The following is a 57,671-nucleotide window of genomic DNA, read 5'->3' as shown; positions in this document are numbered from 1 at the left end:
TAATCTCGCCATTAAAGGTGCAGCCCAATCTCAGATGAAACGGGGCAAACACATCATCACGACGGCGATTGAGCATCCATCTGTCGAAGATGCGTGTCAATCATTGACGAAATTGGGCTTTGAAATCACGATTCTACCTGTTAACGAATACGGGCAGATTGAAATGACTGACCTTAAAGGTGCATTGAGGGACGATACCATATTGGTTTCCGTCATGCATGTCAATAATGAGGTGGGCTCGATACAGCCGATTGCTGAAATAGGGAATTGGCTTAGGCAGTACCCTCAGGTGCTTTTTCATGTCGATAATGTACAGGGAGCAGGCAAGGTTCCTTTATCATTACGCGAAGCCCATGTTGATTTATGCACCTTTTCCGGTCACAAAATCCACGGCTTGAAGGGGACCGGCTTCCTTTACGTTCGTGACGGCGTTCGGATAGACCCGCTGTTTCACGGGGGCAACCAAGAAACGCAAATCAGGAGCGGCACCGAAAATGTCGCGGGGATTGTCGCCCTTTCCAAAGCTTTTCGTATTAGTATGAACAATCAATTGCTGTATCATGATAAGCTTGAAAAAATTAAAAACTACTTATACAAAGGGTTATCGGACATGGAAGGGGTGCTCGTCAACAGCCCTTCGGAGGGCGCGCCCCATATATTGAATTTTTCCGTACCGCTGCTTAAATCAGAGGTATTGCTGCACGCTCTCGAATCGGATGGAATCTTTGTTTCGACGACGAGTGCCTGTTCTTCGAAAAAAAGGACGGTTAGCAAAACGGTGGATGCGATGTTCCATGACCCAGCTCGTTCCGAGAGCGTCCTCCGTATCAGCACTACTTATGGAAATGAGCTGGATGAAGCCAAGCAAGTTCTGGCGGCGATACAGAAAATTGTCGCTAATTTAGAAAAAATAATGAGGGTTGCGAAATGAAATTTGATCATATAATTATCCGCTATGGAGAAATCTCCACGAAAAAAAGAAACCGTAAAGGCTTTGTAGATAAAATGAAGGCACATATCCGCTGGAGTTTAAAGGATATCGAAGGTGTTGTGCTTACGGCAAACCGAGAGCGGATGTACGTCCTTCTGAACGGGGTGGACCATAAGCCTGTCATCGAACGGTTAAAAGGCATTTTTGGCATCCAGTCTTTAAGTCCAGCGATAAAAATCGAGCGTGACCTGGAAGTGATGAAAACGGCAGCGCTGTATTACCTTAATCAAACTTCTGAAGAGGTCAGCACATTCAAAATCACGACGAAACGTGCCGACAAGGATTTCCCCTATAACACCGATGAGATTAACAGGGCGCTTGGCGGGCATTTGCTTCGAAATACGGAAGATGTCAAAGTGGATGTGAAGAATCCAGATTTGAACTTGCTGGTTGAAGTGAGACGTGAGGCTGTATATATGACGGGTGAAATCATCCAAGGCGCCGGAGGGCTTCCCTTCGGTTCAAGCGGGAAGGCGATGCTGATGCTTTCAGGCGGCATCGATAGCCCTGTTGCCGGATTCCTTTCAATGAAACGCGGGTTGGATGTTGAAGCGATCCATTTTTACAGTCCCCCTTTCACAAGTGAACGGTCCAAGCAAAAGGTGATTGACCTGGCTGGGAAGCTTGCTGAAATAAATGGAAGCATGAAAGTGCATATTGTGCCATTCACGGAAATTCAATTACTGATTCAAAAACAGATTCCGGAAAACTACTCGATGACGACAACTCGCCGCTTGATGATGCGGGTCGCCGATAAAATCCGTGAAAAAGAGGAAGCCATGGCACTTATCACCGGCGAAAGCCTTGGCCAGGTGGCGAGCCAGACGATGAGCAGCATGTTCGCCATCAATGAAGTGACGAATACACCGATTTTGCGTCCGCTTATCACGATGGATAAAACCGAGATCATCAAAATTGCCAGGGAGCTCGATACGTTTGAAATATCCAATCTCCCCTATGAAGATTGCTGTACAGTATTCACGCCGGCAAGTCCAAAAACGAAACCGAAACGTGAAAAGGTCAATTACTATGAAAGCTTCGTTGACTTCGACTCCTTGATTGAAAAAGCGGTCTCCGAAACCGAAATCTTGACCATCAAACCGGGGCAGACATTCGATAATAAAGAAGCCATGGAAGACTTATTTTAATATCCTGTAATTACCAATAAAATAGTGCGAATGAAGCCATGTGTTTTAACACACTCTATAATCACAAGGAGGTGAAAAACACATGGCAAACAACAACAGCTCAAACGAATTATTGGTACCTGGAGTGGAACAAGCTCTAGAACAAATGAAATATGAAATCGCTTCTGAATTCGGCGTACAACTTGGTGCAGACACAACTGCTCGCGCTAACGGATCAGTAGGTGGAGAAATTACAAAACGCCTTGTTCAAATGGCTGAACAACAATTAGGCGGAGGGTACAAAAGATAATTTCATAAAAATGGCTACAGAGAGCGGGTTCTGAACCCGCTCTCTTCTGTTTGTCTCCAATTCGTGCGCTGCCGAAAAAAGCGAGAGGTAGGCCGAATAAATGGCGTGAATGGACGAAAAAGCGGGAGGTAAGCCGAATTAAAGTTATGAACGGCCGAAAAAAGTGAGTGTTAGGCAGATACAGGATAAAGAGAACGGGTATCGAACCTGATCTCTTTTTTATTTGTAAAAATACATGGATATGTAGGAGCAGTATCTTGTATAATGAGTAGGTACTAAGAGTTCATAATTGGAGGGGAAGAAAATGAAACGTGAAGATTTATTAGCTCCGGAACAGTACAACTTAGTGAGTGAGATGGAACGTTTTGCAAAAAAACCAGAAAAAGTTGCTGTTCTTTGGGAGAACGAAGCCGGAGAGAAAAAACAACTTACATATGAAAAATTAATTAAACGTGCAAATAGAATCGGAAATGCCTTCAAGAAGGAAGGGCTGGGAAAAGGAGATACCGTCCTGATCATCATTCCTCGCTTGGTAGAGGCTTACCAGGTGTATTTAGCCGCATTGAAAATAGGCATGATCGTCATCCCTTGCTCGGAGATGCTGCGTGCAAAGGACTTGGAGTATCGGATTGGCCACGGTGATGTCAAAGGGATAATCAGTTATCATGAATATACTTCTGAACTGAATGAGGTCGATGGTGCGGCTGGCCTTCTGAAATTCTCAATCGGAAAGCCGGTGGAAAGTTGGCTGGATTTGGATGAGCTTGCCGCTGCCGGATCGGATCAGCTGGAAATGGTTGCGACGAAGAGTGAGGATATGGCCTTCTTATCTTACACTTCCGGAACGACAGGAAATCCTAAAGGGGTCGTCCATACACATGGCTGGGCTTATGCCCATCTGAAAACATCAGCTGCAAACTGGCTCGGAATCAGTGAAGGGGATGTCGTTTGGGCCACGGCCGGTCCAGGTTGGCAAAAGTGGATTTGGAGTCCTTTCCTGGCGGTTCTGGGTACGGGAGCGACAGGTCTGGCCTATCATGGGAAATTCGAGGCGAAGAAATACCTTCAGCTGCTACAGGATTACAAGGTGAATGCGTTATGCTGCACACCGACCGAGTACCGTCTGATGGCCAAGGTGGATAATCTTGATGATTATGATCTTTCACACCTTCATAGCGCAGTATCGGCTGGTGAGCCCCTCAACCAAAAAGTATTCGAGGTCTTCAAAAATCATTTTCATATTGAAGTCCGGGATGGATATGGACAAACCGAAAATACCTTGTTGGTGGGTGTTACAAAAGGGATGGAGATCAAGCTGGGCTCGATGGGCAAACCGACTCCGGGAAACCATGTGGAAATCATTGATGATTCCGGCAACCCTTGTTCTCCGGGCGTAGTCGGGGACATTGCCGTGCATGTCGATACACCTGCACTCTTTAAAGAATATTTTAAAGATCCCGAGCGTACCTCGAAGCAATTTCGTGGTGACTATTATATTACCGGCGATCAGGCGAAAAAGGATGAAGAAGGTTATTTCTGGTTTGAAGGGCGTGCCGATGATATCATCATCAGCTCTGGATATACCATCGGGCCATTTGAAGTGGAAGATGCACTTGTCAAGCATCCGTATGTGAAAGAGTGTGCCGTTGTAGCCAGTCCTGATGAAATAAGGGGTCATGTGGTCAAGGCGTATGTCGTCTTGATGGATGATATCGACCCGCTTGGCGAGGACCTGGTCAAAACACTCCAAACACATGTAAAAGAATCGACGGCCCCATATAAATATCCAAGGAAAATCGAGTTTCTTGATGAGCTTCCGAAAACGACCTCCGGTAAAATCAAACGGGTTGATTTACGGAAAAGGGAAGAAGGAATCCTGAATAACTAATTGTGAGCATTGGTCAGCCATCCGGCTGACTTTTTTTCTATGGACGGGATGGCATGGAATCTTACCTATGGGAATCTGTGGAATGAGATGGTACACTTACTGCATATCCGTAAGAAACATTTAATAAGGAGTGTAAAGCCGGTATGGGAACGTTATGGTTCAATGGGTCCATTTATACGATGATTAAAGAAGGAGATCGGGTGGAAGCTCTTTTCAGTGAAAAGGGCGTGATAGTCGACACGGGCAGTCTTGCTTATATAAGACAGGCGTATGCCGGCAATATTTCCAGGGAAATCGACTTAAAAGGACAAACGATGCTTCCGGGGTTGGTGGACAGCCACCTTCATTTGGTCGGGCATGGCGAGCGCCTGCTTCGTCTAGACCTTTCCTTGATGGAAGCCCGGGATGCCATTCTGAGCGCCCTCAAGGAAAAGTGCGCCGGCACACCCGCAGGAAAGTGGATTGTCGCTGAAGGATGGAATGAAAATGAATGGACTGATCCTGACTTGATTTTACGGGATGAGCTTGATGCGATATCGACGGAGCATCCCATCGTCTTGAAAAGGATCTGCCGCCATGCCTTGGTGGTCAATTCCAGTGCCCTCTTGGCGGCGGATATCAAGGAGGAGGCAGAAGAACCGGCAGGCGGTGTGATATGCCGATATCCCGATGGGCGATTAAATGGTCTATTCAAGGAAAGCCAGGCACAGAACCTGATTTTGGACAGCCTTCCCGGCATTGACCAGGACTATATCGAAGCTGCGCTTTCAGAGGCGATACAAGATGCGCATAAGCTTGGACTGACGGGAGGCCATACGGAGGACCTCCATTATTACAATGGCTTCGTGCCGACTTACGAGGCGTTTAAATCGGTCATCGAGGACAAGGGGATGGCCTTTCGAGCCAATTTGCTCGTACATCATGAGGCCCTTGAAGATATGCTGGCAGCAGGAGGCCGTTATCAAGAGGGAACGCAATATATCAAGTTCGATAGCATGAAAATATTCACCGATGGCTCCTTAGGGGGGCATACAGCCTTGCTGAGCGAGCCGTATGCAGATCAAAGCGGTACGAATGGTGTAGCGATATTCACGGAAGCAGAGCTTCGCCATTGGGTGCAAAAAGCAAGGCAGGCAGACATGCCGATCGCGGCCCATGCCATTGGCGATCTCGCGTTTGAATATGTATTGAATGCCATTGAAGCTCTGCCTCCGAAAGACGGACTGCATGATCGGCTCATCCATGCCCAGATCGTCCGGCCGGAGCTGCTGGAGCGGGCAGTCAAACTGCCGGTGATCTTTGATATCCAGCCCGGTTTCGTACCGTCCGATTTTCCTTGGGTGGAAGAAAAGGTTCCGGCAAAGCTATTGGCATCCTCATACGCCTGGAAAACCTATTTGAATATGGGTATCACTTGTGCGGGCGGTTCAGATGCACCGATCGAGCCATTGAATCCAATCCTGGGGATCCATGCTGCTGTCACGAGAGCGAAAATCGATGGTGATGACGCGGGGTATGGCTTGGCTGAAAGGCTTACCGTTTTTGAGGCATTTTCTCTATATACGAAAGGGAGTGCCGCGGCAATAGGCCAGGAAAAGCGGCGCGGTATGATCTTCAAAGGGTATGATGCCGACTTTACCGTATTTGATTTGGATGTCTTTGCAGTGAAGCCTGATGATCTCCTAACAGCTCAAGCGGTCATGACGGTCATTGATGACAGGATCATGTATGATGAAAATAACAGTTGCAAAACGAGTCATCGGAATGCAGAATAGGTAGATGGTTTTAAAAGATCAAGGAATGAATGGAAAGAAGGCAGGTTATGAAAGTGAATGAACAAAAAGAAGGGGCGATCTATGCCGCTCTTTCTTATATGATGTGGGGAATTGTTCCGGTGTACTGGAAATTCCTCCAGGGGGTCGGTGCAACAGAGATACTGGCGCAAAGGGTATTATGGTCTTTCGTCTTCATGCTGGTATTATTGATGTTCATGAAAAAATGGCAAGCGTTTCTTGACTATGTCAAGAATATAGTTCGTAACCCTAAACTCTTTATAGCTTTACTTACAGCGTCACTGCTCGTTACAGCTAACTGGGGAGTATTCATCTGGGCCGTTAACTCCGGCCGGATTCTCGACACCAGCCTTGGCTATTATATCAATCCGCTAGTCAGCGTCCTCTTGGGCGTGATCGTCTTAAAGGAAAAATTGAGCGGAGCGCAAATCATGTCGTTCGCGCTTGCCGGAATCGGTGTTTTGATCCTTGGGATTCATTTTGGCACCATTCCCTGGGTCTCCCTTGTCTTGGCGATGACCTTTGGATTGTATGGATTGGCGAAAAAAATGATCAAGGCCGAATCGGCGATCGGGCTGACGCTAGAAACGATGATGGTGACGCCCCTCGCCCTTGGTTACCTGATATACTTATCGGCCCAGGCAGACATGAAATTCTTTACAGCGGGGAGCACAGGCTTGCTGTTGGTTGGCGGCGGGATCGTCACGGCGCTACCTCTTTTATATTTTGCAAAAGGAGCAGAAAAGATCCCGCTTTCGATGCTTGGCATTTTTCAATATATCGCTCCGACCTTATCTTTACTGATCGGTGTATTCGTCTATCATGAAAGTTTTACGAAAGCACATCTTTTAGCCTTTTTGTTCATATGGTCAGCTTTGGCCGTTTATACGCTCTCCATCACGAAATGGGGGCAGGCAAGCGCCCGCAGGTTCAAAGGCAAGAGGAATATGGGTGCATGAATGAAAAAGATGCTTGGCGGAGCTTTTCCTCCAAGCATTTTTTTATGCAGGGCCATGCATCAGGATAGGTGAAACGTCGAACCTATTTCAGCAACGATCAAATCAGGGAGGCTCTCGAGTCGGGGGACCTGTTCTTTGCGGATGGGATAGGGTTGGACTGTGTCAAAATAATAGGAACTGTCAAGGCTAACGATATGGTCTGTCAGGTAGGCCGATATGGTTGCATTCGATTTTCTATTATCGTTTAACTCATCAATGATTCCTTTAGAATTGGTAATGCCGATCCCGTGGCCAAAAAAGAGATTTTTCCCTAATAATATCGCATTTTCCCCTTGCCATTCAGGCGTTTTTTCATCATGTTCCGGGTTTTTGAAATACACGCAGTCCCCTGGTAAATAATCGGTGCCGCGGTGAACGAGCAGGATCATATTCGTTGGGGGATGCCAGTCATATAGCACGAGGTCTGAAAAAAGATAGTCAAACTTCCGCGGGCCGATTACATCCATGATCCCCATTAAGAACGTGACGACTATTGCTGTCCCGCATTCGAAAGCATATAGCGTTCCATTTTGGAAAATATCTGCAATGGCAACATGGGGGGGAATTCCTGGCTGGAGGGTGAAGGTGCCATCCTTTGCGAGGTGCCAATATCGTTGATTTGTTTCCGATTCATCGAGTGTAGCAAATTCTGCACCGCTTTTATCTAATGAAATGGCTGCCTCCATGACTCGAAGCCTCAATTGAATGTCGAAATTAAGTTCCTCCAAGTTCCGGTATTCAAAAACGGTCGCATATCCCGCCAACAATTGTAGCAGTTCCAGCGCCTTGGCAGATGGTATTCCTGGCTGGAGTTGACTGATATCTAACCATTTGTGATTAATCTTGATCATGATCATATCCACCTTTTGCTTATGAGTTATGAATCTGGTACATGGAAATGTCTGCAGGTCATGGTCATTATATGATTATCCGGATGGAAGTGATTATGTGAAGGAGGAAAAGTGCCGGTAATGAAGCATGTTTCAGATGGCAGGTGTAGGGGATTTTTTAACGGAAGCAAATTAGTTTTCCCTTTTCGCGATGAATTGATATAATGATAGAGAAAAGTCCATATGTGCGAGAAATGTAGGGGAGCCAGTAATGCTGGCTGAGATTGCATCCTTTAGATGCTGACTCTTTGAACCTGATCTGGATGGTGCCAGCGGAGGGAACATATTATGACAGATTTTCCGTTTTGTATGTTAACGTCCGAATTCATCTTCGGGCGTTTTTTGTTTTATGATTGGCAAAATGCACCTGGCGCCCTTAATATACCTGCATGTGGATCTTATACGATGAGTAGGAGGATACCCGCTTGAATAAATTTTTGCCATTGCTGACTTCGTTGTTCCTTTTAGCTGGATGTGGCGCCGGCGGAACGAACGAAAAAGATGAAGCAACAAAAAAGGAAGATAATGAAGGATTGAAAAAAGTATCGGTCGTTCTCGATTGGACACCGAATACAAACCATACAGGATTGTATGTAGCCAAGGAAAAGGGGTATTTTAAAGAACAAGGATTGGATGTCGATATCATCATGCCAGGTGAAGCCGGTGCGGATAAGCTGGTGGCCTCCGGGAAATCCGAATTTGGCGTAAGCTACCAGGAAGGCATTACCCAGGCCCGCGTCCAAGGTGTGCCGATCGTTTCACTGGCTGCAGTCATCCAGCATAATACCTCTGGATTCGCATCTCCAGCGGATAAAAACATTAAATCCCCTAAGGATTTTGAAGGGAAGACATATGGTGGCTGGGGGTCACCGGTAGAAAAGGCCATCATGGATTCGCTCATGAAAAAAGAAAATGCGGATGTAAATAAAGTCGATATCGTCAATACAGGGGATGCTGATTTTTTCACTTCAGTTAAAAGGGATGTAGACTTCGCCTGGATTTATTATGGATGGACAGGTGTCGAGGCCGAGCTGAGAAATGAAAAGCTGAATATGATTTACTTGACCGATTACTCGGATAAGCTCGATTACTATACGCCTGTTCTGACAACGAACGAAAAGCTGATCAAAGAAGATCCAGAAACGGTTAAGGCATTCGTTCATGCAGCTTCTGAAGGGTATCAGTTTGCGATTGATGATCCCGATGCGGCAGCGGACATTTTAATGAAGGCCGCTCCGGACCTGGATGCCAAACTAGTGAGGAAGAGCCAGGCGTGGCTTGCGGATAAATATCAGGATGATGCTCCGCGCTGGGGTGAACAAAAGCTTGATATATGGAAGAATTACAGTGATTGGATGAGAGAAAATAAGCTTCTTGAAGGTGATTTTAAACCTGAAGAGGCGTTTACCAACGAATTTTTACCTAATTAGGAGGAAAAAAAATGGCCAGTTCTTTAATCAGTATACAAATTATTCCTAAAGGTGAGAATGTCATTCCTTTAGTCGATGAAGCAATCAAGATCATAGATGAATCAGGTGTCAAATACGAGGTTCACCCCCTGGAAACAACCATGGAGGGCGAGCTTTCCCAGCTATTTGCGGTGATAGAAAAAATGAATCAAAGAATGATTGAACTAGGTTCGCCGAATGTCATTTCCCAAGTCAAAATATTATATCAGCCGAGCGGGATCACGATGGATACGTTGACGGAGAAGTATCGGGCATGATCGGAAGAAGGATTTGGAAGAAGGGGGCTCCCTTCTTTCTTTTAGTATTGCTGCTGATCGCATGGGAGTCAGCGACAGCGATATTGAAAATCGAAAAATGGCTGCTTCCTGCTCCATCTGCCATTTTCATTGAAGGAATCGAGTCTTTTCATAATCTATTGGGACACCTATTATCAACGACCGAGCTTGCGATATCCGGTTTTTTAATTGGAAGCTGTATCGGCTTATTGATTGCTGCGGCCTTACATCTGTTTTCAGGTGTGAAAGATGCCGTCTATCCCTTGCTCATTTTGTCACAGAATATTCCCATCATCGTGCTGGCACCGCTTTTAGTGATCTGGTTTGGCTTTGGGATGCTGCCTAAGCTCATCGTCATTTCCCTTGTATGCTTTTTTCCGGTTGCCGTTGCCTCATTGGATGGCCTGCGCCAGACACCGTATGAACTCAAGCATTATTTTAAGATGATGGGAGCGGGAAACAGACAGTTGTTTTGGAAGCTCGAACTTCCCCACTCGATTCCGTCCATTTTCTCCGGCCTCAAAATCTCGGCGACCTATAGTGTAATGGGTGCAGTCATTTCGGAGTGGCTCGGGGCGAAATCCGGGATTGGCGTATATATGACACTCGCCTCCTCGGCGTTCAGGACCGATCGGGTGTTTGTAGCCATTTTCATCATTATGGGAATGAGCCTGCTCTTTTTTGGAATCATCACCCTACTGGAGAGGTACCTTGTTTCATGGAAGCGGAAGGAGGATGAAAAGCATGCATCTGGAAATTAAAGACGTTTCCTATTCCTTTGATGGTAAACAGAATATTTTAGAGAAGCTGAATGTTCATGTGGGGGAAGGGGAATTCGTCACGATCCTTGGACCATCCGGCAGTGGAAAAAGTACCTTGTTTCACTTGACCGGCGGCATTTTGAAGCCGGACCATGGCGACATTTTACTCGACGGAAAGAAAATAAATGGCTTAAAAGGCCATATAAGCTATATGCCCCAACAGCCCTCGCTATTACCTTGGAGAACGGTTATGGAAAATGTCCTGCTAGGAAGTGAACTTGCCGGGGTTAAAGACAAAAAAAGAGCCAAGGCCTTGTTGATCAAAGCAGGGTTGGGAGAGTATGAACAAGCATATCCGCACGAATTATCCGGCGGCATGAAGCAAAGGGCCGCATTTATCCGTAGCATCTTGAGCCCTCAGGATTTAATGTGCCTTGACGAACCCTTTTCCGCTTTGGATGAACTGACTAGGGTGCAGATGCAAAAATGGCTGATGTCATTTTGGGAGGAATATCGGCGGTCGGTGCTTTTCGTTACACATAGCATCGATGAAGCGGTGTTCCTTTCCGATAGGATATACGTGTTATCATCCAAACCGGCTTCTGTCATCAAGGAGGTTGTCGTTCCATTTCCAAGGCCAAGGAAGGAAGAACAGCTTCTCAGTGATGAATTCTTTCAGTTGAAACGGGAATTATATGCCGCACTGAAGCCAACCTTCACTACATAAGCCAAGGAGGGTATGAAGCATGAAAATCATCGACAGCCATATCCATTTTGATCAATATGATGGAAGGGGGCAGGAGCAAATACTCGCGGATATGGAAAAGGTGCAGGTGGAGTCACTGCTGACGGTTTCCATGGATTTGGAATCTTCCATCATAAATGACCAGCTATCACGCAAAGATTCACGAATTAAGCCAGCCTTCGGGTTTCATCCCGAACAGCCCCTTCCTAGTGAACAGGAAATGATGGAATTATTGAATTGGATGCAGGCACACCAGCACAATATGGTGGCTGTAGGGGAGATTGGGCTTCCCTTTTACTTAAGGCAGGAAAATCAAGCTATCGAGTTGGCAGGATACATAAAGATATTGGATAGGCTTCTTGCTTTTGCAAAAGAAATCGATAAACCGGTAATCCTTCATGCCGTATATGAGGATGCTCCCATCGTATGCGACCTATTGGAGAAGCACGATATCAGAAAGGCACATTTTCATTGGTTTAAAGGCGATGGCCAAACGATTGCTAGGATGATCCGAAATGGATACCGCATTTCCATCACCCCGGATGTTTGCTATGAAAGAGAAATAAGGGATTTAGTGTCTCTATATCCGCTTGAGCTGATGATGGTTGAAACGGATGGACCATGGGAGTTCGAAGGAGAATTCAAGGGGAAATCGACACATCCTGGCATGATCCATGAGGGTGTGCGTCACATCGCTTCGATCAAAGGCTTGCCGGTCGACCAAGTGTATGAAACCCTTTATCGAAACACCAAGGATTTTTATGAAATATAAAAAGGTGCCAGAGCTAATATCTGGCACCTTTTTATAGGTTTTTTAGAGAAAGGTCCTTTTTACCTTTTCCCAAAAAGAGTTATCCTTTAGCTTGACGGTTTTGATCACTTTGCCGCTTAAGCGGACCTTTACCCTTCCGACATGGCTGATGCTCAAGGCTTCATTATCAAGTCCGACGATCGGATAGCTTGGACCATTTTGTTCAAGTTGAACAGTCAAGGTTCTATCGCTGCTTAGTATAAATGAAGACCCGAGGGTCCGATAGGTATTATTATTGATGGAAGCGAGCTCGCTCACCTGAAAACAAGGGAGGAGCGGATCCACGACGGCGCCATTCACCGACTTATTGTAGGCGGTGCTTCCGGTAGGGGTCGCAATGATGATTCCATCCCCGCGGAAGGTTTCGAAATGAATTTGATCGATAAAAATATCCATGATGAACGTCTTCGTAATCGAAGTCCGGATACTCAGTTCATTGAGGGCATAAAAAGGAGGCTGTTCGTCCAATTGAATCTCGATCGTTGGATATTTACGAACCTCGATTTGCTCTCTTGTCATCGCATCAATCATTTTGTCTGTATCTTCTAGATGGAAATCGCAGTACATATTCAAATTTCCGGTAGTGGAAATGCCGGCATATAAACAATCGTCCCTGAAGCCGGTTTTACGTACCGCCTGTAAAAAGGTACCGTCATCACCAATGCTCACGATAATGTTAGCTTTTGTGAAATCTTGGACGACCTCATAGTCGTTCTGGTTGGCCAACTCTGCAAGATGTTCGACCTTGTTTTGCATTTCTGAACTTGATGCATGGAAAAAATAAATATTTCTTCGAGTGTTCATCATGATCCCCCTAATAATAATAGTAATGAAAGGGCTTTCTATATTCTCTATATTAGGAAGCGATGAAGCCAATATGGGCCTTCGTCCGTCCATTTTAGAGAATGGTGTGCTGCACTTATACATAGTAGTTTATCATGGAATGAAACATTTTAGTATGTTGGTGCACTTTTCATTAAAGATCATGAATTCGAGCACTTTACTCGTGAAGCCCTTTTCAACTGTCGCCATCTCTGCCTGAAAAGCAAAAAAAATTTCACGGAAGTGTCCAACAAGTTCCCGTTGGCATGAGTGGGGATGATAGGAATTTTATATAGAGGGGGAAGAAAAAAGGCGTGCAAAGGGCGGCTCCCATTTCCAATTAGAGGATTATTTGCTACAATTTTAACTATCTTAGATTATCATGGAATGAAACATTTTTGGATGCAATTCGTATGGTAAGAAGGATACATATCGTTAAGGGGGAACACAGATGAATGGAAAGCGTTGGGCCGCATTAGGAATTGCAGCCGTTTTATTTTTTGTCTCTATTCTGGTAGGGACGGCTACGACTTTTTTTACAGCTGATACGGAAAGTGTCATTAATGAATTATTCGCTTCCGAAAGCGAATTTTACGAAGAAATCATCGAAGGCGAAGACTACACGAATGTTATTGCCGTATTCGATGTAGAGGGGACGATTCAGGATACAGGAGAAGCATCCTTACTAAGTTCGGCAACATATAATCACCGAGCCTTCATGGATAAGCTGAAGATGGCAGAAGAAAATGATGATATCAAGGGAATTATCCTCCGGGTGAATTCACCTGGAGGCGGTGTCGTCGAAAGTGCAGAGATCTATGACAAGATCCTGGATATTAAAAAAGTGAAAAAACCTGTCTATGTTTCGATGGGGTCGATGGCCGCTTCGGGTGGCTATTATATTTCAGCCCCGGCCGATAAGATTTATGCAAGTCCGGAAACGATGACGGGCTCCCTCGGCGTCATCATGCATGGATATAATTATGAGAAGCTGGCCAAGAAATATGGCGTGGAGTTCGAAACGATCAAAAGCGGACCGCACAAGGACATTATGAGTCCGACCAGGGAAATGACGGACGAGGAACGAGATATACTGCAAAACATGATCAATAACTCGTATGATCAATTCGTGAAGGTCATTGCAGACGGACGGGGTATGTCCGAGCAGGAAGTAAGGAAGATTGCCGATGGCCGCATATATGATGGGCGTCAGGCGAAGGAAAACCATTTAATAGATGATTTCGGCCATTTGGATGATGTCATTGCCGCCATGAAAAAGGATATAGGTGAAAAAGATGCTCAAGTCATCCGTTACACGGATGAGGCAGGATTCGGCTCGTTATTCAGTATGGGAGCGCAAAAAATGTTGGGAAATGATGTGGAAACGGCAGTCTTGACAAAAATCCTTTCCTCTTCAAATTCTCCACGCTTAATGTATTTGTATGCGGAATAGGGGGGCTGAAGGATGACGGAACGAAATGAAATCAATGAACAAATCGCTTCACCCGATTTATTGGAGAATCAGCATGGACCCGTTCAGTCGGATTCATTACCAGCGGAGGTTCCCTTAGATAGGGAATTCAAAGCTGTCTGCTTTGCTGGTTTTTGGATGAGGTTTTGGGCGTATTTAGCGGACCTGCTTGTTATAGGAAGCTTGAATCGGATCTTGATTCATCCGATCTTCAAGTTTTATGAAGGGACAGATGATCTGTGGTTTTCCGCAGAGGGCTTCTTGACGGGAATCGTATTCTTCCTGTACTTTGTTTTGATGACCAAGTTCTTGAACCAAACCTTGGGCAAAATGATTTTTGGCCTGAAGGTCGTGGCATTGAAGGAAGAGGCAAAGGTCATTTCCTGGGGAACGGTATTATTTAGGGAACTGATCGGACGCTATATTTCAAAGGTGACCTGGATTGGCTATCTCTTGGCAGGACTGCTGCCGAAGAAACAGGCCTTGCATGATGTCTTTGCAGACACAAGTGTGGTCTTGGTAAGAAGATAAGTATTTCATGAACCTGCAAGAGCGTTATATTCGCTTTTGCAGGTTTATTTTTTTGGGGATATGCCGATACTGAAAGGCAAAAAGGGTGTGGATGCATGAAGTGGCTTTTGTTGATTGCAGGTTGCCTCATTTTACTGCTGCTTCTTCTTATGTTCACTAAAATAAAGGTGTACATTGACTTAGAGCATGTTCACAAAAATGACCAAATACAAATTAAATTATCAGCTTGGTTTGGACTTTTTCATTATACGTTCAAAGTGCCTGTCATTAAAAAGGATGAGGGGTCTGCAGCGATAACAGTAAAGAAAGAACAAGGAAGGAAGGAAGAAAGCAAAAAGGAAGAAACGAAAAAAATCACACCAGAAAATTTACGAGACGGATTTGCTGACCTCCGGACGATGATTGTGCATATAGTCGGCTTTCATCGAATCGTCCGGCAGTTCACACGAAAGGTCAAGGTTAAAAAATTCGTGTGGCACAGCAGGGTCGGAACTAAAAATGCCGCACATACCGGTATGCTGACGGGGGCATGCTGGGCGCTTAAGGGGTCCATCATCGGCTTATTGACCTCCTATTTGAATTTTCAAATCATGCCTTCCTATTCGGTTACGCCTGACTTTCAGCGATGGCAGGCCAATACGTTAATTTCCTGCATATTACAATTTAGAATCGGGCAGGCTATGTGGACTGGAATAAAACTGCTTCGTTATTGGAAAGGCAGGAAGGCGAATTTCAAGTCCAGGAATTTAGCGAGGCTATCAGGTGATTCCAATAAACAATCGTTCTAGAGGGAGGAATTTAGATGTCAGATCATCCGATCCAAGGATTAATGAAAGAAGCGATGGAAAATCTGAAAGAAATGGTCGATGTGAACACGATCATCGGCGATCCGGTTGAAACTCCGGATGGAAGTGTCATTTTAACCGTGTCAAAAGTGGGCTTCGGTTTTGCGGCAGGCGGCAGCGAATTCGTGATTGACGGCAATCATCAAGGACAGCAAGGTGAATCCAAACAGCCATTTGGCGGCGGTAGCGGTGGTGGTGTCTCGATAACGCCGATTGCTTTTTTGATCGTCGGTTCCCATGGCGTGAAGATGATTCATCTGGATGAAGGGACGCATCTTCTTGAAAAAATGATGGATTTGGCACCTCAGGTCGTCGATAAAATCCAGTCCATGCTGGCCAAGAAGGACAGTAATCAAAAGCAAGGGGCAAGTCAACCGCCAGCAACGAGATACCAGGAACCTAAACAAGACTTAGATTTCTAAAAGCGACTCGGCATCCGCCGAGTTTTCTTTTTGCAAGAATCGCCTTAGAACGATGGCATGCTTGAGTGAATGCCATGGACACTTCCACATTCCCAAATCAATTAATTGCAAAATTTCGGTAAAACAAATATGATTAGGCTTGTACATATAGCAGAAAAAGGAGGAATTTTTAATGGCTTCAGTTACATTTAAAAACAACCCGGTCACTTTGGTGGGACAGGAACTAAAAGTTGGGGACAAGGCTCCTGATTTTACTGTATTGGCCAATGATTTATCACCCGTTACATTAAGCGACTCCAAAGGTACTGTCCGCATTATCAGTGTGGTTCCTTCAGTGGATACAGGTGTATGTGATGCACAAACACGAAAATTCAATGAAGAAGCGGCAAAATTGGACAATGTGAAAGTATTGACGATCAGCAACGATCTTCCTTTCGCACAAAAACGCTGGTGCGCTGCGAGCGGATTGGATAATGTTCAAGTTCTTTCCGATCACCGTGACCTTTCCTTCGGTGAAGCGTATGGTGTGGTCATGCAAGAACTACGTCTTCTGGCACGCTCTGTATTCGTCGTGAACAGTTCTGATGAAATCACTTATGTGGAATATGTGAGCGAGGGTACGAACCATCCAAATTACGAAGGTGCAATCGAAGCGGCCAAAGCATCAAAATAAGCTGTGAATTCTAAAAGAACCGGGCGCAATGGGCCCGGTTCTTTTTTTATGTTGATTTTCTCTTGTTGATAAACAGCTTGTCGTTAAAGTGGACAACAGCCTTTCTAGGCCCTGATTTTCAATGTGGATGCAGTTAGCATAATCATCTTTGCGTGTTCTGTTATACGGTTTTTTAGGTTCAATATGCCGATTTAGTTAGTCTGAATTCTCACCATTCAGTGGTAAAACAATCTTACCATACCACTCTTGACCATTAGGTGTACCGATTTTTATATCAACTTCATTAGGCCAAGCCGGCATTTGCCTTGGGTAATGCCCACCTGCTTGTTGCCCTGCCCGATATCCATCTCTATACCCTTGTCGATACCCTTGGCGATATCCTTGCCGAAACCCTTGTTGAAACCCTTGTTGTTGCCTGTTGAATTCTTCTGCTGATTGTATATCATGTTGCTGATTTATCGGATTAACCGGCCCATGATAGTATTGATTTTGATTATCCATATAATCACCACCTCATGTATAGTACGCTGTTTGGGCATTCATGGAGCCTTTCCCAGTAATAAAAAATATGGGGCAATTTTTTGGATCTGTTAGTAAATGGAAATATAAAGCTTGTTTTCACTCAGGGCGGAATGAAACGGGTCCGTGAGCCGCCTCTGGATAAGCGAGCGCCTGCAGTGCAATGGAACGATCAAAGCCCCATTCAGGACAATCAAAATTCCTTCTTCGTGTACATTCGGGGCGGAAAGCAACGTAAGAATTACAACCAAGGATGATTGCTAGGGTCTCCGGCTTGTATCTCTTTGTTCTTACCTTTAAAATAGGGACAGAAGCAAACAGGAGGAATTAACAAGTGAAGTCTACCCCAGTCGAACAATTATTTAATGAATTCAATGAAACAGCCCAGATATTGCAAGGTGAATTATCATGTACGTACCTTGATGCCCTAGGTGAAACGGGCGAGAATTTCTTCCAAGGGAAAGTCCTGCAGGAGGAATTGAGTGAAGTATCGAAGAAAAGGTTAATGAAGCATTATGCCGACTTTTCACCTGAACAATATGAAAAGGAAGCCATTCGTAAAGCGTATCAGCTTGCTATATTAAAGGGCATGCAGCAGAGCGTGCAACCGAATCATCAAATGACCCCTGATGCAGTCGGCATGTTCGTCAGTTATTTAGTCGGTAAATTCACCAAGGATCAAAAAGAGCTGATCATGCTTGACCCCGCCGTTGGAACAGGGAATTTGTTATTTGCGATCTTGAATCAATTGCCTGATAAAAACATCGCTTCATATGGCGTCGAGATTGACGAAACGTTGATCAAGCTAGCGTATGCAGGTGCCAACCTGCAAGAACACCCGCTTGAATTCTTCAATCAGGACAGCTTGGAACCGCTTTTCATCGATCCTTCCGATGTCGTCGTCAGCGATTTGCCGATTGGTTACTACCCGAATGATATACGGGCGTCCGATTATGAGTTGAAGGCGGGAGAGGGACATTCATATGCCCACCATTTGTTTATCGAGCAGAGCGTTAAACATGTGAAGGATGGGGGACATCTTTTCTTCATCGTCCCGAATAACTTGTTCGTGTCGGAAGAAGCGCCGAAACTCAATGACTTCCTGAAAAAACATACCCATATCCAAGGAATGGTGCAACTGCCTCTTTCCATGTTTAAAAATGAAGCGGCAGCGAAAAGCATCCTGATCCTTCAAAAGAAAAAAGAAGGTATCGAAGCGCCGAAGAAGGCATTGCTCGTACAACTTCCGAAGCTTTCGGATTTCGAAGCGACAAGTTCTGTCATGCAGCAGATGGATGATTGGTTCAAATCGGAAAAATAATAAATGAAAGCTGATGCATTTCGCATTGGCTTTCATTTTTTTGTATATCCTGCGTTGGTTATTTTTTACCTCCCCTTTTTATTTGGTAGTATGCACCTGCCATGATAAGATTGTACTATATACTGCATTTTTCTTTTTAGGGAACCATAAGAAAATGTAGACTAGCTTAGAGTAAAGGAGCAGGAAGGATGTCAAAAATCATTGCAATAAATGCAGGCAGCTCTTCATTGAAATTTCAGCTTTTTGAGATGCCTGATGAACAAGTCATTACAAAAGGTCTCGTGGAAAGGATTGGCTTGAAAAACTCCACTTTTACTTTGAGTGTCGATGGCGAAAATGTTTCCGAAACGATCGATATACCCAATCATGAAGTGGCGGTAGGGATATTGCTGGAAAAGCTGATCCACCACCGCATCATTGACTCCTTTGAAGAAATAGATGGCGTTGGACATCGTGTGGTGCATGGCGGTGAGGTGTTCAGTGATTCGGTCCTGATCACCGAGGAAGTGATCAAGGAAATCGATCGGCTATCAGAGTTGGCACCACTCCATAACCCTGCCAATAGCACGGGAATCAAAGCCTTCAGGCAAATATTAGGTGATGTACCTGCTGTTGCGGTATTCGATACGGCCTTCCACCAGACGATGCCTGCAAGTTCATATATGTATAGCTTGCCCTTTGAATATTATGAAGACTATGGAATAAGGAAGTACGGGTTCCATGGGACTTCCCATAAATATGTTTCCCAACGGGCCGCAAAAATGATCGGCCGCCCGCTCGAACAGCTTCGCTTGATATCCTGCCATCTAGGGAACGGTGCCAGCATTACGGCCATAAAAGGCGGCAAGTCGATGGATACATCGATGGGCTTCACACCATTGGCAGGTGTGACAATGGGGACACGTTCAGGTAATATCGACCCTGCGCTGATTCCGTATATCATGGAAAAAACAGGTAAGACAGCTGATGAAGTGCTGGATGTCTTGAATCAGCAAAGCGGTATGTTGGCCCTTTCCGGTTTTTCCAGCGACCTGCGCGATATCCAAGTCGAAGCGGACAAAGGCAATGAAAGAGCCAAACTGGCCCTTGAAGTGTTTGCAGGCAGGATTCACAAATATATTGGTTCCTATTCAGCAAAAATGGGTGGAGTGGATGGCATCATTTTCACAGCCGGCATCGGTGAAAACAGTCAGGCCATTAGAGCACGGATCTTGGAGGGGCTTGAATTCATGGGTGTTTACTGGGATAGAGACCTTAATCGTACCTCTTCAGGTAAGGAAGCGTTCATCAATTCACCGTATTCACCAGTGAAAGTGATGGTCATCCCGACCAATGAAGAAATCATGATCGTCAGGGATACGATGAAGGTTGCTTTAAACGGCAAAGCCGAAAACATGCCTTCCTGATTTTCTGATAAGAGATTCCCTTGCCATTCTTTCCGGTAAGGGAATCTTTTTTTTCTCCTCGATGAATCAGAAGATATATTCACCCCGCTGTTTTCCCCCTGTACCACTCCCGTAAAAGGCGGGACGAACCATCCTCCCATTCTTGAAAAACCGTCGTATATGGTATACTTAAGGGAGAATCCACCAATTTTAGTACATAGGAGGCTTGATGCATGGAATTCACCAACCGGGAAATGAAAGTTTGGAATGAAATTAATGAATGGCAAGAAAATCTTTATCAATATGAGCCGACGGATCTTGCTGCATTGTATGATAAGTGGCTGGAGCAGGGGTTTTCACTGCTGCCTGAAAACGTTCAGCAACAGTTTTTTGATAAGCTTGATACATGGCTTTTTCATTTGCATGCCATGGTACAGAGCTCACAAATTCAAATAGATGCAAGGGAGCGGATTCTGGCATCGGCACGCGTTTTCAATGAGGAAATCGAAACGCTTGGTGACATGAATCTCTTATCGATGGACCAGTTGAATTACATAGCGAACCAGCATATTGCCAAGCATCGTTTATACTCCTTTGCACAAGGGGGGATAAGTGGATCAGGAGGCCTGCTTTTACTAGGGAGTGATCTACCGGCGATGACGGTCATCAATATCCGGACTGTGCAGCTGATCGCCATGTCCTATGGCTTCGAGGTGAATACTCCCTTCGAAATGATGGTCGCACTTAAGGTATTCAATGCAGGGGCGATGCCAAAGAGACTTCAGGGAATAGCATGGGAAGAATTGATCCATGAAATCCAAACTGCAGAAGATGATTATTTTTACTTGGGAATTGAAGAGCTGACAAATCCGACTTGGATGGAACAGCCATTAAAGCAGCTGTTGAAGGCGTTATCGATCACGGTTTTCCGCCAAAAACTGGTTCGGGGCATTCCGTTCATCAGCATCGCCATCGGGGCAGGAGCGAATTACCAAATGACCCGGAGTGTCAGTGAATTTGCCCAGAAGTTTTATCAATATCGTTATTTACTGGAGAAGAAGGCTGATGGATGATGAGCGTCAATATTCATAAAAAAGCGATTAAAGAGGCCATTCGCTGCATGGTGATAACCGTTAGCGATACGCGGAATGAAGAAACGGATAAAAGCGGCGCACTGATGATGGAATTATTGAAAGCGAATGGGCATGAAGTGACAAATTACGAAATTGTAAAAGATGAAAAAGATGTGATACAAGCAGCGGTTACAGCCGCATGTCGAAGCGGCAAGGTAGACGTCATCTTGACGAACGGCGGCACGGGAATCGCCAAAAGGGATGTAACGATCGAGGCGGTCAAAGAATTGATGTCCAAGGAAATTCCCGGTTTCGGCGAGCTTTTCCGTATGCTCAGCTATCAGGAGGACATCGGGTCGGCAGCGCTATTATCGAGGGCCGTTGCCGGAATCGTGCACGATAAAGCGGTTTTTTCGACACCTGGCTCATCAGGTGCGGTGCGGCTTGCGATGAATAAATTGATTCTTCCGGAATTGGGGCATGTCGTCGGTGAACTCAGGAAAGATTTATAAAAGTTTCCTATGAAATCTATTCCCTTTGTATAGGGAGCTTTAACAAAAACTAGGAAACTTGAAGGAGATGCGGTCTGTACTTTGCAGGCGGCATCTTTTTTAGATTTCACTTCCCTCTCCTGGCTTTTCACATCGCGCCTGAAGAGAGAGTGGAACGTTCTAAGTGCAAATCCTCCAAATCTGTGGGCAAACGGAATTCTATCTTCGTATGGATGCATGTCGGAAGTGAGTTGTCTGTACTATTTTATAAGTTCGATCCAAAGAGTGTTTTCTTATTATAAAAACAAAAGTACCCTACAGGATGGACTTTTTTAAAAGTGTCTATCCTGTAGGGTACTTCATTATCCTGTGACCTTTTTTGCATAGATAAGCCCCTAATTATGCATCTTCTCACTAACGCCTTGATTGGCACGGTACCAAAGCCATAAGTCATTGATGATGGATGCCAGGTCGGCAATTTCGGAATTGAGCTGGCAGGATGAGGCGAAATCACTCTCATCGGAGAGCTGGTTCTGCTTCCGGTTAATGGTTGTTTCCAGGTCCTTGATCCGGTCAGGGATGCTCCCCCGGATATTTTCCCAATGCACGAGTATTTGCTGCTGCTCGCCTTTCGTATATTCATCCCATTCCAGGTTCAAATCAGGAATGTCGATGCCGAGCCGTTCATCATAAGTAAATAACTCTTTCATATTCCCTCCACTTTTAAGTTTTTCATACTCTTAGTTTACTATATTCCACCGGATGCATCCAATGTATGATGGGCTTGATAATTGGAACGGAATTTTTAGCTAAATCTTCAAAATACCCCTTGTATTCCTTTTATAAAAATGATAAAGTACTAATCATAGAATGAATAAAAATAACAATGTATGAATTTTTATTCACACGAAAGGGACGATGAAAATGGCAAATCAAAAAGTTGTTTTAGCATATTCCGGAGGTTTGGATACTTCCGTTGCAATTAAATGGTTACAAGATCAAGGATATGAAGTGGTGGCATGCTGCTTGGATGTCGGTGAAGGCAAAGATCTCGACTTCATTAAGGAAAAAGCGATTACGGTTGGTGCCGTCAGTTCATATGTGATTGATGCAAAAGATGAATTTGCGGATGAATTCGCTTTAACGGCCCTTCAGGCACACACTTTGTATGAAGGGAAATATCCATTGGTGTCAGCTCTATCACGTCCGCTTATCGCGAAGAAATTAGTGGAAGTGGCTGAAGCGGAAAATGCAGTGGCTGTTGCGCACGGTTGTACGGGAAAAGGAAATGACCAAGTGCGTTTCGAAGTCTCCATTTCAGCTTTGAATCCTAATTTAGAAGTTCTTGCACCTGTCCGTGACTGGAAATGGTCTCGTGAAGAAGAAATCGAATATGCAGCGAAAAATGGAATTCCGGTACCGATCGGCTTGGCAAGCCCATTTTCGATCGATCAAAACCTTTGGGGAAGAAGCAACGAATGCGGAATCCTGGAGGATCCATGGGCAGCCCCTCCGGAAGAGGCTTATGATCTGACTGCAAGCCTTGAAAACACGCCGGATACGGCTGACATCATTGAAATTGGATTTGAACAAGGTGTGCCGGTCACGATGAATAACACACATTATAAATTGGCAGACTTGATCGTTGAGCTGAATGAAATCGCCGGCAAGCATGGAGTCGGTCGTATCGACCATGTGGAAAATAGATTAGTAGGAATCAAGTCCCGTGAAGTCTATGAAGCGCCTGGTGCGATGACATTGATTGCTGCCCATAAAGAGCTTGAGGACATTACGCTTGTAAAAGAGCTGGCTCACTTCAAACCTGTGATCGAAAAGAAAATGACGGAATTGATTTATGAAGGACTTTGGTTCTCGCCCCTTCAAAAAGCATTGGCCGCTTTCTTGAAAGAAACACAAGTGAACGTAACCGGAACGGTTCGCGTGAAACTATTCAAAGGTCACGCGATCGTTGAAGGCAGAAAATCGGAATACTCCCTCTATGATGAGAAATTGGCCACTTATACAAAGGCGGATGAATTCGATCATGATGCAGCAGTTGGATTCATTAAGCTATGGGGACTTCCAACGAAAGTGAACAGCATGGTCAATAAAAAGAAGGTGACGGTGTGAGCAGCAAGCTTTGGGGAGGAAGATTCACGAAATCTGCAGAGGAATGGGTAGACGAATTCGGAGCTTCCATTTCCTTTGATCAGGAGCTTGTCCTCGAAGACATTCAAGGAAGCCTAGCTCATGTCACGATGCTAAAGCAATGCGGCATCCTGCCTGAAGAAGATGCAGATCAGATTATTGCCGGGCTGAAAACCTTACAGGGAAAAGCGGCAAAGGGAGAATTGACTTTTAAGGTTGAGATGGAGGATATCCATCTTAACTTGGAAAGCATGCTGATAAGTGAAATCGGTCCAGTGGGCGGTAAGCTCCATACTGGCAGAAGCCGTAATGACCAGGTTGCCACAGATCTTCATTTATATATGCGGAATCAAACGGATGTGATTCTTCAACTCATCAATGATCTTCAGGAAGCGATTTTGGGACAGGCAAAGGAAAATGTCGAAACACTCATTCCCGGGTATACTCATTTGCAACGGGCACAGCCCATTTCATTTGCCCACCATTTAATGGCCTATTTTTGGATGCTCGAGCGTGATAAAGAGCGTTTTTCCGAAAGCTACAAAAGAATCAACATGTCACCATTGGGAGCTGGCGCATTGGCCGGGACGACATTCCCGATTGACCGTGCCCTCAGTGCAGAGCTCTTGGGGTTCGATGGAATATATGAAAATAGCCTTGATGCGGTAAGCGATCGTGACTTTGCCATTGAGTTCATGAGCAACAGTGCGACGATGATGATGCATTTATCGCGTTTCAGTGAAGAAATCATCCTTTGGTCAAGCCAGGAATTTCAATTCGTTGAATTGGACGATGCTTTTTCAACGGGAAGCAGCATCATGCCGCAGAAGAAGAACCCGGATATGGCTGAATTGATCCGTGGGAAAACCGGACGTGTTTATGGGAATTTAACGGGGTTATTGACCGTTTTGAAAGGACTCCCGCTTGCGTATAACAAGGATATGCAAGAAGATAAAGAAGGCGTTTTCGATACGGTTAAAACCATTGTAGGTTCACTCAAGATTTTTGCCGGCATGATTTCAACCATGAACGTGAAAAAGGACATCATGGAGAAAGCGACAAGGAATGATTTCTCGAATGCGACGGAATTGGCTGACTATCTAGCTGCAAAGGGAATGCCCTTCCGCAAGGCGCATGAGGTTGTCGGGAAACTGGTATTGCAGTGTGTGCAGAAGGGCTGTTATCTGGTCGACCTAAGCATCGGGCAATTCCAGGAAGCATCCGAGCTGTTCGACCATGATATATACGAGGCCTTAAATCCTTATGAAGCTGTCAAACGCCGTAATAGTGCGGGCGGTACTGGTTTTGCCCAAGTGCAGCTTGCCATTGAAAAAGCAGAGAAGCTGGTAAGGAAATAACAGCAAAAAAAAGCTCATTCACTGGAAATGTGAACGAGCTTTTTTGCTGATTATTTATCAGTATTCGTACGCACGACGATTACATCGCAGCTGGAATGGCGAACGATGCCCTCCGATACGCTGCCGATCAGGAAGCGTTCGACGGCATTAAGGCCCGTTGCACCGCAAACGATTAAATCAATTGAATGTTTTTTCGCTAAATCTTTCGGGATTTGTACCTTTGGTGACCCATATGCCACTTCAGTTTGGACGTGTACGATTCCGGATGCCACTGCTTCCATTTTGTACTTTTCCAATAGCTCATTGGCAAAGGCATCAGAACGTTCACGGAGGGTCATATCATAAGCTTCGATTGTAGGGAAATTCCTTGTATCAACGATGTGTGTCAGCACAAGCGTGGCGTCACTGAGTTTCGCCAAATAGATGGCCTTTTTTAATGCCCACTCCGCTTCTTCCGAACCATCCACCGCTACGAGAATATTTTTATAATCTATACTATTCATAGTGAATCTCCTCCTTCTATTTCATTCCTATTATACTATGGTTTACCTGTTGGATATTATTTCAATTATAACAAATTAGCGAATGTTTTAGCCAATGAGCGAAGAAACCGTAATCAGACACAATAAAAGAGATTGATTCCTTATATCTTTTATGTCTTTACGCTATTTGTTTATTTATGGTAATCTGATGAGCGGGAGGGGTGTTTTTTCCTTGAGACTTTCAAGAATGGTGAATCTGGCCTTTTATTTATATGTACTCGTGTTTATGCTAATCTATTTCATTGCGATCCTATACATTAATATCGCAAGGGTTTCTATCAGTGCCGCAAGCGTGGCTGCCTTGCTTCTTCCATTTGCAGCTTTGCTAGTGGTTCAGGGGATATCCTCGAAATATACCGATAGACATGAAAACAAAGAGTGGAAAACGATATTCAGAATCATAACAAGTGTCGGCTTTCTTCTTTTGCTTGCTTGTCTGGTCCTTTTGGGAGTGAACGAATCTAAATCCCGTTTCAGCACTGAAAGGTGGCTGAAGGATCATGAAGAAAGAACCGATATGGTCGATGATTTATTGAAGGAACATCGGCTCATCGGAAAGACGGAAAAAGAAGTGATCGCTCTTTTAGGTCCGCCGACAGATACCGAATATTTTTCAGCGGAAGATGCGATCGTTTATTATCTTGGAGCCGAAAGGGGCTTCATAAGGATAGATAGTGAGTGGCTGCTCCTTTGGTATGACGACAGTGATAAGGTCGTTAAGCATGAAGTATGGACCGATTAGTCATGAAATTGGATCGTGAATGAAAAGCAAAACCCCCATCTCGACTGAGATTGGGGGTTCCTGGGGTTGGTCACCCCATCACTTGATGATTTGCAAGCTCTTCGGATATTTGGTCAGGACTTCACAGCCTGTTTCGGTTATCAAAAGATCATCCTCGATCCTGACGCCAGCAACATTTGGAACATAGATACCCGGTTCGATTGTATAAACCATACCGGATTGAAGCTCGAGTGAATTCGTTTCGGTCAAGGACGGGTATTCATGGACGCTGATCCCAAGTCCGTGGCCAAGTCTGTGCGGGAAGAAATCGCCATATCCTTTTTCGCGGATGATGTTTCTGGCTATCAAGTCAACCGCCGAGCAGGCAACGCCTGGCTTACTGGCTGCTACGGCAGCTTCCTGAGCCATGCGGACCGTTTCATATATCTCTGCCTGTTTATCATTGACGTCACCGTAAGCGACGGTCCTGGTGATGTCAGAGCAGTATCCCTCATGAACGACGCCTAAGTCGAAGAGAACAAGGTCCCCGCGCTGAACTTTCGTATTTCCAGGTGTACCATGAGGCGAGGCACCATTTTTACCCGTCAGTACCATCGTGGAGAATGACATTTGGCTGACCCCGGCCTTTTTCAATTCGTATTCGATCGCTGCAAGGATTTCCATTTCCGTTTTACCTTCATGGATTTCGCTGACACCCACTTCAATCGCGAAGTCGGCCAGTCGGCAGGCTTCCCGGATTTTGACCATTTCATCATCCGACTTGATCATTCGCATCTTTTGCAGTTTTTCTTCTGCCGGAACGAGCTTTGGTGCTTTGAAGTGATGCTGGATGTGCTCGTAGCGTTCCACATTCATATGTTCTTTTTCAATCGCCATTTTATGGATGGTCAGTCCGCGGTCCGTCACGGCTTGCTTCACTTTTTCCCATGGGTTTTCAATATCGGTATATCCGATGATATCCCCAGCCCATCCAGCTTGTTTAGCATCGGGCACCTCCATTTGCGGACAGACGAGGAATGGGTCGGCATCTGCAAAAATGGCAAGTGCAAGCAGTCTTTCATGGGGATCACTAAAAAATCCGCTTAAATAGAAGATGCTCTCGGTGGATGTAAGAAAAGCGGCTTCCACCTCATTGGTCTGAAGCCAATTTTGTAATTCTGTCAAACGTTCATTCATGACGATACCTCCATTAATAAGATATAATTACCTTAGCAATATTTAAAAGCATAGTAAATGGGAAAGTCCCAAGAAATCTATTGAATCAAAATTATTGGGTATGGAAGGGAGCATCATAAATGAAAGTATCTTTTCATGGACATGCAGTTGTAAAAGTCGAAACGAATGGTAAAACGATATTATTCGACCCGTTCATCAACGGAAATGCACTAACCGATTTGAAGGTTGACGATGTCAAACCGGATGTGATCATCCTGACGCATGGACATAATGACCACGTAGGGGACACGGTTGAATTGGCGAAGAAACATGATGCACTCGTCATTGGCATTGCAGAGCTTGCCGGTTACTTTGGTGCACAAGGTGTCAGGACTCATGGAATGAGCATTGGCGGAGCTTTTGAGTTCGAATTTGGAAAAGTGAAGCTGACACCAGCCTTTCATGGTACGGGCTTCAATGCAGAAGATGGACAGATCATCTATTTAGGCATGCCAGCAGGTGTGTTACTGACGATAGAAGGAAAAACGATCTATCATGCCGGAGATACATCGGTATATTCCGATATGAAATTGATCGGGGAACGTCATCCGATTGACCTGGCCTTTTTGCCGATCGGCGACAATTACACCATGGGTCCGGAAGATGCGGCGCTGGCAGCGAAATTCCTTCAAGCCAAGCAAGTCGTGCCGATCCATTACAATACGTTCCCTGTCATCAAGCAGGATCCCAACCGATTCCTTGACCTGCTTGAAGAGGGAAATGGATTCATCATGGAACCCGGAGATGAAATAGAATTATAAAGAATGGAACGGTACATAATGCAGACAAACTTGAGCATGATTTGAGTTTGTCTGCATTTTTTTAGTTATGCCAGGGGGGGAATCAGTATTTAGACCGTTCCATTCCAATCTGTTATATCCACTATTTATTGCTCTCTTCATTTTAAAGGAAGATCGCCATATGTACATATAGACAAGTAAATCTCGTTCATGCAGGTCAGTCTTTTTTTCCTTCGCAGGCATAAAATGAATAGATGGCAAAAAAGGGGGGGATTGGATGAAGCAGAGGTTGTTGTTGTGTTTGCTTTTATGCGGAGTGATGCTCTATTATGCGGTGCCGCGGTTGTCGTTGGAAAGCGGCGGGCTGGAGGGCTTGTTTGCCGGATCTTGGCTGTTGTTCGCATTGCTGGCTGTGGCCGGGAACTTGACGGGCATTCTATATTCGCCTAAAAAGCACAAGCGGAAACGGGAGGTGGAATACAAAAGGCTGCGCCAATATTAGTAGTTGTTTGATAAACTGGGCTCTTTGACCTTATAATGGGGAATAGGAATACCGTGAAAAGGGTGAAGCGCTTGGCTACAAAGCATGAACAAATATTAAAGCATATCGATGGGCTTCCAGTTGGCGAGAAGATTTCCGTCCGCCAAATTGCGAAAGCATTGAATGTTAGTGAAGGAACGGCGTATCGGGCCATTAAAGAGGCGGAGAATCAGGGCTTTGTGAGCTCGATTGAGCGGGTAGGCACGATTCGTATCGAGAAAAAGAAAAAAGAGAATATTGAAAAGCTCACTTTTGCCGAAGTGGTTAATATTGTGGACGGACAAGTTCTGGGCGGCAAAACGGGACTTCATAAAACCTTGAATAAATTCGTCATTGGGGCAATGAAGCTGGATGCGATGATGAGATATACAGGCGCAGGAAATCTGTTGATCGTCGGAAACCGTACACAGGCCCATGAGCATGCGCTAAAAGCGGGAGCGGCGGTGCTCATTACCGGAGGCTTCGATACGGAAGAGCCGGTTAAAAGGTTAGCTGATGAATTGGAAATGCCCGTCATTTCCACGAGCTATGATACCTTCACTGTCGCCACGATGATCAACCGGGCGATTTATGACCAGTTGATCAAAAAGGAAATCTTGCTTGTGGAGGATATCTTGACACCGGTTCAGGAGACGACTTTTTTGACGATCGGTGACAGGGTTCAGACATGGCACGAACTCAATCAGGAGTCAGGTCATAGCCGTTTCCCTGTTGTTGATGACAATATGAAGGTCCAAGGAATGGTCACTTCAAAAGATATCATCGGTCAGGAGGAGTTGACACTCATCGAAAAGGTGATGACGAAAAATCCGTTGACCGTCGGTGATAAAACGAGTGTGGCCTCTTCTGCGCATATGATGGTTTGGGAAGGGATCGAATTGATTCCGGTCGTGAATGACAGTCATATCCTCAAAGGAATCGTGAGCAGGCAGGATGTGCTGAAGGCGCTGCAAATGAGCCAAAGGCAGCCGCAGGTTGGCGAGACGATCGATGATACGATTACGAGTCAGCTTGTGATGACTTCGAACCGGGGGAAAGGTGAGGAAGTGTATAACTATGGCGTCACTCCGCAAATGACCAATTACCTTGGGACGATTTCGAGCGGGGTGTTCACGACATTGGTTACGGATTCAGCGAACCGGGCACTGAGAAGCTACAAGCGAGGTGACTTGGTTGTGGAGAATATGACGATTTATTTCATCAAGCCAGTCCAAATCGACAGTACGCTTGAAATTCGCCCGCGTGTTCTTGACGTAGGGCGTAAATTCGGAAAAGTGGATGTCGAGGTGTTTAACCAAGGTAAACTTGTCGGGAAGGCCATGTTAACGTGCCAATTGCTGGACAGATCTTGAAAAATGAATCAAAAAGGATAATCGAAGGTCGATTATCCTTTTTGATTTGCGGCTTCTTCAATCGCATATGGCAGGTAATATTTATACATTTTATAGCCTCCAAAAATGCTGAACAGGCCGACTGAGATGAAAACGGCGGCAATGATATAAGTGGTGGTCGTGTGGAACAGAAAAAGCTGGTTGATCCCAAAAAGGGCGACAAACGCCCCTAGGGCAATGGAAGACTTTCCGGAGATCCACTTTTTCTCCATCGGCATTTTGGTGCGTACCGATTTGATTTTATAAAACAGATAGATTCCCAGTGAAAGTACGATCAAGGTGACAAGGATAGGCATCGTTTGAAATTCCCCCAATTTAACATATGTACCTTTTTATTGTAGCGGGAAATTCGTTGGAATGCCACAGGAAACAAGATGAGTCTTCCTATTTCTCCAAATATTTGATTAAATGAAATATATCAACTTAAACTACTAATACATATGTTGGAGGGAGATTTATATGAAAGCTGAGATTTTGGCAGAAATAAAGCGTTATGATACGATCATTCTCCATCGTCATGTCCGTCCGGACCCGGATGCCTATGGTTCACAAGGGGGACTGGCGGAAATCCTGAAAGCATCTTTCCCTGAAAAACGGATATTCACTGTCGGTAAGGAAGAACCGTCATTGAATTATTTAAGAAGGCTTGATGTGATTTCGGATGAAACGTATCAAGGGGCTTTGGTGATCGTATGCGATACAGCAAATACGGACCGGATTTGTGATGCACGGTATAAAACGGGGGATAAGCTGATCAAGATCGATCATCATCCTAATGAAGATCCATATGGAGATATGCTGTGGGTCGATACAACAGCAAGTTCCACATGTGAAATGATTTATGATTTTTACCTGTTCGGCAAAGATCAAGGGTTGAAGATGGTTGACGAAGCGGCACGCCTTCTTTATGCAGGCATCGTTGGCGATACAGGACGCTTCCTGTTCCAGAGCACGACGGAAAAGACATTTGACCATGCCGGTGAATTGATCACCTATTCGTTTTCCCGCCCGCAGTTATATCAGGAGATGTACGATGTCAAGGAAAGCATCGTCCGCTTGAATGGTTATGTGCTGCAGCATTTTGAAATCCTGCCATATGGGACGGGGAAAATGATCATCACGAAAGATATCCTTGAAAAATTCGATGCTTCGGCATTGGAGGCTTCACAGCTCGTATCCGCGCTCGGCTCGATCAAAAATGTGAAATCATGGGTGTTTTTCATTGAAGAAGATCAAGAGATCAGAGTCCGTTTCCGTTCCAAAGGGCCGATCATCAATACGATCGCCCGGAAATACAACGGCGGCGGCCATCCGCTTGCTGCCGGGGCTTCGATCCATTCCTGGGATGAGGTCGATATGATCCTTGCCGATATGGAAGCGTTGAATAAAGCGGAATGAAAAAAAGGCAAAGGCCAAATCGAATGGGATTTGGCCTTTGCCTTTATGTTTTAGACACCAGTCAAGAAGTAGTCCTTTTGAGTTTGATCTCGATATTCATTTTCGTATAAAACATGATTTCGGAAACTTGAAGATGATACCGCTTTTTATTGATGGTCATGATTTTATTCTCGATGGATTTTTTCAATAACATCTTTCCGTTATATACACTCACGACATCCTTGGCAAGCAGCGAGGATAGATCGTCCTCTATCAAATCCTCCGCTTCCGCCACACTCAGATGATCGAGGCTATAATCCGTACCGTTCGTAATCTTCACTTCCACTTCCTGAATCGTTAAAATTTCTTCGTTTTGCTGATTCAATTTTTTATAATCTTGCTCCCAAATGGCGATTTTTCCATTCAAATCCTTGATTTCTTCCCGCTGCTCGTGAAGGGTCCGGATCTGCTTCTCCTGCTGGACCCCGTGCATATAAAAGAACATCACCCAGCTGAGCAATCCGCCAAGGGCAGCCCCGGCAAAAAAACGCTGCCAGGTGGGTGCCCGATGATAAGGGGGGATCCTCATGGGGAGATATGCTCCTGCGTGAACCAGTTGATGATCAGTGCTCCTGTCTGTGCACCGCCAAGCGCAGACAGAATCAATAGAACCTGTTTGACGATATCCTTCGTTTCCCCGTGAAAAATGCCGCGCTCAAAATTATAGACCATATCAAAAGTACCTCCGATCGCCGCGACGATGGCCCAAATCCGCAGGCTGTCCGATAATCGGAAAACAGCTGTCATCGGGGCCTGTCCCGTAAAAAAAGCGGCGAGGCCTCCGATTATCGAGCCGCCAAGCAGAACGCCAAGCGATATGAAAAAGCTGTTAAGAAAGGCAGGAACAAAGGCTTCATTCATGTATCATCATCCTTTTTGGCTTGATATTCTTCTATTCCAATTATATGGGGAGTGCAGGGGGAATATGATAGCCTGTGGAAATACGGTGCGAAATGGGATTGGAAATGAGAACATATTTTCTTTTTTTGAAATAAACACTATAATGAAAGAAACATGCCTTACAAAGGTGGGAGAAAAAAACGTGTATACTCATCTCCATATTCAGAGCGGATACAGCCTGCTGACAAGCACGGTGAAGATTACGGAACTTGTGGCCAAAGCGAAAGCGGATGGCTGTACAAGTCTTGCCTTGACCGATCGAAATGTCATGTACGGTTCAGTCTATTTTTATAAAGAATGCAAGAGACAGGGAATAAAGCCGATCATCGGGATTCTAGCGGATGTCCTGGATGAATGGGAAGCGGCGCATGGACTTCTGTTATTAGCAAAAAATCTACAAGGATACCAGAACCTGCTTAAGATAAGCAGTGCCATAAAAACGAAATCACCTTCGGGCATCCCGATGAATTGGCTTAAAGGCTACTCCAAGGGATTGATTGCGATCACGCCGGGGGCCGGAGGGGAAATAGAAACGCTGCTAAAGGAAGAAAGGCCGGAAGAAGCCCAACAGGCAGCCAGGAAGTTTCAGCAGATTTTTGGGGCGGATAACTTTTATGCATCGATACAGAGATTGTCGATTGCAAATGAAGAGGAAGGAAACGAAGCCATAAGTCTGCTTGCGAAAGAGTTAGGGATAAAGGTCGTAGCGACGAATCCAGTCTATTATTTGAACGAAAGCGATGCACTTGCCCAAGAAGTGTTGCTGGCGATCGGAAATGGGGACAAGCTCGCTGATGAAGCGCACACGGTGCTTGAATCCAAGCAATATTATTTGAAGAGCCGGAAACAGATGGCGGAGTTATTTCATGACAGGCCGGATGCACTCGAAAATACGCTCGTTATTGCCGGGCAATGCAACCTGGACATTCCGTTTCACCGGTCCCTGCTGCCTAAGTATCCTACCGAAGCCGGGATGACGGCAGAGGAAATGCTCGAAGCCGTTTGTTTCGATGGGTTGAAGAAGAGGCTGCCGGAGCCGCCCATTCAATATGAAGAGCGACTGCGATATGAATTGGATGTCATTACTAAGATGAAATTCAGCGATTACTTTTTAATCGTGTGGGACTTCATGAAATTTGCTAAGGATCAGCAAATCCTGACCGGACCTGGAAGGGGATCTGCCGCAGGGTCGATGGTCGCTTACGTGCTGTCGATAACGGATGTCGATCCAATCGAGCATTCCTTGCTGTTCGAGCGTTTCCTGAATCCGGAAAGGGTCTCGATGCCCGATATCGATATTGATTTCCCGGATAACCGCCGTGAAGAGGTGATTGCCTATGTCGCCAAGAAATACGGCGAATATCATGTAGCTCAAATCATTACGTTCGGTACATTGGCGGCCAAAGCCGCATTGAGGGACACGGGACGCGTTTTCGGATTGAATTCCAAGGAACAGGAAGCGGTCTCGAAAATGATTCCAAACCGCCTTGGCATAACGCTGCCTGAGGCTTTCAAGGAATCGAAGCGGCTGCGCGATTTCGTTAATGAGAGCAATCTGAATCAAAAGCTTTTTCAAACGGCGCTATTGCTTGAAGGATTGCCTCGCCACACTTCGACTCATGCTGCAGGTATCGTCATCAGCGACCAGGCTCTGACCGAGCATATCCCGATTTCCGGAGGGCATGAGGGCATCCATCTGACGCAGTATCCGATGGACCTTCTTGAAGAGCTTGGTCTCCTTAAAATGGACTTCCTGGGACTCCGCAACTTGACGCTCATCGATAATATTATAAAAAATATCCAAAAAGGAACCGGGAGAAAGCTCGACCTTTCCCAAATCCCCATGGATGATCCCGAAACCCTGGCGTTATTAGGGAGAGGCGAAACAACCGGAGTGTTTCAATTCGAATCGGATGGCATCAGGAAGGTTTTGGTCAAGCTGAAGCCGAACCGATTCGAGGATATCGTCGCGGTCAATGCCCTCTACCGTCCAGGTCCGATGGAAAACATTCCATTGTTCATCGAGCGAAAGCATGGTTTGGCGCCCATCGATTACTTGCACGAGGATTTGCGGGATATACTGGAGCCTACATATGGAGTCATTGTCTATCAAGAACAAATCATGCAAATTGCCTCACGCCTGGCCGGTTTTTCACTTGGGGAAGCAGACCTGCTCAGGAGGGCCGTTTCCAAGAAGAAAAAAGATGTACTGGATGAGGAGCGTCAGCATTTTGTCAGCGGGGCCTTGCAGCAAGGATATTCCGAAAAAACCGCGGATGAGATATACTCCTTGATCGTGCGGTTCGCCAATTATGGATTCAACCGCAGCCATGCGGTCGCATACAGTGTCATTGCCTATCAGCTGGGATACTTGAAAACCCACTACCCTGAATATTTCATGGCAGCTCTCATGACATCGGTAATCGGGAATGATGAAAAGGTCGCCCAATATATCCGAGAGGCAAAAAAGAAAGGGATTGCCGTCCTTGCTCCTTCAATTAACCGGAGCGGCTATCCGTTCATACCGGAAAAGGAAGGAATCCGTTTTAGCCTAGGAGCCATTAAAGGGATAGGGGGTACCGTCTTGAAGGAAATCTTTGCGGCAAGACGGCAAAAGAAATTCGAGGATTTATTCGACTTCTGTTTGCGAGTATCGGGTAAGATCGTCAATAGAAAGGTGCTCGAGGCCCTTGTGAATTCAGGTGCATTCGATGAATTCGGGGAAGACCGGGCTACATTGCTGGCAAGCCTGGACGTCGCGATAAGCCATACTGAATTGGTCAATCCGGACGATGATCTATTCGATATGTTTTCGGATGGCGAATTTTCCCTCAAGCCTAAGTACAATCATGTCGACCCCATCCCGATCGAAGACAAACTGGCATTGGAAAAAAACGCATTGGGACTTTACCTATCGAATCATCCCGTGACCGGCTACAGGGAGCTTTTCCAATACTTCGGCTGTTTGAGCATAGATGAAGCGACCAATAAGAAGGAATCGAAAATCTTGCTTGGCGCCTATATTACATCGGTAAAAACGATAAGGACGAAAAAGGGCGATGTGATGGCATTTTTGAGCGTAAGTGATGAAGAGGGGGATATCGAAGCGGTCGCTTTCCCGAATGTGTATAAACTCCATTCTGCGGAATTGAGCCACGGACAAGTCATCATGCTGCAAGGAACGCTGGAAGAGCGTGATGGAAAAAACCAGCTGCTGATCAAAAGTGTATACCCGCTCGAAAAAGTGAAGCAAATGAAGGAAGAAAAAAATGGAACGATCTTCCTGAAGGTTGAAGCTGACAAGCAAACGAATGACACGCTGCAAAAAATAAAAAAAATTTTACTGCAGCACGGCGGCGAAACGAAGGTCATGCTTTTTTACGAAAGGGAAAACCGCTATGTACAGCTATCTTATTGGGATTGGGTCAATCCTACCGACAGTTTGTTGCAGGCATTAATTGACATGGTCGGAAAAGGGAATGTGGTTTACAAGAAAGAATAACTGTTTTACAACTTTAATAGATATGTTATATTGAAAACAGGCCGCTGTGGTCTGACCACTAGATTTCAGCATATAATATCCGGGTTGCCCAATTCGTTTTAGGAGTGAAAATATGTCATTAAGAGAAGAAGCTTTACATATGCATCGCTTGAATCAAGGGAAATTAGAAACAGTTTCGAAAGTGCCTGTTAGGAATGCAGTGGATTTAAGCCTCGCTTACTCTCCTGGCGTTGCAGAACCTTGTAAAGAAATTTACGATAAGCCGGAAACCGTTTATGATTACACGATGAAAGGGAATACCGTCGCAGTGATTTCCGATGGGACGGCTGTGCTGGGGCTTGGGAACATAGGTCCGGAGGCCGCTTTACCAGTCATGGAAGGTAAAGCCGTTTTATTTAAAAGCTTTGCGGGAGTGGACTCTTTTCCAATTTGTTTAAAAACGACGGATGTGGATAAAATTGTAGAGACCGTTAAATTACTCGAGCCAACATTCGGAGGAGTCAATCTAGAGGACATCGCTGCACCGAATTGCTTTGAAATCGAAGAACGGCTCAAGAAAGAAATGAACATCCCTGTTTTTCATGATGATCAGCACGGTACAGCGATTGTAACTGTTGCCGGTCTTGTAAATGCATTACGTCTTGTCAATAAATCGATATCAGAAATAAAAGTGGTGGCGAATGGGGCTGGAGCTGCCGGCATCGCCATCATTAAATTGCTTTATAGCTATGGCGTTCGTGACATCATCATGTGTGATACGAAAGGTGCCATTTATGAGGGCCGTTCGACAGGCATGAATGATATCAAGGAACAAGTGGCCAAAGTGACCAATCGAAATAAGGTTTCAGGACCTTTGGAAGCGGTCATCCATGACGCTGATGTGTTTATTGGCGTTTCTGCCGCAGGTGCATTGACTAAAGAAATGGTTTCAACGATGAACCGGGATGCGATCATCTTTGCGATGGCCAATCCGGATCCGGAAATCATGCCTGAAGATGCGAAAGCTGCAGGTGCAAGAGTGGTAGGTACGGGTCGTTCGGATTTCCCGAATCAGGTTAATAACGTTCTTGCATTTCCGGGGATTTTCCGCGGAGCATTGGATGTACGTGCGACACATATCAATGAAAAGATGAAGGTGGCGGCTGTAAAGGCTATTGCCGGTTTAATACAAGAACATGAGCTGAATGAAGATTATGTGATTCCTGCTCCTTTTGATGAGAGGGTGGCTCCTGCCGTTGCCTCTGCTGTTGCGAAGGCAGCAATGGAAACGGGAGTGGCCAGAATTCATGTCGATCCTGAGGAAATTAAAGAAAAAACAAGGAAATTAGCGATCATTGGAAAAAGTGAGGAATAATTAATTTGAAGGATCGTACTTCTTCATCCAAAATTTATCTCGATGTCGTTGAGAGCCTTCGTAGAATGATTGAAGCGGACAGCCTCTTGCCAGGGGATAAAATCCCCTCGGAAAGGGAGCTGTCGGATCGTTTGAATGTCGGCCGTTCCTCAGTCCGTGAGGCATTGCGTGCCTTGGAGCTATTAGGATTGATAGAGACGAGGCGTGGTGAAGGGACGTTTATCAGGGATTTCCAGGAGCATAAGCTAGTCGAGCTTCTGGGAACCTTTTTTTTGCAAGACAAAAAGGTACAAGAAGATTTGGCTGAGACGAAACGGTTGATTGAAATCGACTGTTTGAGGATCGTCGCTTTCTTCACAACGGCCGAAGAAATCAAGCGGCTGGTGAGCTGGGTCAAAGCGGAGGAGTTCCGTGATGACGACTTCTTCTTAAGAATTGCGATATTGAACCGAAACCGATTACTGGAAAGAATCTGGCGCATTGTCAACAGCTATGCTAGAACATCAGAGATGGTGCTGGGTAATGTGGAAAAAGAAGATTATCTGTCACTTCTTACATATTTGCTCGAACGGGATGAAGAAAAAGCTATCGAAACGTATCTTATTAGAATCAGAAATATGTCGAAGGACGAGTGACACCTTTTTACACGATACTGATTTCATTTCTGATATAGTTTGTACCAAGTATCATAAAACAGATAATTGGTGGTAAAGGGAGGATTAAGCTTGCTTAAAGAGCTATTTGCGAAGTCTAAGAAGAAATATGCAACGGTTCCTTTAGATCGGGAGAAACAAGATGTACCAGAAGGAATTATGACTAAATGCCCCGGCTGTAAAAAAATCATGTATACAAAAGAATTATTGAAAAACAAGAAAGTCTGCCTCCGCTGCGGGTTCCATCATTCGATGTCTTCACATGAACGAATCGAATGTTTATTTGATGCCGGCAGTTTCAAGGAATTCGATAAAGAAATGATATCCGTCAATCCGCTTGGATTCCCGGACTACTTGGACAAATTGGAGAAGGATAAAAAGAAGGCCAAAATTAACGAGGCGGTCGTTACAGGAGTGGGGACCATCAATGGGTACCAAGTGTCGACAGCCATCATGGATTCCAATTTCCGGATGGGAAGCATGGGGTCGGTCGTTGGCGAAAAAATTACCCGTGCCATCGAACGCGCAGGTGAATTGAAGATCCCGTTCATCATATTTACAGCATCTGGCGGCGCCCGGATGCAGGAAGGCGTACTGAGCTTGATGCAGATGGCCAAGACAAGCGCTGCCCTCAAGATGTTCAGCAATGAAGGCGGCTTGATCGTATCGATGATGACCCACCCAACTACGGGCGGTGTTTCGGCAAGCTTCGCTTCACTTGGTGATATTAACCTAGCTGAACCGGGTGCCTTGATCGGTTTTGCCGGGCGCAGGATCATTGAACAGACGATCCATGAAGAACTTCCAGAAGACTTCCAAACGGCCGAGTTTCTGATGAAGCACGGTCAATTGGATGCGGTCGTTAAGCGTACTGAATTGAAAGAAACCTTGACGACGATCCTAAAAATCCATGCCCCGGGTGGTGAATGGTCATGATATATGAATTAGAGTTCGAGCGTCCCGTTACGGAACTGAGAAATAAAATTAAAGAGCTGAAGGCACTTACGAAAAATGCTGACGTGGATCTTACGGTTGAGATCGAAACCCTGGAAAAACGTTTGGAAAAGCTGGAAGCGGATATTTATGATCATTTAAAACCGTGGGATCGAGTGCAGATTGCCCGTCATCCGGCCCGCCCGACAACGCTTGATTACATCCCGTTATTATTCAATGACTTCATCGAGTTTCATGGTGACCGTTATTATGGGGACGATGAGGCGATTGTCGCTGGCATCGCCCAGTTCGATGGGCGGTCCGTGACCGTCATCGGTCATCAGCGCGGCAAGGATACGAAGGAGAATATCCGTCGTAACTTTGGCATGCCCCATCCAGAGGGCTATCGAAAAGCGCTGCGATTGATGAAACAGGCGGAAAAATTCAATCGGCCGATCATTTGCTTCATCGACACGAAGGGAGCATTCCCTGGGAAGGCTGCAGAAGAACGCGGTCAAAGCGAAGCCATTGCTAAAAACCTTTTTGAAATGGCCGGGCTGAAGGTGCCGGTCATCAGCATCGTCATCGGCGAAGGCGGAAGTGGCGGTGCCTTGGCACTTGGAGTTGGAGATCGGATTTTCATGCTTGAGAATTCAACATACTCGGTCATTTCTCCTGAAGGGGCTGCTGCGTTATTATGGAAGGATGCTTCCCAGGCTAAAAGAGCTGCTGAATCGATGCAGATTACGGCTCCTGACCTGAATCGCTTAGGGGTCATCGATGAAATCATCCCGGAAGTAAAAGGCGGCGCCCACCGGAATGCAAATGTTCAGGCAGAAGCCATAAAGGAAACCTTGAAACGTTCATTTAATGAGCTCCTCCCATTGAAAAGTGAAGATCTCATCAACCAACGTTACATGAAATTCAAGAAAATCGGTGAATATGAATTCGCAAAACAATCTGAGGGGAAACCTGAGGACGTAAAACAGCATTCATAAACATCTGTAAAGGAAAAAACGTGCTGCCTGGGGCAACACGTTTTTTCAGCCTTTCCTACGGAGTGGTACGTCGGTGGCCAACCCTAAAGCTATGATTGTATGAAGAATGTAAAGATTTGCGCCATATTACTTCAATTTCTGAACAGAATCGGTTAGTCTAATAACATCAAGTGACCATAAGTTGAAATAGTTACTGCTTATTGAAGCTTGAAAAAGGGTACAATGGTATATAAGGGCTTAAATTTGATTAGTGTTGTAGAGAGGTGACATTTATGAAAAGAATAGGTGTATTGACAAGCGGAGGAGATTCTCCAGGCATGAATGCGGCAGTCCGAGCGGTTGTCCGGAAAGCCATTTTTCATGAAATGGAGGTCTTCGGGATTTATCATGGCTATCAGGGGCTGATTAACGGGGATATAAGGCAGCTTGAACTTGGATCTGTCGGTGATATCATCCATCGCGGGGGTACGATGCTACATACAGCTCGCTGTCTCGATTTCAAGACAGAGGAGGGCCAGCTAAAAGGAATAGAACAATTGAATAAATTTGGGATCGAGGGCCTTGTCGTAATAGGCGGCGATGGTTCTTACATGGGAGCCAAGGCATTGACTGAAAGGGGCTTTCCTTGTATAGGGGTTCCAGGAACGATTGATAATGACATACCTGGGACAGACTTTACGATCGGCTTCGATACGGCTCTGAATACCGTCATTGATGCCATCGATAAAATCCGTGATACGGCGACTTCTCATGAACGCACTTATGTCGTTGAAGTAATGGGAAGAAATGCTGGGGATATCGCACTTTGGGCCGGACTGGCCGGAGGGGCGGAAACGATCCTTTGCCCGGAGTATGATTACGATATGGATGATTTGGTCGGGAAGTTGAATCGCGGGCATGAACGCGGCAAAAAACATAGTATCATCATCGTTGCGGAAGGTGTCGGGAGTGCTGTCGATGTTTCCAGGAAAATTGAGGAAAAGGCAGGAGTCGAAACACGCGTGACGGTTCTTGGCCATGTTCAGCGGGGCGGATCTCCTTCCGCAAACGACCGTGTCCTGGCAAGCAGACTCGGTGCCAGAGCCGTGGAATTGCTTTTGGAGGGCAAAGGGGGCCGGGCTGTCGGGATAGAACAGAATCGACTTGTCGACCATGGTATCATCGATGTCCTAGGTAAACAGCATACAATCGACAAGAAAATGTATGATTTATCGTCCGAGCTATCCATCTAGGCAATCAGTATCGTCCAATGAACAGATTGAAGAATTCCGTAAAAAAGTAGAGACACATTACACTACGCCCCTGTCTCCATAAGTTGGACAGGCGGCGAGTTTTCAAGGAGGAGCACACCATGCGAAAAACCAAGATTGTTTGTACGATCGGCCCCGCAAGTGAAAGCATCGAAAAGCTGGTTCAATTAATAGAAGCGGGGATGAATGTGGCTAGGCTTAACTTTTCTCATGGCAATCATGAAGAACATGCCGCCAGAATCAGCAACATAAGGGAAGCTAGCGAAAAATCAGGGAAACAGGTAGCGATCCTGCTGGACACAAAAGGACCTGAAATACGCACCAATAACATGGAGAACGATTCCATGGAGCTAGTAGCCGGTAACGAAGTCATCATTTCCATGACGGAAGTGCTTGGAACGCCAGAGAAATTTTCCATTACTTATGAAGGACTTCTTCATGATGTCCACACCGGATCGAAAATCCTGTTGGATGATGGATTGATCGGTCTTGAAGTATTGAAGATTGATGAAGCAAGAAAAGAAATCCATACAAAAATATTGAATAGCGGTACCCTGAAGAACAAAAAAGGTGTCAATGTGCCGGGTGTGTCGGTCAATCTGCCAGGCATCACGGAGAAAGACGAACAGGATATCTTGTTTGGGATAGGACAGGGTATCGATTTTGTCGCGGCATCATTTGTACGGAGAGCCTCCGACGTCCTTGAAGTCCGTGAATTACTGCAGCAAAATGGAGCGGAGCATATTCAAATCATCCCTAAAATCGAAAACCAGGAAGGCGTCGACCGTCTTGATGAAATCCTCGAAGTTTCAGATGGCTTGATGGTGGCTCGCGGAGACTTGGGTGTGGAAATTCCTGCTGAAGAAGTGCCGCTAGTCCAAAAGCAAATGATCAAAAAGTGCAACAACGCCGGAAAACCGGTCATTACGGCTACACAAATGCTTGATTCCATGCAGCGTAACCCAAGGCCGACACGGGCTGAAGCAAGTGACGTCGCCAACGCCATCTTTGATGGAACGGATGCCATCATGCTGTCAGGAGAAACAGCTGCGGGAACTTATCCTGTAGAAGCGGTGCAAACGATGCATAACATAGCATCACGTGCTGAATCAGCGCTTAATTATCGGGATATATTATCAATCAGAAGTAAAGTGAACCGTCATAATGTCACGGATGCCATCGGTCAGTCGGTTGCCCATACTGCACTTAATCTTAATGCCGGAGCGATCATCACGCCTACCGAAAGCGGTCATACGGCAAGGATGATTTCTAAATATCGCCCTAAAGCACCAATCATTGCGGTTACGTCCAATGACCATGTTTCTAGAAGCCTTGCGTTAGCTTGGGGAGTTTATCCGCAAATCGGACCGAAGGCGACAACTACGGATGAAATGCTTCAAACGGCGATCGATGAAAGCCTGCACTCAGGTTTAGTATCACATGGAGACTTAGTGGTCATAACTGCCGGCGTCCCTGTCGGTGAAACGGGTACGACTAACCTGATGAAGATTCATGTATTGGGAGAGGTTCTTTTGAAGGCGCAAGGAATCGGCAGGAAATCCGCAAAAGGCCAAGTGGTCATAGCGAAGAATGCCAAGGAAGCTTTGGAAAAAGTAACGGAAGGATCCGTATTGGTTACGATCGGTTCCGATCGGGATATGATGCCGGCCATTGAAAAATGTGCAGCATTGATTACCGAAGAAGGCGGATTGACAAGTCATGCCGCTGTCGTGGGCGTCACTCTGGGCATTCCTGTCATCGTGGGCGCTGAAGACGCGACCAAAGCCTTCAAGGATGGACAAAGAGTAACTGTCGATTCAGGCCGTGGCGTCATTTATGATGGACATGCCAACGTTTTATAGAATGAAATTTTTGGCTCATTCCAGCCGATGAGGTAAGATGGGTGTACCGTACCAGAAATGGGCTGTGCAGGAGGAAAGTAAATGAGATATTTTTTATTCTTTATCATTGCGATGCCGGTCGTTGAAATCATTGTCCTATTGCTGTCAGGAAAGGTGATTGGCTTTTGGCCTACGTTGTTCCTGATCATAGCCACTGGTTTAATCGGAGCCTATCTTGCTAAAAAGCAAGGGATGGAAACCTGGAGAAAGGCACAGGAACAGATCCGTTATGGAATGATGCCTGGAAATGAAATCATTGATGGGATCTGTATTTTTATCGGAGCTGCCCTGCTGCTGTCCCCAGGTCTCATCTCGGATATCATGGGATTGATCCTTGTGTTTCCGCCAACCCGGAATCTCCTCAAACCGATCGTTATCCGTTTTTTTATGAACAGGATGAACAAAGGAAAAGTCACCGTCATCCGGCATAAGTAATATAAGGCTGTTTAAGGGCTCACGCTTTTAAACAGCCTTTTTATTTTTGGGAAAGGAAATCAATGAAAGCATCCCGGAGTATCTCCAGGGATGTTTTTTTATTTCATGGGAGGAATCGCGCTCTGTTTTCACCGCTAAAGAATGACATGGAATGGCTGAATAGTGGGGAAACGCCTAGTGAAAACGTTGATAAAAGAGGCTTTTTTTACCTTGTTCTCATTTTTCTGAATTTTTTAGAAAAAACTGGTGACAAATTTATACAATGTGTTATATAATACAAACAGGAAATGAAACAACTGTATTATAACATAGGGGAATTGGAAAGGAAGTGGAGAGGCAACATGATTACGGAAGCAAAAGGCTTACAAATTACAGGCAACGTTAAGCCGGGATATGAACAAATACTTACAGCGGAAGCTCTACAATTCATTGAAAGGATCGAGCGGCATTTCGGTGAAAGAAGAAAGGAACTTCTAGAACGGCGCCTTAGCGTTCAAGAAGACTTGAATCAAGGCAAGCTCCCTGATTTCCTTGAAGAAACGAAGCATGTTCGCGAAAGTGATTGGACCATTGCCCCACTCCCGCACGACCTGCAAGACCGCAGGGTTGAAATTACCGGGCCAGTCGACCGTAAGATGATCATCAATGCGATGAATTCCGGTGCCAATGTTTTTATGGCCGACTTTGAAGACGCCAACTCACCCACTTGGGAAAATTGCCTGGATGGTCAGCTGAATTTGCGCGATGCAATCAGGGGTACGATTTCATTCGATAATCAAAATGGGAAAGTATATGAATTAAAGGGAAAAACAGCTGTACTGAAGGTAAGGCCCCGCGGCTGGCATTTAGAAGAAAAACATGTTCTTTTGGATGGACAGCCAATATCAGCAAGCATCTTTGACTTTGGCCTTTACTTCTACCATAACGCTAAAGCATTGATGGAAAAACAAAGCGGCCCATATTTCTACCTGCCCAAAATGGAAAGCCATCTGGAAGCAAGACTATGGAATGATATTTTCGTATATGCACAGAACGATTTGAGAATCCCGCAAGGAACCATCAAGGCTACGGTGTTGATTGAAACGATTCTTGCCGCATTTGAAATGGACGAAATTCTGTACGAGCTGAAAGAGCATTCGGCTGGCCTGAACTGTGGACGCTGGGATTATATCTTTAGTTTCCTGAAAAAATTCCGTCACTCGGATGATGTCATATTCCCTGATCGCCTTCAGGTCACGATGACTGTACCGAACATGAGGGCATATTCTTTATTGGCTATCAAAACATGCCACACTCGAAATGCTCCGGCTATCGGCGGAATGGCCGCACAAATCCCGGTGAAAAATGATCCGGTCAAGAATGACGAGGCTTTTGCGAAAGTCCGTGCCGATAAGGAGCGCGAGGCAAGGGACGGGCACGATGGAACCTGGGTGGCGCATCCAGGTATGGTAAGTACGGCGAAAGAAGTATTTGACCTGCTTGTACCGAAACCGAACCAAATTTACCGGAAACGTGAAGATGTCCATGTAACGGCGCAAGAGTTACTCGCAGTACCCGAAGGAACCATCACTGAAGCAGGATTGAGGACGAACATTAATGTAGGCATCCAATATATTGCCTCTTGGTTAAGCGGCAGAGGGGCAGCTCCGATTAATAACTTAATGGAAGATGCAGCGACGGCCGAAATTTCAAGAGCTCAAGTTTGGCAATGGATCCGCCATCCAAAAGGGATTCTCGATGATGGCAGGAACATAGACGAGGCATTATTCCACCAAATCAAAGCAGAGGAATTGGCGGCCATTAAAACGGAGGTAGGGGAAGAAACCTTCCAAACAGGAAAGTTCGCAGAAGCTACTAAACTATTTGAAGAATTGATTGTAGCTGATGAGTTTGCTGATTTCTTAACCAATCCGGCATACGAGCAATTATCTTAATTTTTAAAATACTCATATAAAACAGGGGGAAATGACAATGACGAATGAAAGAGTGCAACAATTACAACAAAGCTGGGAAAACGACTCACGGTGGACTGGGATCAAACGACCTTATACGGCTGAAGAAGTGATTAAATTAAGAGGTTCGATCGATATCGAACAAACATTGGCCCGTCGTGGTTCCGAAAAATTATGGAATCTTTTGAAAACGGAGGATTTCATCAATGCATTGGGAGCGTTGACTGGCAACCAGGCCATGCAACAGGTGAAGGCCGGTTTAAAAGCGATTTACCTTAGTGGCTGGCAAGTGGCAGCCGATGCTAACATTGCCGGGCAAATGTACCCGGATCAAAGTCTATATCCGGCCAACTCCGTGCCGCAAGTGGTTAAACGCATTAATCAGACCCTTCAGCGTGCAGATCAAATCAGCTTTGCTGAAGGGAAAAATGATATTGATTGGTTCGCTCCAATCGTGGCGGATGCTGAGGCTGGCTTTGGCGGCTCGCTTAATGTTTTTGAATTAATGAAAGGCATGATCGAAGCCGGAGCAGCTGGCGTTCACTTTGAAGACCAACTTTCCTCCGAGAAAAAATGCGGTCACTTAGGCGGCAAGGTTCTTCTTCCGACCCAAACGGCCGTGCGTAATTTGGTTTCCGCCCGTTTGGCAGCCGACGTAATGGGGACACCGACGATTTTGATTGCTCGTACGGATGCAGATGCTGCCGATTTGATTACCGATGATATCGATCCGGTGGATGCGCCTTTCATTACAGGTGAAAGGACTCCAGAAGGGTTCTACCGTACGAATGCAGGTCTGGACCAAGCCATTGCACGCGGTTTGGCATATGCACCGTATGCCGACCTGATCTGGTGCGAGACTTCGGAACCTAATCTGGCTGATGCCCGCCGTTTTGCGGAAGCGATCCATGCAGAGTTCCCGGGGAAACTGCTAGCTTACAATTGTTCACCATCATTCAACTGGAAAGCGAAATTAAGCGATGAAGAAATTGCTACCTACCAAGTCGAATTAGGTAAATTGGGTTACAAATTCCAATTCGTTACACTTGCAGGCTTCCACTCATTGAATCACAGCATGTTCAATCTTGCTCTAGGTTACAAAGAGCGCGGAATGGCTGCATACTCTGAACTGCAGCAGGCTGAGTTCGCCAGTGAAGCGGAAGGGTATACGGCAACACGTCATCAACGTGAAGTGGGAACGGGTTATTTCGATGAAGTGGCACAAGTCGTTTCAGGAGGAACCTCGTCCACGACGGCACTTGCCGGTTCTACTGAAGCAGAGCAATTCGAGACTTCGAAATAAGCTTGATATATAAAAAATCCGCCTCGATCCGAGGCGGATTTTTATATGATATCAGGAGAATGCTATCTATATATTGGTGATGTACTTATGTGGTCTTTTTTGTATCCGCGCCGATGATGAAGGTCCAAATGGCCTGGAAGACATGGGCCCGCTGAAGAGTATTGAAGATCACGAGTACGACAGGGCCAGCTATCAGTCCTAGGAACCCGATCAATTTGAAGCCGATGAACAGGGCGATGAGAGTGGCAAGCGGATCGAGTCCGATACTGGAAGAGAGGACCTTGGGCTCTATCAACTGACGTTGGACGACCACGATTATGTAAAGCACCGACAAACCGATTGCAAGACTCGTATTTCCGACGATGAACTCGAAAATGATCCATGGAATGAAGATCGTGCCCGTCCCTAAATAAGGAATGATATCGACCAAGCCGCAAATGAGGGCAATCGTAATCGAATAATTAACCCCTAAAATGAGAAACCCGATCAAAATCGTGACAGTCGTCAATGAGACAAGCGTGAATTGTGCACGGATGAAGCCGAATAAGGCCCGTTTCAAGTCCCTGAACAAACGCTTGGCACCTGAAAAAATCTTATCGGGCAGCACACTGCTGGTCATCCTGCCAAAGGTGTCCCAATCCTTGCTGATGAAGAAAGTGCCCAGCAGCGTAAAAAGGAGTGCTGTTGCAGTGGTTGGGAACCAGCCGATGATTGTGGGAATGTTCTTCAAGAACGCTTGAATGAACCCGCTTACTCCTGTAGTGATGGATTCGCCGATGTTTTGGATATTCTTGAGGACGGTATCCTGCTGGTCGACATCCAAATTATTGAACATCGCCGCGATTTGGTTGTATAAAGGGATGATGGTGGTGGCGATGTAGGACTCTACATAGTCCACGATCGTTTCGATATGTTCAGGGATGACTCCTGCAAGGTAATTGGTACCGGAGATGATTTCGGTTACCAGCAGAGTGATGAGCCCCGCAAATATCAGAAAAATGAGTAAGAGGGAAACGAATACGGCAAACCCCCGTGGTAACCTGCCTTTCTTTTCGAAGAAAGTGACAAGCGGATTCATCAAGAATGCGATTACCATGGCGATGATGAATGGATATGTATATTTGGACAAATAAAACAAGGCAATCCCACCTAAAATCACCCCGCCGATGACGAGCAAAGAACGAATGAAGCGATACATATAAACTGGATTCAAAGACATATCCTCCTTCAATCATAAAGTTTGTATTATAATTGTAACGAGAATGGAAATGAAAGGAAAGATTCTTTCGTCCTTCGATGTAACTATTTACACAAATTGTCCTCTCCTTTAACAAGGAAAGAAGGAAATTTGCTATGTTAAAATAATAAAATAATAAAAAGAATGGAGTCGAAGGCATAATGGTAAACGGACCTATCGCATTTTTAATATTGCTTGCAGCGATCGGCTGGTTCGGGAAAAATACATCGCTGATCATGGCTGCAGGTTTTCTGCTGATCATGAAAGTGGTTGGTCTTGACGCTAAGGTTTTCCCCTATCTCGAGGCGAAAGGAATCAATTTGGGGGTCACGATCATCACCATTTCCGTATTGATACCGATCGCGAATGGGGCAATCGGGTTCAAGGAGCTCGGAGATGCGGTTAAATCCCCGTATGCCTGGATCGCGCTTGCATCCGGAATAGCGGTTGCGCTTATAGCAAAAAATGGGATTACACTATTATCACATGATCCCCACATCACCACGGCCCTTGTTTTTGGGACGATTCTTGCGGTAGCCTTATTCAAGGGCGTTGCCGTTGGTCCGTTAATCGGGGCTGGCATTGCTTATTTATGCATGCAAATCTTCAATTTTTTCAAATGAAGAAGGAAGCGGATGAACAAAAACCTCGACCGTCATGGAAATGGAATTATTCTATTTAATGTTTCATTTATTCTGCTTTGTAACGGAATTCTCGAAAAAACGTTAGAGGCCTTCTTTGAAAATGCAAGAGAATATGTAGCTAATTCTTCTGATAAAATAATAATTTTTTCACATTTTAAGTGCTTTTCATTCCCAAAAAAGTGTTTATTGTTTATAATAATGTTGTAACTGCTCAGGATTATTAAAATTGGGATTCAGAATATCCATGATATTTTGAGGAATCTTAAAAAAGATGTAGTTATTGAGCAAGCGCTCACTAGGAATGGCTACAAGCATTAAATTTTTAGATCTTATCTTAAGGTTTAGCGTACATTTTACTATTGTGGGGTTTTATTTCTGTGAACGCTTCCAACATTAAGATGTATGTCTTCTGCTAAAAAATAGATGGTTGTATTCAATAGCTAATCTCTTGGAAGCGCTATATTTATACGCAATGAGCAAGGACATAGGGGAATATTCAGGAAAAGGAGAGATTTAGTATGACAGCAACAAAAGGTCTTGAAGGTGTGGTAGCAACAACTTCATCAGTAAGCTCCATCATCGATGATACATTAACGTATGTAGGTTATGACATCGACGATTTGGCTGTAAATGCATCATTCGAAGAAGTAATCTATCTATTATGGCACGGAGCTCTTCCGACCAAAAGCCAATTAGAAGAATTGACTAAACAACTTGCTGAAAATGCTGAAATTCCAGCTGAAGTGGTTAATCATTTCAAAACTTACCCAATTGATAAAGTGCACCCAATGGGAGCTCTTCGCACAGCCGTTTCCCTACTTGGTCTATATGATGAAGAGGCAGACGTAATGAGTGAAGAAGCTAACTATCGTAAAGCCATCCGCATCCAAGCTAAAATCCCTACATTGGTAACAACTTTCGCTCGTATCCGTCAAGGAAAAGAATCGATTGCACCGCGTACAGATTTAAGCTTTGCTGCTAACTTCTTATATATGTTAAGCGGCAATGAACCAACGGCAATCGAAGAAGAAGCATTCAACAAAGCGTTGGTCCTTCATGCTGACCATGAATTGAACGCTTCTACATTCACGGCACGTGTTTGTGTGGCTACATTATCCGATATCTATTCCGGTGTTACTTCTGCCCTTGGCGCTTTAAAAGGCCCACTTCACGGCGGAGCTAACGAACAAGTCATGAAAATGCTTACGGAAATCGGTTCCGTTGAAAATGTAGAGCCTTACATCAACGAAAAATTAGCCAATAAAGAAAAAATCATGGGCTTTGGCCACCGTGTATACCGTAAAGGCGATCCGCGTGCCAAGCACCTTAAGGAAATGTCCCAAAAATTGACGGAGCTTACTGGACAACCTCAATATTATGATATGTCCATTAAAATCAATGACATCGTAACGGGTCAAAAAAATCTTCCGCCAAACGTGGATTTCTATTCCGCTTCGGTATACCATAGTTTAGGTATCGAGCACGACCTATTTACACCAATCTTTGCTGTGAGCCGTGCTTCAGGCTGGATCGCTCATATCCTTGAGCAATATTCCAACAACCGTTTGATCCGTCCGCGTGCAGACTATGTTGGACCAGGTATGCAAAAATACGTACCGATTGAAAAACGCTAAGTAAAAGTTTTTCGAAACTTATTTTTATTTCAACGGATTTGTAGTAAATTAATAGATGTGAGTAAAATGGGTTAGTGGTGCTGCCTGCTTTAAAGGTGGACCATCTAACCTTTGAATTTGAATCGGAGGTAAGAGACATGACACAAAGCCAAAAAATCACAGTTACTAACGGTGCTCTTAACGTGCCAAACAACCCAATCGTTCCTTATATCGAGGGAGACGGAATCGGTCCTGATATCTGGGCAGCAGCTTCTCGCGTTTTGGACGCAGCAGTTGAAAAAGCCTACAATGGCGAAAAGAAAATCGAATGGAAAGAAGTTTTAGCTGGACAAAAAGCATTTGACCAAACAGGCGAATGGCTTCCGCAAGAAACTTTAGATGTCATTAACGAATATCTGATCGCGATTAAAGGACCTCTTACAACTCCAATCGGTGGCGGTATCCGTTCATTGAACGTTGCATTGCGTCAAGTATTGGACTTATTCGTATGTCTTCGCCCAGTACGTTACTTTGAAGGTGTACCTTCTCCAGTAAAACGTCCGGAAGACACTGATATGGTCATCTTCCGTGAAAACACTGAAGATATCTATGCAGGCATCGAGTATGCAAAAGGTTCTGATGAAGCGAAGAAATTAATCGATTTCCTACAAACTGAATTCGGTGTGACAAACATCCGTTTCCCAGAAACTTCTGGTATCGGGATCAAACCGATTTCCGAAGAAGGAACAAAACGTCTTGTTCGCTCTGCGCTTAACTATGCGATCAAAGAAGGCCGTAAATCATTAACGCTTGTTCATAAAGGCAACATCATGAAATTCACGGAAGGCGCATTCAAAACTTGGGGCTATGAAGTTGCTGAACAAGAATTCGCCGACAAAGTGTTCACATGGAACCAATATGACAAAATTAAAGACGCAGAAGGCACTGAAGCTGCTAACCAAGCACAATCTGCTGCTGAAGCTGAAGGCAAAATCATCGTTAAGGATTCCATTGCTGATATCTTCTTACAACAAATCCTGACTCGTCCTAAAGAGTTTGATGTTGTTGCAACAATGAACTTGAACGGAGATTACATCTCAGATGCATTGGCTGCACAAGTTGGCGGAATCGGTATCGCTCCAGGAGCAAACATCAACTACGAAACTGGACATGCCATCTTCGAAGCAACTCACGGAACGGCTCCGAAATATGCTGGCCTTGATAAAGTTAACCCATCTTCCGTTCTTCTTTCAGGCGTTCTTTTACTTGAACACCTTGGCTGGAACGAAGCTGCTAACAGCATCACGAAATCAGTTGAACAAACGATCGCTTCTAAAGTTGTTACATATGACTTTGCCCGCCTAATGGAAGGTGCAACAGAAGTTAAATGTTCCGAGTTCGCTGACGAGCTTATCAAAAACCTTAAATAATAATCTTTGCTTATGATGCTTTCCGGAAAAGTTCCTCTGCGGGTTCTTTTCCGGAAGGCTTATATGTGTACATGAGGACGTTGTAAGTATTCCGAAAATTTAGTCAATTCAAGGAGGAAATGATATGTCTAAGCGTAAAAAGATCACAGTGGTCGGTGCAGGCTTCACGGGTGCCACGGCAGCATTCCTGGCAGCCCAAAAAGAACTTGGCGATATCGTGTTAGTCGATATTCCGCAAGCTGAAGGCCCTACAAAGGGTAAAGCGCTTGATATGGCGGAAGCAGGTCCCGTCCTGGGCTTCGACGCTAACATCACCGGCACTTCCGATTATGCCGATTCAAAGGATTCCGACGTAGTCATCATCACTGCCGGTATTGCTCGTAAGCCAGGTATGAGCCGTGACGACTTAGTTCAAACCAACCAAAAAGTTATGATATCCGTAACCAAAGAAGTGGTTAAACATTCTCCGAATACAACCATCATCGTTTTGACCAACCCAGTGGATGCCATGACGTATACCGTTTATAAAGAATCAGGTTTCCCAAAGGAGCGTGTTATTGGGCAATCAGGTGTTCTTGATACAGCCCGATTCCGAACATTCGTAGCACAGGAATTGAACTTGTCCGTTAAGGACGTGACTGGTTTCGTACTTGGCGGACACGGGGATGATATGGTTCCCCTTGTACGTTATTCTTATGCTGGCGGTATTCCTTTGGAAACATTGATCCCCCAAGAACGTTTGGATGCAATCGTGGCACGCACCCGTACTGGCGGCGGGGAAATCGTGAACCTTCTTGGAAACGGCAGCGCCTATTATGCACCTGCTGCGTCCCTGGTGGAAATGGCTGAAGCGATCCTCAAAGACCAACGCCGTGTTCTTCCGTCAATCGCCTATCTTGAAGGTGAATACGGATTCGAAGGAATTTACCTCGGTGTGCCGGCTGTATTAGGTGCTAACGGCATTGAAAGAATCATTGAACTTGAATTGACTGACGACGAAAAAGCGGCGCTTTCCAAATCGGTTGACTCAGTTAAAGCAGTCATGCAAGTCCTTCAGTAAGGGAGACGTGTAGGTTCCCTTGATATCAAATGCCCGGACATGGGGGGTAGGCCAATGCCTATCTCCCCATATTCGGGCTGTTTTTTTACCCGACTGATTGGGGACAATGAAAAAGTGGAATCGGATCGATGATTTTTTTTATGTGTAAATTTCAGATAATATTCTTTATAATGGAATTGGATGAGTAGACTGAAGAATTTGGTCTATGGGGTAATACATATTGCAGGAGGATCTAATGTCAAAGAAAATTCTCGTAGTGGATGATGAACAATCAATCGTTACCTTACTTCAGTACAACCTAGAACAAGCAGGCTATTCGGTGATCACGGCTTTGGATGGAGAAGAAGGCCTTCAGGCTGCTGTGGATGTACGTCCCGATTTGGTCGTATTGGATTTGATGCTGCCGAAAATGGATGGGCTTGAGGTATGTAAACAGCTCCGCCAGCAGAAAATCAATATACCGATCCTGATGCTGACAGCCAAGGACGATGAATTTGACAAAGTACTGGGACTTGAACTTGGAGCTGATGATTACTTAACCAAGCCATTTAGTCCACGTGAGGTTGTGGCAAGAATTAAAGCCATACTAAGAAGGTCGCAGCTGCAATCCAATGGAAGTGAGGCAGGTCAGGATCAGGAAGATGGTCTCTTGGAGTTGGGGGAATTGAAAGTGTTTCCTGATCGATACGAAGCATTCTTTGATGAACAGCAATTGGAATTGACACCAAAGGAATTTGAATTACTATTATATTTGGCGAAGAATAAAGGAAGGGTATTAACGAGGGACCAGCTGCTCAGTGCAGTATGGAATTATGATTTTGCGGGGGATTCCCGGATCGTCGATGTGCATATTAGCCACCTTCGTGAAAAAATCGAGAAAGATACAAAAAAACCTTTATATATCAAAACGATCAGGGGCTTGGGCTATAAGCTTGAGGAGCCGAAAAAGGAATGACAACCTATCGTAAAAAGCTCCTGTTTACCCTCATCACGCTTGTGATGGTCGTCCTGATGGCCGTGGGCTTTTTATTGGGACATTTGTTCAAAAGCTATTATATTAAAACTTTTAATGAGCGTATACAGAATGAAACATTTTTCATATCTACATATATTCAAGAACATGGGGGGATCGACTCCTTTTTGGAAAAAGGGAAAACGGCAAAGCTGACGCCCCTCCTGGATTCGAACTTAACCATTCTCTCAACGAACGGGGAGATATTATACGATTCGACTTCATCCAATGAGATACTCAAGAACCACGCAAATGTCCTTCGTGAAATTACGTTGGAAAAAGGGCGTAAGCATGGGGAAGGGTATGAAGTGGTTGAAGGGGACTCGGACCTTCATTATTATTGGAAGACGATTGAAAAGGATGGCAAGATTGAAGGTTTTGTCGTACATAGCAACGAAATCGAAGCCATTCATCAGGTGAATAAGCAAATGTGGCAAATTTTGATCATTTGTTTAGGTGTGGCCTTGATCATCATTCTCATGCTTGCCAGTAAAATCACTTCTTATTATACCCGGCCGATCGAGGAAGCGACGATGGCAGCCATTGAATTGGCCAAAGGGAATTATGGGACTCGGACATTGGAACGGCATTCGGATGAAACGGGGATGCTGACGACGTCCTTGAACATATTGGCAAGGAACCTGCAAGAAACCGAGATAGCGAGGGAAATGAATCAGGATCGCTTGGAAACGCTTGTTGAAAATATCGGAAGCGGCGTCCTGCTTATAGACAGTAAGGGCTATACCACCGTAATCAACCGAGAATTCAAAAAAAGCTTCCGTGTGGATGCCGCTACGTTTTTGTTTCAGGAATATTATTCGGTCATTAAAGATCAGGAAGTCATCTCGATCATCGAAGAGATTTTCCGAACCGAAAAAACGATAAAACGCCAGGTGAAGATACCGCTTGCCATCGAGCGCAAGCACTTTGAAATATATGGGGCGCCTATCATCGGGAATCATGACGAATGGAAGGGGATCCTGCTCATTTTCCATGATATCACCGAATTGAAGCGGCTCGAGCAAATGCGCAAGGATTTCGTCGCCAACGTTTCCCATGAATTGAGGACTCCGATCACTTCCATCAAAGGCTTTTCGGAAACCTTATTGGATGGGGCCCTAAAAGACGAAAAAACCTTGAAGCACTTTTTATCGATCATCTTGAAAGAAAGCGACCGGCTGCAGGAACTCATTCAGGAGCTTTTGAATTTATCCAAGATGGAGCAGCAGGAATTCGTTCTGAAAGCAGGCGTCGTTGACATGACGAAAGTCCTTGGTGAAATACAGGAGATGCTTATAGGAAAGCTGAAGCAAAAAGAAGTAATGCTTCAGATCAATTCATCACAGAACCCGGTATTCGTTGAAGGGGAATCGGACAGGATCAAACAGGTGTTCATTAATTTGATAACGAATGCACTGACCTACACGCCAAATGGCGGAAGGGTATCCGTCAATGTCATTGAACATGAACAGACTGTGGACATCACCGTTCAAGATAATGGAATCGGAATCGACGAAAAGGAATTGCCGAGGATTTTTGAACGGTTTTACCGCATTGATAAGGCGAGGAGCCGTGATTCGGGCGGAACGGGAATTGGGCTGGCGATCGTCAAGCATATCATTGAAGTCCATAAAGGGAAAATCAAAGTGGAAAGCACACCTGGCGCGGGAACGACATTTACGGTTACGCTAAATAAAAGCTTAAAAGGAAAAATGTAATTCGCGGTAATTTACATAGCGTTTACAATTCCTTAAAATGGACTTCATAATGGCGGGGTACAATGATTGTACAACCCCTCATCCAAGGAGTTAAGCACGGACAGAGACAAAGCGTCTCTGTCTTTTATTTTGGGCATTTGCGACTGGAGTTATCTCACGGCAATTTAATTAGGCAAATATTTCATTTTCATGAAACTTTAGACCCTTCTTTGCGTAAATAAGATATAACGGCAAAGAAGGGGTGATACCTATCATTAGCTTAAAAAGGATCTATACGATCACAGGACTTGTTTTTCTTATTATAATTTTGGGGGTTGTTGCGATAACGACCTGGTACACGGTTGATGAGTCCGATCAAGCTGTCATCATGACGTTCGGTAAGGTGGAGGAGACGATCACGGAACCAGGTCTTCACGTTAAACTGCCTTGGCCGATCCAATCGGTTGAGAAGCTATCGAAAGAAACATTCAGCCTTAAGTTCGGATATAAGGAAGAGGACGGAGAAGTGAAGGACTACCCGAGTGAGACGAAAATGATTACGGGTGATGAAAACATCGTGCTGGCCGACCTGGTTGTTCAGTGGAAAATCACCGACCCTCCAAAATATCTATACAATGCAGATGATCCGGAAAAAATATTGTATGACACCACTTCCGCTGCATTAAGGAGCATCATCGGCAGCACGAAAATCGATGATGCACTCACTTCCGGGAAAGCGAAAATCGAAGCGGATGTACGGGAATTATTGACCCAGCTAATGGAGAAGTATGATGTTGGGATTTCCATTTCAGCAGTTAAGCTCCAGGATGTGGAGTTACCGAATGAAGAAGTGCGGAAAGCGTTTACGAATGTGACGGATGCCCGTGAAACGGCCAATACGAAAAGAAACGAAGCCGATAAATATGAAAATAAACGGATGAATGAAGCGGTAGGGGAAAAAGACGCCATCCTTTCGCAGGCCAATGGGGATAAAGCTGCCCGTACCGAGGCCGCTCGCGGGGATGTGGCGGTTTTTGAAAAACTATATAGTGAGTATAAAGGCAATAAGGGAATTACGAAGGACCGTCTTATTATTGAGACCCTAGAGGGAGTATTGCCGAATGCCGAGATTTATATCATGAATGATGATGGAAATACGATGAAATATTTACCGCTTCGTTCCCTTGAAAAAGAGGAAACGAAAAAAGCGCCGGCTCCTGAAGAGGATGCTGCCGATATGGAAGCGAAGAAGGAGAATCCATCGGAGGAAAAAGCGACAGCGGAAGGGGGCGCACAACGATGAGCGGGAAAATAATCGATTTCACTGAGCTGAAAAAAGGCGATTTTCATTGGAGGGGCTATTTCAGGATCGGCATCTTCCTCATTATCTTCATCGTCCTGCTGCTGATCGTCTTCACCAATGTCTATATCGTCAAAGAAGGGGAATATAAAGTCGTCCGTCAATTCGGTGAGGTTGTTAGGATCGATAAGACCCCGGGATTAAAGGCGAAAGTGCCATTCATCCAAAGTGTCATGACCTTGCCGAAGTACCAAATGAGTTCGGATGTATCCGAGGCGGAAATCAATACGAAAGATAAAAAACGGATGCTGATCGATAACTATGCAGTTTGGAGAATCGAAGACCCGAAGAAGCTGATTACAAATGCAAGGACGTTTGAAAATGCGGAAACGAAAATGGAGGAGTTCATCTATTCAGCCGTTCGTTCAGAGCTGGGCCAATTGAATTATGATGAAATCATCAATGATGAGAAGTCGTCCAGAGGAAGTTTAAATGACCGCATAACGGAAAAGGTCAACGAGCTGCTCCAAAATGACAATTATGGCATCAGCTTGACGGATGTCCGGATAAAAAGGACGGATTTGCCTGCTGAAAATGAAGCGTCCGTTTTCAAGAGAATGATTTCCGAACGTGAATCGAAAGCGCAAGAGTACCTTTCCAAAGGTGACGCGACGAAGAACCGGATCGTTGCGGATACGGATCGGAAGGTGAAGGAGTTGCTCTCGACTGCGGAGGCGAATGCCGAAGTGATCAGGGCAGAAGGAGAAGGGGA

Annotated in this window: 56 protein-coding genes and 1 riboswitch (2 of these 57 cut by a window edge); of the genes, 46 read left to right on the top strand and 10 right to left on the bottom strand. The window is 45.2% G+C overall.

The window, feature by feature from the left end:
• The 6 genes from AS888_RS11345 to rarD form a co-directional block, all read left to right on the top strand.
• Positions 1-931 carry the 3' portion of a cysteine desulfurase family protein gene (locus AS888_RS11345; protein ID WP_061142262.1) on the top strand. Its footprint begins 218 nt before the window's first position, so only the last 931 of its 1,149 coding nucleotides appear in the window; the start codon falls outside the window, past its left edge; its stop codon occupies positions 929-931.
• Positions 928-2,139 carry a tRNA uracil 4-sulfurtransferase ThiI gene (gene thiI / locus AS888_RS11340; RefSeq protein WP_061142261.1) on the top strand — a complete coding sequence of 404 codons (1,212 nt, stop codon included), beginning with the start codon at positions 928-930 and terminating at the stop codon, positions 2,137-2,139. Before AS888_RS11345 ends, thiI begins: the two co-directional genes overlap by 4 nt.
• 82 nt (positions 2,140-2,221) lie before the next feature.
• Positions 2,222-2,428 carry an alpha/beta-type small acid-soluble spore protein gene (locus AS888_RS11335; RefSeq protein WP_057911412.1) on the top strand — a complete coding sequence of 69 codons (207 nt, stop codon included), beginning with the start codon at positions 2,222-2,224 and terminating at the stop codon, positions 2,426-2,428.
• 304 nt (positions 2,429-2,732) lie between these two features.
• The gene (gene mbcS / locus AS888_RS11330; protein WP_061142260.1) at positions 2,733-4,316 is read left to right on the top strand and encodes an acyl-CoA synthetase MbcS; all 1,584 of its coding nucleotides are present in this window, start codon (positions 2,733-2,735) and stop codon (positions 4,314-4,316) included.
• Positions 4,317-4,459: 143 nt separating this feature from the next.
• On the top strand, positions 4,460-6,091 hold the full coding sequence (locus tag AS888_RS11325) for an amidohydrolase (protein WP_061142259.1): 1,632 nt from the start codon (positions 4,460-4,462) through the stop codon (positions 6,089-6,091).
• A gap of 47 nt (positions 6,092-6,138) precedes the next feature.
• Complete coding sequence (rarD, locus tag AS888_RS11320) at positions 6,139-7,068, top strand: EamA family transporter RarD (protein ID WP_061142258.1); 930 nt, start codon at positions 6,139-6,141, stop codon at positions 7,066-7,068.
• Between the two features lie 59 nt (positions 7,069-7,127).
• On the opposite strand, the gene AS888_RS11315 is transcribed toward rarD, so the two are convergent.
• A complete protein-coding gene (locus tag AS888_RS11315) occupies positions 7,128-7,958 on the bottom strand; it encodes a hypothetical protein (RefSeq protein ID WP_061142257.1) in 831 nt (276 codons plus the stop codon).
• A 227-nt stretch (positions 7,959-8,185) separates the two neighbouring features.
• Positions 8,186-8,295: riboswitch (TPP riboswitch) on the top strand.
• A gap of 127 nt (positions 8,296-8,422) precedes the next feature.
• On the opposite strand from AS888_RS11315, the gene AS888_RS11310 reads away from it, so the two are divergent.
• From AS888_RS11310 to AS888_RS11290, 5 genes are read left to right on the top strand one after another with little or no spacing between them, the layout of a single operon-like run.
• Positions 8,423-9,427, top strand: a complete 1,005-nt coding sequence (locus tag AS888_RS11310) for an ABC transporter substrate-binding protein (protein WP_061142256.1) — start codon at positions 8,423-8,425, stop codon at positions 9,425-9,427.
• Positions 9,428-9,438: 11 nt separating this feature from the next.
• A complete protein-coding gene (locus AS888_RS11305; RefSeq protein WP_061142255.1) occupies positions 9,439-9,723 on the top strand; it encodes a thiamine-binding protein in 285 nt (94 codons plus the stop codon).
• Positions 9,720-10,502 (top strand): ABC transporter permease, encoded by a 783-nt coding sequence (locus AS888_RS11300; RefSeq protein WP_061142254.1) that lies wholly within the window; start codon positions 9,720-9,722, stop codon positions 10,500-10,502. Before AS888_RS11305 ends, AS888_RS11300 begins: the two co-directional genes overlap by 4 nt.
• A complete protein-coding gene (locus tag AS888_RS11295; protein ID WP_061142253.1) occupies positions 10,477-11,229 on the top strand; it encodes an ABC transporter ATP-binding protein in 753 nt (250 codons plus the stop codon). The genes AS888_RS11300 and AS888_RS11295 overlap by 26 nt, the downstream gene beginning before the upstream one ends.
• Positions 11,230-11,248: 19 nt before the next feature.
• Positions 11,249-12,019, top strand: coding sequence for a TatD family hydrolase (locus AS888_RS11290; protein WP_061142252.1), 771 nt, complete (start codon positions 11,249-11,251; stop codon positions 12,017-12,019).
• A 42-nt stretch (positions 12,020-12,061) separates the two neighbouring features.
• Here the strand turns inward: AS888_RS11290 and AS888_RS11285 are convergent, their stop codons facing one another.
• Positions 12,062-12,865, bottom strand: a complete 804-nt coding sequence (locus tag AS888_RS11285) for an NAD kinase (protein WP_232732428.1) — start codon at positions 12,863-12,865, stop codon at positions 12,062-12,064.
• Positions 12,866-13,331: 466 nt separating this feature from the next.
• Between AS888_RS11285 and sppA the strand changes: the two genes are divergently transcribed.
• The 5 genes from sppA to tpx all read left to right on the top strand — a co-directional run bounded on the left by sppA (position 13,332) and on the right by tpx (position 16,822).
• Positions 13,332-14,333: a signal peptide peptidase SppA gene (sppA, locus tag AS888_RS11280; protein ID WP_061142250.1), complete on the top strand. Its 1,002-nt coding sequence runs from the start codon at positions 13,332-13,334 to the stop codon at positions 14,331-14,333.
• A 12-nt stretch (positions 14,334-14,345) separates the two neighbouring features.
• On the top strand, positions 14,346-14,882 hold the full coding sequence (locus tag AS888_RS11275; protein WP_185113075.1) for an RDD family protein: 537 nt from the start codon (positions 14,346-14,348) through the stop codon (positions 14,880-14,882).
• A gap of 95 nt (positions 14,883-14,977) precedes the next feature.
• The gene (locus AS888_RS11270; RefSeq protein WP_061142249.1) at positions 14,978-15,670 is read left to right on the top strand and encodes a DUF2953 domain-containing protein; all 693 of its coding nucleotides are present in this window, start codon (positions 14,978-14,980) and stop codon (positions 15,668-15,670) included.
• A 14-nt stretch (positions 15,671-15,684) separates the two neighbouring features.
• Positions 15,685-16,149, top strand: coding sequence for a GerW family sporulation protein (gene ytfJ / locus AS888_RS11265; RefSeq protein ID WP_061142248.1), 465 nt, complete (start codon positions 15,685-15,687; stop codon positions 16,147-16,149).
• Positions 16,150-16,321: 172 nt separating this feature from the next.
• Positions 16,322-16,822 carry a thiol peroxidase gene (tpx, locus tag AS888_RS11260; RefSeq protein WP_061142247.1) on the top strand — a complete coding sequence of 167 codons (501 nt, stop codon included), beginning with the start codon at positions 16,322-16,324 and terminating at the stop codon, positions 16,820-16,822.
• 195 nt (positions 16,823-17,017) lie between these two features.
• Here tpx and AS888_RS11255 read toward each other — a convergent pair whose 3' ends face one another.
• Entirely contained in the window at positions 17,018-17,323 is a 306-nt protein-coding gene (locus AS888_RS11255) for a hypothetical protein (RefSeq protein ID WP_061142246.1), read from the bottom strand.
• 80 nt (positions 17,324-17,403) lie between these two features.
• Here AS888_RS11255 and AS888_RS11250 point away from each other — a divergent pair, with 80 nt between their 5' ends.
• The 5 genes from AS888_RS11250 (at position 17,404) to AS888_RS11230 (ending at position 21,632) form a co-directional block, all read left to right on the top strand.
• Positions 17,404-17,598, top strand: coding sequence for a hypothetical protein (locus AS888_RS11250; protein WP_061142245.1), 195 nt, complete (start codon positions 17,404-17,406; stop codon positions 17,596-17,598).
• A gap of 77 nt (positions 17,599-17,675) precedes the next feature.
• Positions 17,676-18,662: a class I SAM-dependent methyltransferase gene (locus AS888_RS11245; protein WP_061142244.1), complete on the top strand. Its 987-nt coding sequence runs from the start codon at positions 17,676-17,678 to the stop codon at positions 18,660-18,662.
• Positions 18,663-18,850: 188 nt separating this feature from the next.
• Positions 18,851-20,068 carry an acetate kinase gene (locus AS888_RS11240; protein WP_061142243.1) on the top strand — a complete coding sequence of 406 codons (1,218 nt, stop codon included), beginning with the start codon at positions 18,851-18,853 and terminating at the stop codon, positions 20,066-20,068.
• A 212-nt stretch (positions 20,069-20,280) separates the two neighbouring features.
• On the top strand, positions 20,281-21,120 hold the full coding sequence (locus tag AS888_RS11235) for an EcsC family protein (RefSeq protein WP_061142242.1): 840 nt from the start codon (positions 20,281-20,283) through the stop codon (positions 21,118-21,120).
• Entirely contained in the window at positions 21,120-21,632 is a 513-nt protein-coding gene (locus AS888_RS11230; protein WP_061142324.1) for a MogA/MoaB family molybdenum cofactor biosynthesis protein, read from the top strand. Before AS888_RS11235 ends, AS888_RS11230 begins: the two co-directional genes overlap by 1 nt.
• A 374-nt stretch (positions 21,633-22,006) precedes the next feature.
• Here AS888_RS11230 and AS888_RS11225 read toward each other — a convergent pair whose 3' ends face one another.
• Entirely contained in the window at positions 22,007-22,321 is a 315-nt protein-coding gene (locus tag AS888_RS11225; protein WP_061142241.1) for a hypothetical protein, read from the bottom strand.
• 214 nt (positions 22,322-22,535) lie between these two features.
• On the opposite strand from AS888_RS11225, the gene AS888_RS11220 reads away from it, so the two are divergent.
• Positions 22,536-23,741, top strand: a complete 1,206-nt coding sequence (locus AS888_RS11220; protein WP_061142240.1) for an argininosuccinate synthase — start codon at positions 22,536-22,538, stop codon at positions 23,739-23,741.
• On the top strand, positions 23,738-25,117 hold the full coding sequence (argH, locus tag AS888_RS11215) for an argininosuccinate lyase (protein ID WP_061142239.1): 1,380 nt from the start codon (positions 23,738-23,740) through the stop codon (positions 25,115-25,117). The genes AS888_RS11220 and argH overlap by 4 nt, the downstream gene beginning before the upstream one ends.
• Positions 25,118-25,167: 50 nt before the next feature.
• On the opposite strand, the gene AS888_RS11210 is transcribed toward argH, so the two are convergent.
• Complete coding sequence (locus tag AS888_RS11210) at positions 25,168-25,620, bottom strand: universal stress protein (RefSeq protein ID WP_061142238.1); 453 nt, start codon at positions 25,618-25,620, stop codon at positions 25,168-25,170.
• 211 nt (positions 25,621-25,831) lie between these two features.
• Here AS888_RS11210 and AS888_RS11205 point away from each other — a divergent pair, with 211 nt between their 5' ends.
• Entirely contained in the window at positions 25,832-26,401 is a 570-nt protein-coding gene (locus AS888_RS11205; RefSeq protein ID WP_155645464.1) for a hypothetical protein, read from the top strand.
• 78 nt (positions 26,402-26,479) lie between these two features.
• Here the strand turns inward: AS888_RS11205 and AS888_RS11200 are convergent, their stop codons facing one another.
• Positions 26,480-27,577, bottom strand: a complete 1,098-nt coding sequence (locus AS888_RS11200) for a M24 family metallopeptidase (protein WP_061142236.1) — start codon at positions 27,575-27,577, stop codon at positions 26,480-26,482.
• A gap of 119 nt (positions 27,578-27,696) precedes the next feature.
• Here AS888_RS11200 and AS888_RS11195 point away from each other — a divergent pair, with 119 nt between their 5' ends.
• The 3 genes from AS888_RS11195 to AS888_RS11185 all read left to right on the top strand — a co-directional run bounded on the left by AS888_RS11195 (position 27,697) and on the right by AS888_RS11185 (position 30,249).
• Complete coding sequence (locus AS888_RS11195; RefSeq protein WP_061142235.1) at positions 27,697-28,377, top strand: metal-dependent hydrolase; 681 nt, start codon at positions 27,697-27,699, stop codon at positions 28,375-28,377.
• 256 nt (positions 28,378-28,633) lie between these two features.
• Entirely contained in the window at positions 28,634-28,858 is a 225-nt protein-coding gene (locus AS888_RS11190) for a hypothetical protein (protein WP_061142234.1), read from the top strand.
• 71 nt (positions 28,859-28,929) lie between these two features.
• The gene (locus AS888_RS11185) at positions 28,930-30,249 is read left to right on the top strand and encodes a DRTGG domain-containing protein (protein ID WP_061142323.1); all 1,320 of its coding nucleotides are present in this window, start codon (positions 28,930-28,932) and stop codon (positions 30,247-30,249) included.
• Between the two features lie 32 nt (positions 30,250-30,281).
• On the opposite strand, the gene AS888_RS11180 is transcribed toward AS888_RS11185, so the two are convergent.
• The gene (locus AS888_RS11180) at positions 30,282-30,584 is read right to left on the bottom strand and encodes a YtpI family protein (protein WP_061142233.1); all 303 of its coding nucleotides are present in this window, start codon (positions 30,582-30,584) and stop codon (positions 30,282-30,284) included.
• A 163-nt stretch (positions 30,585-30,747) separates the two neighbouring features.
• Here AS888_RS11180 and AS888_RS11175 point away from each other — a divergent pair, with 163 nt between their 5' ends.
• Positions 30,748-31,686 (top strand): DHH family phosphoesterase, encoded by a 939-nt coding sequence (locus AS888_RS11175; RefSeq protein ID WP_061142232.1) that lies wholly within the window; start codon positions 30,748-30,750, stop codon positions 31,684-31,686.
• Between the two features lie 61 nt (positions 31,687-31,747).
• On the opposite strand, the gene ytrI is transcribed toward AS888_RS11175, so the two are convergent.
• Positions 31,748-32,254: a sporulation membrane protein YtrI gene (gene ytrI, locus AS888_RS11170; RefSeq protein WP_061142231.1), complete on the bottom strand. Its 507-nt coding sequence runs from the start codon at positions 32,252-32,254 to the stop codon at positions 31,748-31,750.
• The gene (ytrH, locus tag AS888_RS11165) at positions 32,251-32,586 is read right to left on the bottom strand and encodes a sporulation membrane protein YtrH (protein ID WP_061142230.1); all 336 of its coding nucleotides are present in this window, start codon (positions 32,584-32,586) and stop codon (positions 32,251-32,253) included. The genes ytrI and ytrH overlap by 4 nt, the downstream gene beginning before the upstream one ends.
• Before the next feature lie 181 nt (positions 32,587-32,767).
• Here ytrH and dnaE point away from each other — a divergent pair, with 181 nt between their 5' ends.
• From dnaE to aceA, 10 genes are all read left to right on the top strand, one after another.
• Positions 32,768-36,127 (top strand): DNA polymerase III subunit alpha, encoded by a 3,360-nt coding sequence (dnaE, locus tag AS888_RS11160; RefSeq protein WP_311316476.1) that lies wholly within the window; start codon positions 32,768-32,770, stop codon positions 36,125-36,127.
• Between the two features lie 112 nt (positions 36,128-36,239).
• Positions 36,240-37,481 carry an NADP-dependent malic enzyme gene (gene ystJ, locus AS888_RS11155; protein ID WP_061142229.1) on the top strand — a complete coding sequence of 414 codons (1,242 nt, stop codon included), beginning with the start codon at positions 36,240-36,242 and terminating at the stop codon, positions 37,479-37,481.
• A 5-nt stretch (positions 37,482-37,486) separates the two neighbouring features.
• Positions 37,487-38,116 carry a FadR/GntR family transcriptional regulator gene (locus tag AS888_RS11150; protein ID WP_081092399.1) on the top strand — a complete coding sequence of 210 codons (630 nt, stop codon included), beginning with the start codon at positions 37,487-37,489 and terminating at the stop codon, positions 38,114-38,116.
• 90 nt (positions 38,117-38,206) lie between these two features.
• Positions 38,207-39,070, top strand: a complete 864-nt coding sequence (accD, locus tag AS888_RS11145; RefSeq protein WP_061142228.1) for an acetyl-CoA carboxylase, carboxyltransferase subunit beta — start codon at positions 38,207-38,209, stop codon at positions 39,068-39,070.
• Positions 39,067-40,065, top strand: coding sequence for an acetyl-CoA carboxylase carboxyl transferase subunit alpha (gene accA, locus AS888_RS11140; protein ID WP_061142227.1), 999 nt, complete (start codon positions 39,067-39,069; stop codon positions 40,063-40,065). The genes accD and accA overlap by 4 nt, the downstream gene beginning before the upstream one ends.
• Positions 40,066-40,337: 272 nt before the next feature.
• Positions 40,338-41,297, top strand: a complete 960-nt coding sequence (gene pfkA, locus AS888_RS11135; protein WP_061142226.1) for a 6-phosphofructokinase — start codon at positions 40,338-40,340, stop codon at positions 41,295-41,297.
• 119 nt (positions 41,298-41,416) lie between these two features.
• Complete coding sequence (gene pyk / locus AS888_RS11130; protein WP_061142225.1) at positions 41,417-43,177, top strand: pyruvate kinase; 1,761 nt, start codon at positions 41,417-41,419, stop codon at positions 43,175-43,177.
• An 81-nt stretch (positions 43,178-43,258) separates the two neighbouring features.
• Positions 43,259-43,651 (top strand): FxsA family protein, encoded by a 393-nt coding sequence (locus AS888_RS11125; protein WP_061142224.1) that lies wholly within the window; start codon positions 43,259-43,261, stop codon positions 43,649-43,651.
• A 341-nt stretch (positions 43,652-43,992) separates the two neighbouring features.
• Positions 43,993-45,585 (top strand): malate synthase A, encoded by a 1,593-nt coding sequence (gene aceB, locus AS888_RS11115; RefSeq protein WP_061142222.1) that lies wholly within the window; start codon positions 43,993-43,995, stop codon positions 45,583-45,585.
• Positions 45,586-45,622: 37 nt separating this feature from the next.
• On the top strand, positions 45,623-46,906 hold the full coding sequence (aceA, locus tag AS888_RS11110) for an isocitrate lyase (protein ID WP_061142221.1): 1,284 nt from the start codon (positions 45,623-45,625) through the stop codon (positions 46,904-46,906).
• Between the two features lie 85 nt (positions 46,907-46,991).
• Here the strand turns inward: aceA and ytvI are convergent, their stop codons facing one another.
• The gene (gene ytvI, locus AS888_RS11105; protein ID WP_061142220.1) at positions 46,992-48,119 is read right to left on the bottom strand and encodes a sporulation integral membrane protein YtvI; all 1,128 of its coding nucleotides are present in this window, start codon (positions 48,117-48,119) and stop codon (positions 46,992-46,994) included.
• 185 nt (positions 48,120-48,304) lie between these two features.
• Between ytvI and AS888_RS11100 the strand changes: the two genes are divergently transcribed.
• From AS888_RS11100 to hflC, 8 genes are all read left to right on the top strand, one after another.
• Positions 48,305-48,766, top strand: coding sequence for a DUF441 domain-containing protein (locus AS888_RS11100; protein WP_061142219.1), 462 nt, complete (start codon positions 48,305-48,307; stop codon positions 48,764-48,766).
• Between the two features lie 539 nt (positions 48,767-49,305).
• Positions 49,306-50,421: a citrate synthase gene (citZ, locus tag AS888_RS11090; RefSeq protein ID WP_061142217.1), complete on the top strand. Its 1,116-nt coding sequence runs from the start codon at positions 49,306-49,308 to the stop codon at positions 50,419-50,421.
• A 95-nt stretch (positions 50,422-50,516) separates the two neighbouring features.
• Positions 50,517-51,830 carry an NADP-dependent isocitrate dehydrogenase gene (gene icd / locus AS888_RS11085; protein ID WP_260320185.1) on the top strand — a complete coding sequence of 438 codons (1,314 nt, stop codon included), beginning with the start codon at positions 50,517-50,519 and terminating at the stop codon, positions 51,828-51,830.
• Between the two features lie 124 nt (positions 51,831-51,954).
• The gene (gene mdh / locus AS888_RS11080) at positions 51,955-52,890 is read left to right on the top strand and encodes a malate dehydrogenase (RefSeq protein ID WP_061142215.1); all 936 of its coding nucleotides are present in this window, start codon (positions 51,955-51,957) and stop codon (positions 52,888-52,890) included.
• 235 nt (positions 52,891-53,125) lie between these two features.
• Positions 53,126-53,845, top strand: a complete 720-nt coding sequence (locus tag AS888_RS11075) for a response regulator transcription factor (RefSeq protein ID WP_061142214.1) — start codon at positions 53,126-53,128, stop codon at positions 53,843-53,845.
• Positions 53,842-55,620, top strand: a complete 1,779-nt coding sequence (pnpS, locus tag AS888_RS11070) for a two-component system histidine kinase PnpS (RefSeq protein WP_061142213.1) — start codon at positions 53,842-53,844, stop codon at positions 55,618-55,620. The genes AS888_RS11075 and pnpS overlap by 4 nt, the downstream gene beginning before the upstream one ends.
• 250 nt (positions 55,621-55,870) lie before the next feature.
• Positions 55,871-56,902 carry an FtsH protease activity modulator HflK gene (hflK, locus tag AS888_RS11065; protein ID WP_061142320.1) on the top strand — a complete coding sequence of 344 codons (1,032 nt, stop codon included), beginning with the start codon at positions 55,871-55,873 and terminating at the stop codon, positions 56,900-56,902.
• On the top strand, positions 56,899-57,671 hold the 5' portion of the coding sequence (hflC, locus tag AS888_RS11060; RefSeq protein ID WP_061142212.1) for a protease modulator HflC. It continues 160 nt past the right edge of the window; the window shows 773 of its 933 coding nt (coding positions 1-773); its start codon is at positions 56,899-56,901; the stop codon falls past the right edge of the window. Before hflK ends, hflC begins: the two co-directional genes overlap by 4 nt.

The organism is Peribacillus simplex, from assembly GCF_001542915.1.
In the GTDB taxonomy this organism is placed as follows: domain Bacteria; phylum Bacillota; class Bacilli; order Bacillales; family DSM-1321; genus Peribacillus; species Peribacillus simplex_B.
The sequence above is the reverse complement of the archived record's forward strand: the minus strand, read 5'-3'. Positions and strand labels throughout refer to the sequence as shown.

What these genes read in the sequence shown, in the direction of transcription:
- rarD (WP_061142258.1), top strand. Translation starts at nt 6,139, where the DNA reads ATGAAAGTGAATGAACAAAAAGAAGGGGCGATCTATGCCGCTCTTTCT.
- AS888_RS11230 (WP_061142324.1), top strand. Translation starts at nt 21,120, where the DNA reads ATGAGCGTCAATATTCATAAAAAAGCGATTAAAGAGGCCATTCGCTGC.
- AS888_RS11270 (WP_061142249.1), top strand. Translation starts at nt 14,978, where the DNA reads ATGAAGTGGCTTTTGTTGATTGCAGGTTGCCTCATTTTACTGCTGCTT.
- AS888_RS11255 (WP_061142246.1), bottom strand. Translation starts at nt 17,323, where the DNA reads ATGGATAATCAAAATCAATACTATCATGGGCCGGTTAATCCGATAAAT.
- ystJ (WP_061142229.1), top strand. Translation starts at nt 36,240, where the DNA reads ATGTCATTAAGAGAAGAAGCTTTACATATGCATCGCTTGAATCAAGGG.
- tpx (WP_061142247.1), top strand. Translation starts at nt 16,322, where the DNA reads ATGGCTTCAGTTACATTTAAAAACAACCCGGTCACTTTGGTGGGACAG.
- AS888_RS11300 (WP_061142254.1), top strand. Translation starts at nt 9,720, where the DNA reads ATGATCGGAAGAAGGATTTGGAAGAAGGGGGCTCCCTTCTTTCTTTTA.
- ytrH (WP_061142230.1), bottom strand. Translation starts at nt 32,586, where the DNA reads ATGAATGAAGCCTTTGTTCCTGCCTTTCTTAACAGCTTTTTCATATCG.
- AS888_RS11175 (WP_061142232.1), top strand. Translation starts at nt 30,748, where the DNA reads ATGAAAGCTGAGATTTTGGCAGAAATAAAGCGTTATGATACGATCATT.
- AS888_RS11240 (WP_061142243.1), top strand. Translation starts at nt 18,851, where the DNA reads ATGTCAAAAATCATTGCAATAAATGCAGGCAGCTCTTCATTGAAATTT.
- AS888_RS11210 (WP_061142238.1), bottom strand. Translation starts at nt 25,620, where the DNA reads ATGAATAGTATAGATTATAAAAATATTCTCGTAGCGGTGGATGGTTCG.
- pnpS (WP_061142213.1), top strand. Translation starts at nt 53,842, where the DNA reads ATGACAACCTATCGTAAAAAGCTCCTGTTTACCCTCATCACGCTTGTG.
- mdh (WP_061142215.1), top strand. Translation starts at nt 51,955, where the DNA reads ATGTCTAAGCGTAAAAAGATCACAGTGGTCGGTGCAGGCTTCACGGGT.
- AS888_RS11220 (WP_061142240.1), top strand. Translation starts at nt 22,536, where the DNA reads ATGGCAAATCAAAAAGTTGTTTTAGCATATTCCGGAGGTTTGGATACT.
- AS888_RS11075 (WP_061142214.1), top strand. Translation starts at nt 53,126, where the DNA reads ATGTCAAAGAAAATTCTCGTAGTGGATGATGAACAATCAATCGTTACC.
- AS888_RS11235 (WP_061142242.1), top strand. Translation starts at nt 20,281, where the DNA reads ATGGAATTCACCAACCGGGAAATGAAAGTTTGGAATGAAATTAATGAA.
- AS888_RS11325 (WP_061142259.1), top strand. Translation starts at nt 4,460, where the DNA reads ATGGGAACGTTATGGTTCAATGGGTCCATTTATACGATGATTAAAGAA.
- AS888_RS11305 (WP_061142255.1), top strand. Translation starts at nt 9,439, where the DNA reads ATGGCCAGTTCTTTAATCAGTATACAAATTATTCCTAAAGGTGAGAAT.
- AS888_RS11285 (WP_232732428.1), bottom strand. Translation starts at nt 12,865, where the DNA reads ATGATGAACACTCGAAGAAATATTTATTTTTTCCATGCATCAAGTTCA.
- aceA (WP_061142221.1), top strand. Translation starts at nt 45,623, where the DNA reads ATGACGAATGAAAGAGTGCAACAATTACAACAAAGCTGGGAAAACGAC.
- citZ (WP_061142217.1), top strand. Translation starts at nt 49,306, where the DNA reads ATGACAGCAACAAAAGGTCTTGAAGGTGTGGTAGCAACAACTTCATCA.
- AS888_RS11195 (WP_061142235.1), top strand. Translation starts at nt 27,697, where the DNA reads ATGAAAGTATCTTTTCATGGACATGCAGTTGTAAAAGTCGAAACGAAT.
- AS888_RS11225 (WP_061142241.1), bottom strand. Translation starts at nt 22,321, where the DNA reads ATGAAAGAGTTATTTACTTATGATGAACGGCTCGGCATCGACATTCCT.
- accA (WP_061142227.1), top strand. Translation starts at nt 39,067, where the DNA reads ATGATATATGAATTAGAGTTCGAGCGTCCCGTTACGGAACTGAGAAAT.
- mbcS (WP_061142260.1), top strand. Translation starts at nt 2,733, where the DNA reads ATGAAACGTGAAGATTTATTAGCTCCGGAACAGTACAACTTAGTGAGT.
- AS888_RS11275 (WP_185113075.1), top strand. Translation starts at nt 14,346, where the DNA reads ATGACGGAACGAAATGAAATCAATGAACAAATCGCTTCACCCGATTTA.
- ytfJ (WP_061142248.1), top strand. Translation starts at nt 15,685, where the DNA reads ATGTCAGATCATCCGATCCAAGGATTAATGAAAGAAGCGATGGAAAAT.
- AS888_RS11290 (WP_061142252.1), top strand. Translation starts at nt 11,249, where the DNA reads ATGAAAATCATCGACAGCCATATCCATTTTGATCAATATGATGGAAGG.
- AS888_RS11190 (WP_061142234.1), top strand. Translation starts at nt 28,634, where the DNA reads ATGAAGCAGAGGTTGTTGTTGTGTTTGCTTTTATGCGGAGTGATGCTC.
- AS888_RS11100 (WP_061142219.1), top strand. Translation starts at nt 48,305, where the DNA reads ATGGTAAACGGACCTATCGCATTTTTAATATTGCTTGCAGCGATCGGC.
- AS888_RS11125 (WP_061142224.1), top strand. Translation starts at nt 43,259, where the DNA reads ATGAGATATTTTTTATTCTTTATCATTGCGATGCCGGTCGTTGAAATC.
- AS888_RS11315 (WP_061142257.1), bottom strand. Translation starts at nt 7,958, where the DNA reads ATGATCAAGATTAATCACAAATGGTTAGATATCAGTCAACTCCAGCCA.
- pyk (WP_061142225.1), top strand. Translation starts at nt 41,417, where the DNA reads ATGCGAAAAACCAAGATTGTTTGTACGATCGGCCCCGCAAGTGAAAGC.
- AS888_RS11295 (WP_061142253.1), top strand. Translation starts at nt 10,477, where the DNA reads ATGAAAAGCATGCATCTGGAAATTAAAGACGTTTCCTATTCCTTTGAT.
- sppA (WP_061142250.1), top strand. Translation starts at nt 13,332, where the DNA reads ATGAATGGAAAGCGTTGGGCCGCATTAGGAATTGCAGCCGTTTTATTT.
- pfkA (WP_061142226.1), top strand. Translation starts at nt 40,338, where the DNA reads ATGAAAAGAATAGGTGTATTGACAAGCGGAGGAGATTCTCCAGGCATG.
- AS888_RS11200 (WP_061142236.1), bottom strand. Translation starts at nt 27,577, where the DNA reads ATGAATGAACGTTTGACAGAATTACAAAATTGGCTTCAGACCAATGAG.
- aceB (WP_061142222.1), top strand. Translation starts at nt 43,993, where the DNA reads ATGATTACGGAAGCAAAAGGCTTACAAATTACAGGCAACGTTAAGCCG.
- AS888_RS11335 (WP_057911412.1), top strand. Translation starts at nt 2,222, where the DNA reads ATGGCAAACAACAACAGCTCAAACGAATTATTGGTACCTGGAGTGGAA.
- thiI (WP_061142261.1), top strand. Translation starts at nt 928, where the DNA reads ATGAAATTTGATCATATAATTATCCGCTATGGAGAAATCTCCACGAAA.
- AS888_RS11180 (WP_061142233.1), bottom strand. Translation starts at nt 30,584, where the DNA reads ATGCCTATCCTTGTCACCTTGATCGTACTTTCACTGGGAATCTATCTG.
- ytrI (WP_061142231.1), bottom strand. Translation starts at nt 32,254, where the DNA reads ATGAGGATCCCCCCTTATCATCGGGCACCCACCTGGCAGCGTTTTTTT.